Annotated in this window: 56 protein-coding genes (1 of these 56 only partly in view); 43 read left to right on the top strand and 13 right to left on the bottom strand. The window is 70.1% G+C overall.

Annotated features, from left to right (window positions below):
- Positions 1–1,029, top strand: partial view of a sugar porter family MFS transporter gene (locus ACFXC1_RS20495; RefSeq protein WP_381244562.1) — the 3' portion only. The gene continues 393 nt to the left of window position 1, outside the view; 1,029 of the gene's 1,422 nt are visible here — the last part of the coding sequence; the start codon falls outside the window, past its left edge; it ends in the stop codon at positions 1,027–1,029.
- A gap of 96 nt (positions 1,030–1,125) precedes the next feature.
- Here ACFXC1_RS20495 and ACFXC1_RS20490 read toward each other — a convergent pair whose 3' ends face one another.
- Together ACFXC1_RS20490 and ACFXC1_RS20485 are read right to left on the bottom strand one after the other, a co-directional pair.
- Complete coding sequence (locus ACFXC1_RS20490; protein ID WP_381244560.1) at positions 1,126–1,485, bottom strand: hypothetical protein; 360 nt, start codon at positions 1,483–1,485, stop codon at positions 1,126–1,128.
- Positions 1,486–1,548: 63 nt separating this feature from the next.
- A complete protein-coding gene (locus ACFXC1_RS20485; protein WP_381244558.1) occupies positions 1,549–2,520 on the bottom strand; it encodes an LLM class flavin-dependent oxidoreductase in 972 nt (323 codons plus the stop codon).
- A 164-nt stretch (positions 2,521–2,684) separates the two neighbouring features.
- Here ACFXC1_RS20485 and ftsY point away from each other — a divergent pair, with 164 nt between their 5' ends.
- On the top strand, positions 2,685–3,890 hold the full coding sequence (gene ftsY, locus ACFXC1_RS20480; RefSeq protein ID WP_381244556.1) for a signal recognition particle-docking protein FtsY: 1,206 nt from the start codon (positions 2,685–2,687) through the stop codon (positions 3,888–3,890).
- A gap of 142 nt (positions 3,891–4,032) precedes the next feature.
- Here ftsY and ACFXC1_RS20475 read toward each other — a convergent pair whose 3' ends face one another.
- Entirely contained in the window at positions 4,033–4,698 is a 666-nt protein-coding gene (locus ACFXC1_RS20475) for a bifunctional DNA primase/polymerase (RefSeq protein ID WP_381244554.1), read from the bottom strand.
- A 446-nt stretch (positions 4,699–5,144) separates the two neighbouring features.
- On the opposite strand from ACFXC1_RS20475, the gene nsdA reads away from it, so the two are divergent.
- The 6 genes from nsdA to ftsH all read left to right on the top strand — a co-directional run bounded on the left by nsdA (position 5,145) and on the right by ftsH (position 15,137).
- Entirely contained in the window at positions 5,145–6,629 is a 1,485-nt protein-coding gene (gene nsdA, locus ACFXC1_RS20470) for a transcriptional repressor NsdA (protein ID WP_381244552.1), read from the top strand.
- Between the two features lie 574 nt (positions 6,630–7,203).
- Complete coding sequence (locus tag ACFXC1_RS20465; RefSeq protein WP_381244550.1) at positions 7,204–8,538, top strand: ammonium transporter; 1,335 nt, start codon at positions 7,204–7,206, stop codon at positions 8,536–8,538.
- On the top strand, positions 8,535–8,873 hold the full coding sequence (locus ACFXC1_RS20460; RefSeq protein ID WP_003997576.1) for a P-II family nitrogen regulator: 339 nt from the start codon (positions 8,535–8,537) through the stop codon (positions 8,871–8,873). The genes ACFXC1_RS20465 and ACFXC1_RS20460 overlap by 4 nt, the downstream gene beginning before the upstream one ends.
- Before the next feature lie 25 nt (positions 8,874–8,898).
- Positions 8,899–11,349: a [protein-PII] uridylyltransferase gene (locus tag ACFXC1_RS20455; RefSeq protein ID WP_381244548.1), complete on the top strand. Its 2,451-nt coding sequence runs from the start codon at positions 8,899–8,901 to the stop codon at positions 11,347–11,349.
- A gap of 222 nt (positions 11,350–11,571) precedes the next feature.
- Positions 11,572–13,125, top strand: a complete 1,554-nt coding sequence (gene ffh / locus ACFXC1_RS20450) for a signal recognition particle protein (RefSeq protein WP_019068759.1) — start codon at positions 11,572–11,574, stop codon at positions 13,123–13,125.
- A 74-nt stretch (positions 13,126–13,199) separates the two neighbouring features.
- Complete coding sequence (gene ftsH, locus ACFXC1_RS20445; protein WP_381244545.1) at positions 13,200–15,137, top strand: ATP-dependent zinc metalloprotease FtsH; 1,938 nt, start codon at positions 13,200–13,202, stop codon at positions 15,135–15,137.
- A 10-nt stretch (positions 15,138–15,147) separates the two neighbouring features.
- Here ftsH and ACFXC1_RS20440 read toward each other — a convergent pair whose 3' ends face one another.
- Entirely contained in the window at positions 15,148–16,005 is an 858-nt protein-coding gene (locus ACFXC1_RS20440; protein WP_381244543.1) for an SAM-dependent methyltransferase, read from the bottom strand.
- A gap of 198 nt (positions 16,006–16,203) precedes the next feature.
- Between ACFXC1_RS20440 and proS the strand changes: the two genes are divergently transcribed.
- The 18 genes from proS to ACFXC1_RS20350 all read left to right on the top strand — a co-directional run bounded on the left by proS (position 16,204) and on the right by ACFXC1_RS20350 (position 30,963).
- The gene (gene proS / locus ACFXC1_RS20435) at positions 16,204–17,619 is read left to right on the top strand and encodes a proline--tRNA ligase (protein ID WP_381244541.1); all 1,416 of its coding nucleotides are present in this window, start codon (positions 16,204–16,206) and stop codon (positions 17,617–17,619) included.
- A gap of 260 nt (positions 17,620–17,879) precedes the next feature.
- Complete coding sequence (locus tag ACFXC1_RS20430) at positions 17,880–18,476, top strand: hypothetical protein (RefSeq protein WP_019068763.1); 597 nt, start codon at positions 17,880–17,882, stop codon at positions 18,474–18,476.
- Between the two features lie 286 nt (positions 18,477–18,762).
- Entirely contained in the window at positions 18,763–19,182 is a 420-nt protein-coding gene (gene rpsP, locus ACFXC1_RS20425) for a 30S ribosomal protein S16 (protein ID WP_093629382.1), read from the top strand.
- 2 nt (positions 19,183–19,184) lie between these two features.
- Positions 19,185–19,424, top strand: a complete 240-nt coding sequence (locus tag ACFXC1_RS20420; RefSeq protein ID WP_005479813.1) for an RNA-binding protein — start codon at positions 19,185–19,187, stop codon at positions 19,422–19,424.
- Positions 19,425–19,539: 115 nt separating this feature from the next.
- Positions 19,540–20,085, top strand: coding sequence for a ribosome maturation factor RimM (rimM, locus tag ACFXC1_RS20415; protein WP_381244538.1), 546 nt, complete (start codon positions 19,540–19,542; stop codon positions 20,083–20,085).
- Positions 20,085–20,918 (top strand): tRNA (guanosine(37)-N1)-methyltransferase TrmD, encoded by an 834-nt coding sequence (gene trmD / locus ACFXC1_RS20410; RefSeq protein WP_381244536.1) that lies wholly within the window; start codon positions 20,085–20,087, stop codon positions 20,916–20,918. The genes rimM and trmD overlap by 1 nt, the downstream gene beginning before the upstream one ends.
- 133 nt (positions 20,919–21,051) lie before the next feature.
- Complete coding sequence (gene rplS, locus ACFXC1_RS20405; RefSeq protein WP_019068767.1) at positions 21,052–21,402, top strand: 50S ribosomal protein L19; 351 nt, start codon at positions 21,052–21,054, stop codon at positions 21,400–21,402.
- A 46-nt stretch (positions 21,403–21,448) separates the two neighbouring features.
- Positions 21,449–22,165: a signal peptidase I gene (lepB, locus tag ACFXC1_RS20400; protein ID WP_381244534.1), complete on the top strand. Its 717-nt coding sequence runs from the start codon at positions 21,449–21,451 to the stop codon at positions 22,163–22,165.
- Complete coding sequence (gene lepB, locus ACFXC1_RS20395; RefSeq protein WP_381244532.1) at positions 22,158–23,270, top strand: signal peptidase I; 1,113 nt, start codon at positions 22,158–22,160, stop codon at positions 23,268–23,270. The genes lepB (ACFXC1_RS20400) and lepB (ACFXC1_RS20395) overlap by 8 nt, the downstream gene beginning before the upstream one ends.
- A complete protein-coding gene (lepB, locus tag ACFXC1_RS20390) occupies positions 23,158–24,132 on the top strand; it encodes a signal peptidase I (RefSeq protein WP_381244530.1) in 975 nt (324 codons plus the stop codon). Before lepB (ACFXC1_RS20395) ends, lepB (ACFXC1_RS20390) begins: the two co-directional genes overlap by 113 nt.
- Positions 24,133–24,210: 78 nt before the next feature.
- Entirely contained in the window at positions 24,211–24,990 is a 780-nt protein-coding gene (gene lepB / locus ACFXC1_RS20385) for a signal peptidase I (protein ID WP_381244529.1), read from the top strand.
- Positions 24,980–25,519 carry an NUDIX hydrolase gene (locus ACFXC1_RS20380; RefSeq protein WP_381244527.1) on the top strand — a complete coding sequence of 180 codons (540 nt, stop codon included), beginning with the start codon at positions 24,980–24,982 and terminating at the stop codon, positions 25,517–25,519. The genes lepB (ACFXC1_RS20385) and ACFXC1_RS20380 overlap by 11 nt, the downstream gene beginning before the upstream one ends.
- Positions 25,520–25,575: 56 nt before the next feature.
- Positions 25,576–25,884: a DUF2469 domain-containing protein gene (locus ACFXC1_RS20375; RefSeq protein WP_003965949.1), complete on the top strand. Its 309-nt coding sequence runs from the start codon at positions 25,576–25,578 to the stop codon at positions 25,882–25,884.
- Between the two features lie 127 nt (positions 25,885–26,011).
- Entirely contained in the window at positions 26,012–26,374 is a 363-nt protein-coding gene (locus ACFXC1_RS20370; RefSeq protein WP_381244525.1) for a YraN family protein, read from the top strand.
- Position 26,375: 1 nt separating this feature from the next.
- Positions 26,376–28,004 carry a YifB family Mg chelatase-like AAA ATPase gene (locus ACFXC1_RS20365; protein WP_381244523.1) on the top strand — a complete coding sequence of 543 codons (1,629 nt, stop codon included), beginning with the start codon at positions 26,376–26,378 and terminating at the stop codon, positions 28,002–28,004.
- Positions 28,001–29,161, top strand: coding sequence for a DNA-processing protein DprA (dprA, locus tag ACFXC1_RS20360; protein WP_381244521.1), 1,161 nt, complete (start codon positions 28,001–28,003; stop codon positions 29,159–29,161). The genes ACFXC1_RS20365 and dprA overlap by 4 nt, the downstream gene beginning before the upstream one ends.
- Positions 29,162–29,444: 283 nt before the next feature.
- Positions 29,445–30,287: an RNA polymerase sigma factor WhiG gene (gene whiG, locus ACFXC1_RS20355; protein ID WP_019068776.1), complete on the top strand. Its 843-nt coding sequence runs from the start codon at positions 29,445–29,447 to the stop codon at positions 30,285–30,287.
- Positions 30,288–30,405: 118 nt separating this feature from the next.
- The gene (locus tag ACFXC1_RS20350; protein WP_381244950.1) at positions 30,406–30,963 is read left to right on the top strand and encodes a TetR/AcrR family transcriptional regulator; all 558 of its coding nucleotides are present in this window, start codon (positions 30,406–30,408) and stop codon (positions 30,961–30,963) included.
- A 72-nt stretch (positions 30,964–31,035) separates the two neighbouring features.
- On the opposite strand, the gene ACFXC1_RS20345 is transcribed toward ACFXC1_RS20350, so the two are convergent.
- Positions 31,036–31,614 (bottom strand): murein hydrolase activator EnvC family protein, encoded by a 579-nt coding sequence (locus ACFXC1_RS20345; protein WP_381244519.1) that lies wholly within the window; start codon positions 31,612–31,614, stop codon positions 31,036–31,038.
- Between the two features lie 281 nt (positions 31,615–31,895).
- On the opposite strand from ACFXC1_RS20345, the gene rpsB reads away from it, so the two are divergent.
- The 10 genes from rpsB (at position 31,896) to ACFXC1_RS20295 (ending at position 42,475) form a co-directional block, all read left to right on the top strand.
- Positions 31,896–32,843 (top strand): 30S ribosomal protein S2, encoded by a 948-nt coding sequence (gene rpsB / locus ACFXC1_RS20340; protein ID WP_381244517.1) that lies wholly within the window; start codon positions 31,896–31,898, stop codon positions 32,841–32,843.
- 191 nt (positions 32,844–33,034) lie between these two features.
- Complete coding sequence (gene tsf, locus ACFXC1_RS20335) at positions 33,035–33,871, top strand: translation elongation factor Ts (protein ID WP_381244515.1); 837 nt, start codon at positions 33,035–33,037, stop codon at positions 33,869–33,871.
- 204 nt (positions 33,872–34,075) lie between these two features.
- A complete protein-coding gene (pyrH, locus tag ACFXC1_RS20330) occupies positions 34,076–34,834 on the top strand; it encodes a UMP kinase (protein ID WP_019068781.1) in 759 nt (252 codons plus the stop codon).
- Between the two features lie 130 nt (positions 34,835–34,964).
- Positions 34,965–35,522 carry a ribosome recycling factor gene (frr, locus tag ACFXC1_RS20325; protein WP_019068782.1) on the top strand — a complete coding sequence of 186 codons (558 nt, stop codon included), beginning with the start codon at positions 34,965–34,967 and terminating at the stop codon, positions 35,520–35,522.
- 128 nt (positions 35,523–35,650) lie between these two features.
- Positions 35,651–36,712 (top strand): phosphatidate cytidylyltransferase, encoded by a 1,062-nt coding sequence (locus ACFXC1_RS20320; protein WP_381244512.1) that lies wholly within the window; start codon positions 35,651–35,653, stop codon positions 36,710–36,712.
- Between the two features lie 247 nt (positions 36,713–36,959).
- Positions 36,960–37,406, top strand: a complete 447-nt coding sequence (locus ACFXC1_RS20315; RefSeq protein WP_381244510.1) for an SRPBCC family protein — start codon at positions 36,960–36,962, stop codon at positions 37,404–37,406.
- Positions 37,407–37,479: 73 nt separating this feature from the next.
- Positions 37,480–38,586, top strand: a complete 1,107-nt coding sequence (gene rlmN / locus ACFXC1_RS20310) for a dual-specificity RNA methyltransferase RlmN (protein WP_033282638.1) — start codon at positions 37,480–37,482, stop codon at positions 38,584–38,586.
- A 134-nt stretch (positions 38,587–38,720) separates the two neighbouring features.
- Positions 38,721–39,794, top strand: coding sequence for a thiamine ABC transporter substrate-binding protein (locus ACFXC1_RS20305; protein ID WP_381244508.1), 1,074 nt, complete (start codon positions 38,721–38,723; stop codon positions 39,792–39,794).
- A gap of 44 nt (positions 39,795–39,838) precedes the next feature.
- Positions 39,839–41,440 (top strand): ABC transporter permease, encoded by a 1,602-nt coding sequence (locus tag ACFXC1_RS20300; RefSeq protein WP_381244948.1) that lies wholly within the window; start codon positions 39,839–39,841, stop codon positions 41,438–41,440.
- Positions 41,441–42,475 carry an ABC transporter ATP-binding protein gene (locus ACFXC1_RS20295; protein WP_381244506.1) on the top strand — a complete coding sequence of 345 codons (1,035 nt, stop codon included), beginning with the start codon at positions 41,441–41,443 and terminating at the stop codon, positions 42,473–42,475.
- Between the two features lie 61 nt (positions 42,476–42,536).
- Here the strand turns inward: ACFXC1_RS20295 and ACFXC1_RS20290 are convergent, their stop codons facing one another.
- From ACFXC1_RS20290 to ACFXC1_RS20260, 7 genes are all read right to left on the bottom strand, one after another.
- Positions 42,537–43,220, bottom strand: a complete 684-nt coding sequence (locus tag ACFXC1_RS20290) for an LAETG motif-containing sortase-dependent surface protein (RefSeq protein WP_381244505.1) — start codon at positions 43,218–43,220, stop codon at positions 42,537–42,539.
- 161 nt (positions 43,221–43,381) lie between these two features.
- Positions 43,382–44,503 (bottom strand): LOG family protein, encoded by a 1,122-nt coding sequence (locus tag ACFXC1_RS20285; RefSeq protein ID WP_381244503.1) that lies wholly within the window; start codon positions 44,501–44,503, stop codon positions 43,382–43,384.
- 25 nt (positions 44,504–44,528) lie between these two features.
- Positions 44,529–44,936 (bottom strand): VOC family protein, encoded by a 408-nt coding sequence (locus ACFXC1_RS20280; RefSeq protein WP_019068791.1) that lies wholly within the window; start codon positions 44,934–44,936, stop codon positions 44,529–44,531.
- Positions 44,937–44,999: 63 nt separating this feature from the next.
- A complete protein-coding gene (locus ACFXC1_RS20275; RefSeq protein WP_381244501.1) occupies positions 45,000–46,349 on the bottom strand; it encodes a hypothetical protein in 1,350 nt (449 codons plus the stop codon).
- On the bottom strand, positions 46,331–47,071 hold the full coding sequence (locus tag ACFXC1_RS20270; protein ID WP_381244499.1) for an ABC transporter ATP-binding protein: 741 nt from the start codon (positions 47,069–47,071) through the stop codon (positions 46,331–46,333). Before ACFXC1_RS20270 ends, ACFXC1_RS20275 begins: the two co-directional genes overlap by 19 nt.
- A 192-nt stretch (positions 47,072–47,263) precedes the next feature.
- Positions 47,264–48,643 (bottom strand): aspartate aminotransferase family protein, encoded by a 1,380-nt coding sequence (locus ACFXC1_RS20265; protein WP_026178556.1) that lies wholly within the window; start codon positions 48,641–48,643, stop codon positions 47,264–47,266.
- A complete protein-coding gene (locus ACFXC1_RS20260) occupies positions 48,628–49,143 on the bottom strand; it encodes an Lrp/AsnC family transcriptional regulator (RefSeq protein WP_026178557.1) in 516 nt (171 codons plus the stop codon). The genes ACFXC1_RS20265 and ACFXC1_RS20260 overlap by 16 nt, the downstream gene beginning before the upstream one ends.
- Before the next feature lie 165 nt (positions 49,144–49,308).
- On the opposite strand from ACFXC1_RS20260, the gene ACFXC1_RS20255 reads away from it, so the two are divergent.
- Positions 49,309–50,748, top strand: a complete 1,440-nt coding sequence (locus ACFXC1_RS20255) for a gamma-aminobutyraldehyde dehydrogenase (protein ID WP_019068796.1) — start codon at positions 49,309–49,311, stop codon at positions 50,746–50,748.
- An 87-nt stretch (positions 50,749–50,835) separates the two neighbouring features.
- Here ACFXC1_RS20255 and ACFXC1_RS20250 read toward each other — a convergent pair whose 3' ends face one another.
- The gene (locus tag ACFXC1_RS20250) at positions 50,836–51,417 is read right to left on the bottom strand and encodes a hypothetical protein (protein WP_381244496.1); all 582 of its coding nucleotides are present in this window, start codon (positions 51,415–51,417) and stop codon (positions 50,836–50,838) included.
- A 119-nt stretch (positions 51,418–51,536) separates the two neighbouring features.
- Here ACFXC1_RS20250 and ACFXC1_RS20245 point away from each other — a divergent pair, with 119 nt between their 5' ends.
- From ACFXC1_RS20245 to ACFXC1_RS20220, 6 genes are all read left to right on the top strand, one after another.
- The gene (locus tag ACFXC1_RS20245; RefSeq protein WP_381244494.1) at positions 51,537–52,193 is read left to right on the top strand and encodes a response regulator transcription factor; all 657 of its coding nucleotides are present in this window, start codon (positions 51,537–51,539) and stop codon (positions 52,191–52,193) included.
- The gene (locus ACFXC1_RS20240; protein WP_381244492.1) at positions 52,190–53,377 is read left to right on the top strand and encodes a sensor histidine kinase; all 1,188 of its coding nucleotides are present in this window, start codon (positions 52,190–52,192) and stop codon (positions 53,375–53,377) included. The genes ACFXC1_RS20245 and ACFXC1_RS20240 overlap by 4 nt, the downstream gene beginning before the upstream one ends.
- Positions 53,378–53,486: 109 nt before the next feature.
- Positions 53,487–54,677, top strand: a complete 1,191-nt coding sequence (locus tag ACFXC1_RS20235) for an extracellular solute-binding protein (RefSeq protein WP_381244490.1) — start codon at positions 53,487–53,489, stop codon at positions 54,675–54,677.
- Positions 54,678–54,681: 4 nt separating this feature from the next.
- On the top strand, positions 54,682–54,849 hold the full coding sequence (locus ACFXC1_RS20230; RefSeq protein WP_381244488.1) for a hypothetical protein: 168 nt from the start codon (positions 54,682–54,684) through the stop codon (positions 54,847–54,849).
- Between the two features lie 171 nt (positions 54,850–55,020).
- Positions 55,021–55,395: a sortase-dependent protein gene (locus ACFXC1_RS20225; protein ID WP_381244486.1), complete on the top strand. Its 375-nt coding sequence runs from the start codon at positions 55,021–55,023 to the stop codon at positions 55,393–55,395.
- Positions 55,392–56,030 (top strand): class F sortase, encoded by a 639-nt coding sequence (locus ACFXC1_RS20220; RefSeq protein ID WP_381244484.1) that lies wholly within the window; start codon positions 55,392–55,394, stop codon positions 56,028–56,030. Before ACFXC1_RS20225 ends, ACFXC1_RS20220 begins: the two co-directional genes overlap by 4 nt.
- The last annotated feature ends 261 nt before the right edge of the window (positions 56,031–56,291 follow it).

Genomic DNA, 56,291 nt, shown 5'->3' with positions numbered 1-56,291 from the left:
GTCATCGGCCCCGCCTACATCGCCGAGGTCTCCCCGCCCGCCTACCGCGGCCGGCTCGGCTCCTTCCAGCAGGCCGCGATCGTCATCGGCATCGCCATCTCGCAGCTGGTCAACTGGGGTCTGCTGAACGCCGCCGGCGGCGACCAGCGCGGCAAGCTCATGGGCCTGGAGGCATGGCAGGTCATGCTCGGCGTCATGGTGGTCCCGGCCGTCCTCTACGGCCTGCTCTCCTTCGCGATCCCCGAGTCCCCGCGCTTCCTGATCTCCGCGGGCAAGCTGAGCCGCGCCCACGACGTGCTCCGTGAGGTCGAGGGCGACGACATCGACCTGGACGCCCGCGTCGCCGAGATCGAGCACGCGATGAAGAGCGAGCACAAGTCGACCTTCAAGGACCTGCTCGGCGGTGGCGGAGTCTACTTCAAGCCGATCGTCTGGGTCGGCATCGGCCTCTCGGCCTTCCAGCAGCTCGTCGGCATCAACGTCGCGTTCTACTACTCCGCCACGCTGTGGCAGTCCGTCGGCGTCGACCCGACCCAGTCGTTCTTCTACTCCTTCACGACGTCGATCATCAACATCATCGGCACCGTGATCGCGATGATCTTCGTGGACCGCGTCGGCCGCAAGCCGCTGGCCCTCATCGGCTCGGTCGGCATGGTCGTCGGTCTCGCGCTGGAGGCCTGGGCCTTCTCCTACGACCTCGTCGACGGCAAGCTGCCCGCCGCGCAGGGCTGGACCGCGCTGATCGCGGCCCACGTGTTCGTCCTCTTCTTCGCCCTGTCCTGGGGTGTCGTGGTCTGGGTCTTCCTCGGCGAGATGTTCCCGAACAGGATCCGCGCCGCCGCTCTCGGTGTCGCCGCCTCCGCGCAGTGGATCGCCAACTGGGCCATCACCGCGAGCTTCCCGTCGCTGGCCGACTGGAACCTCTCCGCGACCTATGTGATCTACACGGTCTTCGCCGCGCTCTCCATCCCGTTCGTCCTGAAGTTCGTGAAGGAGACGAAGGGCAAGAAGCTGGAGGACATGGGCTGACCGGCCCTCCCGTGAACCGGGCCCGCGAAGGCGGGTCACCGCAAGCTCGGGGAGACGGGCTCCATCCCCCGCCGCCCGTCTCCCCGAATCCCCGTTTCACCAGATCAGGACGCCGCCGCCGATCTTCCGGGCGCGCAGGGCGGCCGACTCGATGTTGTCCAGCCGGCTCCCGACCAGGTCGGGAGCCTCTCCCACGGCCGCGGCGACGGCGTCGAGATGCTCCCGCAGCAGCGCGACCTCGCGCAGGAACGCCGGTACGTCCGAGGCCTCGACGTACAGGTCGCTGGAGGCCAGCACGGGAAGATACGTGGCACCGAGCGACCGTACGGCGGGCGAACCCCACACGGTCTCCCGCCAGTTCTCGAAACCGGCCGAGTCGTTGCAGCCCTCCGGAACGTCGAGCACGTTCCACCGGCCGTCCGCGTCACGCAGGAACACATCCACTGCCAAGGTCATGACCGCAGTGGACCACCGGTGGACCGGCCGGTCCACCGGTTACGGGTAAGAGTCACTCCGTGCTCACTCCCCGAGCACCGGCAGCACCCGTTCCGCGAACAGCCGCAGGCTCCGCCATCCCTCGTCCACCGGCATCCCGCCCGCCAGCGGATGCAGTACGAGATTGTCGAGGCCCAGCGCCACGCACTGGTCCGGCGTGAGGATCCGGTACACGCCCTCCGCGCGCAGTTCGGCCACGGTGGTGGCCCCCGACTTCACCGCCGACCGGATCTCCCCGGACTGCCAGGAGGCGTAGGTCCGCGCCTCGTGCAGGAAGTGCGCGCCGTACTCGGCCCAGGCCCGGTCCGGGTCCTCGGCGATGTGCAGCAGCGGGGTCTCAGGGCCCGGCATCATCGTCCAGCCCTCGGTGCCGTACTCCACCAGCCGGTCCTTGTAGTACGCCTCCAGGTCCGGCAGATGCGCGCTGGGGAAGAAGGGCAGACCCAGCCGTGCGGCCCGGCGCGCGGCGGCCTTGGAGGAACCGCCGACCAGCAGCAGGGGGTGCGGATCGGAGAAGGGGCGCGGGGTGACCCGTACCGTACGGCCCCGGTACTCGAACTCCTCGCCGGACCACGCCTTCAGGACCGTCTCCAGCAACTCGTCCTGGAGCCTGCCGCGTTGCTTCCACTCCACGTCGAACTGGGCGTATTCCTCAGGGCGGTAGCCGATCCCGGCGACGGTCACCAGCCGGCCGCCGCTCAACAGGTCCAGTACGGCGATGTCTTCGGCCAGCCGGAGCGGGTCGTGCAGCGGGCCGATGACCGCCGAGACGGTCACGGCGATGTGCCGGGTCGCGCCGAACACCGCGCCCGCGAAGGCGAAGGGCGAGGGCAGCCAGTTGTTGGCGACGCCGTGGTGCTCCTCCGTCTGCACGGTGGTGATCCCGTGCTCGTCGGCGTACGCGGCCATGTCCAGGGCGGCCCGGTAGCGGGCGCTCAGCGAGGCGGGGGTGGCGCCGGGTTCGACGAGGTTGAAGCGGACGACCGAGACGGGCATGGGAGGTCCCCCTTCCGTGTGTGGTGGGGGACGTTAGCTGACGGTATGTCAGATGGCCATGGGCATGACCGCGGCGGTTCGAGGCCGGCGAGGGTGATGGCGGCCACCCGGCCGCGCGCCCGCGCTGGGCCCCGGCGAGGCCCATGGCTGATACTGGGTGGGTTATGGAAACCGTCATCCTTGCTGTAGTCATCGCCGTGGTCGTGCTCGGTGCGCTCGGCGGGCTCGTCGTCGGCAGCCGGCGCAAGAAGCCGCTGCCCCCGCCGCCCACCTCCGTGCCCGACATCACCGCCCCGCCGGCCGAGCCGCACATCGGCGACGAGGCCGAGACGCCGCGCGACGAAGCGCGCCGGACCATAGAGGAGGTGGACCTCCCCGACGGCTCGGCCCCGGTCGCCGTCGAGGAACCCCCAGGAGTCGGGGAACCCCTCGTACTGGAGGTCCCCGAGCCGACCGCCGGACGGCTCGTCCGGCTGCGCGCCCGGCTCTCCCGCTCGCAGAACGCGCTCGGCCAGGGGCTGCTCACGCTTCTGTCCCGCGAGCACCTCGACGAGGACACCTGGGAGGAGATCGAGGACACCCTCCTCACCGCGGACGTCGGCGTAGCGTCCACCCAGGAACTGGTCGACGCGCTGCGGGAGCGGGTGAAGGTGCTCGGCACCCGGACCCCGCAGGAGCTGCGCGCGCTGCTCCGCGAGGAACTGCTCAAGCTGGTCGGCACGGATGTCGACCGGACCGTGAAGACCGAGCCCGAGGACCGCAAGCCCGGCATCGTGATGGTCGTCGGGGTCAACGGCACCGGCAAGACCACGACTACGGGGAAGCTGGCCCGCGTGCTCGTGGCCGACGGCCGTACCGTCGTGCTCGGCGCCGCCGACACGTTCCGGGCCGCCGCCGCGGATCAGTTGCAGACCTGGGGCGAGCGGGTCGGTGCCCACACCGTGCGCGGGCCCGAGGCCGGTGACCCCGCCTCCGTCGCGTTCGACGCGGTGAAGGAGGGCAAGGAGATGGGGGTCGACGTCGTCCTCATCGACACGGCCGGGCGGTTGCACACGAAGACCGGGCTCATGGACGAGCTCGGCAAGGTCAAGCGGGTCGTGGAGAAGCATGCGCCGCTCGACGAGGTGCTGCTTGTGCTGGACGCGACCACTGGGCAGAACGGGCTGGTGCAGGCGCGGGTCTTCGCCGAGGTCGTGGACATCACCGGGATCGTGCTGACCAAGCTGGACGGCACGGCGAAGGGGGGCATCGTGGTTGCCGTGCAGCGGGAGCTGGGGGTGCCGGTGAAGTTGATCGGGCTGGGTGAGGGGGCGGATGACCTGGCGCCCTTTGAGCCGGAGGCGTTTGTGGATGCCCTTATTGGGGACTGATGCGTCGTTTTCTGGCTGTGGGTCGGTGGGGGCTGGTCGCGCAGTTCCCCGCGCCCCTGCAGGGCGCGTTGTAATCGGCCTCTTTCAAAGAAGTGCCCGGCCCCAACTCATCGTTGGGGACGGGCACTTCGTCGTTCTACGGCTATGCGCGCGACCTGTGTGCCACATACGCCAGCGTGCCCAGCAGCAAGCGTGCCGCCGGGGGCCTTGTCGCCGAGTCGAGGGCGGGGGAGCGGAGCCAGCGGACCGGGCCCAGGCCTGCTCGGTCGGAGGGTGGGGCGGTGATGTGGGTGCCGGGGCCCAGGCCGCGGAGGTCGAGGGAGGTGGGGTCGTCCCAGCCCATGCGGTAGAGGAGGGAGGGGAGTTCGGCGGCTGCGCCGGGGGCGACGAAGAAGTGGGCGCGGTGGTCGGGGGTCGCCGCGACCGGGCCGAGCGGGAGGCCCATGCGCTCCAGGCGGGCGAGTGCGCGGCGGCCCGCGGGCTCGGCCACCTCGATGACGTCGAAGGCGCGGCCGACCGGCAGCATCACTGAGGCGCCGGGCAACTCGGCCCAGGCCTCGGTGACTTCGTCGAGGGTCGCGCCGGCCCGTACCTCGGGTGCGAAGGCAAGGGGATGTGCGCCCGGCGCGGTGCACTTGGTGTCGCCGCAGGAACACGCGCCGCCCGCGGCCCGCGCGCCCGCCACCACGTCCCAGCCCCACAGCCCGGTGAACTCGGCCACGGCCGTGCACTCCGAGGTGCGGCCGCGGCGGCGCGTGCCGGACCGGATGTCGCGGATACCCCGGCTGCTGCCGATCGTGAAGCCCATGCCCCCTCCAACGGGTCCGACGCACCGGTGGTTACGAGACGGATGCGGATCGTCACTCTGCGTCCACGCCTACCCGGTGCCGCTGGGTCCAGGCGGCGCCCAGGAGCATCTCGGGTGGTGTGCTGAGCGGTACGCGCCCCTGCGTGCACCGCTGCGCCCACCTCCGGCCGTCCTATGTCAAGTGAATCGTGCGCGGGCAACCGTAGGTTCATTCGAAGGGGTGGCGAATGGTGGCGTTTCCGGGATCGCCGTGGCTGGACGGGTGATCGTAGGATTACTTTGTGTGCACAAGCCCTCGGGGCACATGCACTCGTGGGTATGCCGGAGGCAACTCGTCATCTCGTTCGAAGGGTGACAAGTGCGGGACGGGAAGCCGTATTTACCGGCATTCTGATAGGGCTTGGCGCACAGCGGCGACAAGTGGTTCCAGGGATGGGGGCGTTCCAGTGGGCGGCAACGGCGGAAGCGGGACGACCGCGGCCAGTACGGACAAGCGCCCCAATGAGCTGCTCGGCTCGTGGTTCGTGCGCAGCGGCTGGTCCAAGGGCGAGCTGGCACGCCAAGTGAACCGCCGGGCGCGCCAGTTGGGCGCCAACCACATCTCCACGGACACCTCCCGCGTGCGCCGCTGGCTGGACGGCGAGAACCCGCGCGAGCCGATCCCGAGGATCCTCTCGGAGCTGTTCTCCGAGCGCTTCGGCTGTGTCGTCTCGGTCGAGGACCTGGGCCTGCGCGCCGCCCGCCAGGCACCCTCCGTGTCCGGCGTCGACCTGCCCTGGACGGCCCCGCAGACGGTGGCCCTGCTCAGCGAGTTCTCGCGCAGCGACCTCATGCTGGCGCGGCGCGGCTTCCTCGGAACCTCGCTGGCCCTGTCCGCGGGGCCGTCCCTCATCGAGCCCATGCAGCGCTGGCTGGTCCCCGGCCCCTCGGCCCTCCCGCCGGAGCCCGAGCCGGTGGGCTCCTCCCGGCACATCGGGCGGCTCTCCAAGCCGGAGCTGGAGCTGCTGGAGTCCACCACGGCGATGTTCCGCAAGTGGGACGCCCAGTGCGGCGGCGGCCTGCGCCGCAAGGCGGTCGTGGGACAGCTGCACGAGGTGACCGACCTCCTCCAGGAGCCCCAACCCGACGCCACCAACCGCAAGTTGTTCAAGGTCGCCGCCGAACTCGCCGAGCTGGCGGGCTGGATGTCGTACGACGTGGGGCTTCAGCCCACCGCCCAGAAGTACTTCGTGCTCGCCCTGCACGCCGCGAAGGAGGCGGGCGACAAGCCGCTCGGGTCGTACGTGCTGTCCAGCATGAGCCGCCAGATGATCCACCTCGGCCGGCCCGACGACGCGCTGGAGCTAATCCACCTCGCGCAGTACGGCAGCCGGGACTGCGCGAGCCCGCGCACCCAGTCGATGCTGTATGCGATGGAGGCCCGCGCCTACGCCAACATGGGGCAGCCCGGGAAGTGCAAGCGGGCCGTCCGGACGGCCGAGGACACCTTCGCCGACGTACACGACTGGGACGACCCGGACCCGGACTGGATCCGTTTCTTCTCCGAGGCCGAGCTGTACGGCGAGAACTCGCACTCCTATCGCGACCTCGCCTACGTCGCCGGCCGCAGCCCCGCCTACGCCTCGCTGGCCGAGCCCGTCATGCAGCGGGCGGTGGACCTCTTCGCCAAGGACGACGACCACAAGCGGTCGTACGCGCTCAATCTCATCGGTATGGCCACCGTGCACCTGCTGCGGCGGGAGCCGGAGCAGGGCGCGGTGCTCGCGGCCGAGGCGATGACCGTCGCCAAGAAGGTGCGCTCCGAGCGCGTCAACACTCGTATCCGAAAGACCATCGACACGGCGGTCCGCGACTTCGGTGAGCTGGCCGAGGTCATAGACCTCACCGACCGGCTCGCCATCGAGCTCCCGGAGACCGCCGAGGCGGTCTGACCACCCCAGGCCCCGGCCGCGGCCGGCCTTCCCGAACCGCCCGACTCGGCTCCCCCATGCCAGGTCATCGGAAGGCCGACCGCGGCCGGTTTCATGTGCGTCCGCAGATCGGGCGGCGGCCGGTACGGCAGGTGCGGACCGGGTGGTCGAAGGACCGTCCCGCCCTTCCTGACTCGTATTCGAAAGACCGTCCCCGCGGCGGTGCGCGGCGCCGGATCTCCGGCCGGAATCGCCGACCCCGCCGGGAGGCTCCCGAACGGGCCGCCGGAGAGCGCCGAAGGGGCCCGGACCCCATGCCCCGGCGCCCCCGCACCGGGCCGCCACAACTCCGGCCGCGGCCGGTTTCCCGCCGTCGGGGAAGGTTGCGCGACGATAACGATCGCCCGCCCGGAGATCCGGCAGTTCATCGACGCGTAACACGCGCGGCGCCTTCGTCACTCCGGTGAAACAACGTGGGGCTTCGACGGAAACCGCGCTGCGCCAATCTCATGGCGCATAACCGGACCCCCCGCCTTGACCGGACCGCATCCAGGCTTCGCCCGCACGGGGCCGTACAACCGACGAGGAGACGCCGATGGCATCAGCCGCCATCACGCTTGCTGCGGAGGCACCCAAACTGTCCTCCGCGAACACAGGCTTCATGCTCATCTGTTCCGCCCTGGTGTTGCTCATGACACCGGGACTCGCCTTCTTCTACGGAGGCATGGTCCGCGTCAAGAGCACCCTGAACATGCTGATGATGAGCTTCATCAGCATCGGGATCGTCACCATCCTGTGGGTTCTCTACGGCTTCTCGCTCGCCTTCGGTTCGAGTAACGGCTTCATCGGCTACGACTCCCACTGGCTGGGCATGAGCGATGTCGGCCTGACGGACCTCTGGCCCGGCTACACCATCCCGATCTTCGTCTTCATGGTCTTCCAGATGATGTTCGCGGTCATCACGCCGGCCCTGATAAGCGGTGCCATCGCCGACCGCGTCAAGTTCTCGGCCTGGTCGCTCTTCGTCGCCCTGTGGCTGACGGTCGTCTACGTCCCGGTCGCCCACTGGGTGTGGGCCAGCGACGGCTGGGCCTTCAAGCTCGGTGTGATCGACTTCGCCGGTGGTACGGCGGTCCACATCAACGCCGGTGCCGGCGCCCTCGGCGTCATCCTGGTGATCGGCAAGCGCGTCGGCTTCAAGCGTGACCCCATGCGTCCGCACAGCCTTCCGCTGGTCATGCTCGGTGCCGGTCTCCTGTGGTTCGGCTGGTTCGGCTTCAACGCCGGTTCGTGGCTCGGCAACGACGACGGCGTCGGCGCGCTGATGTTCGTCAACACGCAGGTCGCCACCGCCGCCGCCATGCTCGCCTGGCTCGCCTACGAGAAGATCCGCCACGGCGCGTTCACCACGCTGGGCGCGGCCTCGGGTGCCGTCGCCGGTCTGGTCGCCATCACCCCGTCCGGTGGTGCGGTCTCCCCGCTCGGCGCGATCGCCGTCGGCGCCATCGCCGGTGTCGGCTGTGCCGCGGCCGTCGGCCTGAAGTACAAGTTCAACATCGACGACTCCCTCGACGTCGTCGGCGTCCACATGGTCGGCGGTATCCTCGGCTCCCTGCTCATCGGCTTCTTCGCCACCGGCAAGGGCCAGTCCACCGCGACCGGCGTCTTCTACGGCGACCACTCCTTCACCCAGCTGTGGAAGCAGTTCGCCGGTGTCGGCGCGGTCCTCGGCTACTCCCTGGTCGCCTCCGCGGTCCTCGCCTTCCTCATCGACAAGACCATCGGTATGCGGGTCACCGAGGACGAAGAGGTCTCCGGCATCGACCAGGCCGAGCACGCCGAGACCGCATACGACTTCAGCGGCGCCGGCGGCGGCCTCAGCGGCGGCACCCTCACCGCTGCCACGGAGACGAAGAAGGTGGACGCATGAAGCTCATCACCGCCGTTGTGAAGCCCCACCGGCTCGACGAGATCAAGGAAGCGCTCCAGGCCTTCGGGGTCCACGGTCTGACGGTCACCGAGGCGAGCGGCTACGGTCGTCAGCGGGGACACACCGAGGTATACCGGGGCGCCGAGTACACGGTCGACCTGGTTCCCAAGATCCGCATCGAGGTGCTGGCCGAGGACGACGACGCCGAGCAGCTGATCGACGTCATCGTCAAGGCCGCCCGCACCGGCAAGATCGGTGACGGCAAGGTCTGGTCCCTCCCGGTCGAGACGGCCGTCCGGGTCAGGACCGGCGAGCGCGGACCGGACGCGCTCTAAAAAGAAACAGAACAGGAGTCGCTGGGTGACGAGTACGGACGTGCGCAAGGATGCAGAGGACTCCGGACCCAGCGGCTACGCGGCGGCCCGGCTGCGCCTCCTCACTGAGGGGGCGCGGTCCGGGCCGCCGCGCCGTGCAGCCCTCGCCGAACTGACCGACGACTGGCTGACCGGCCTCTTCACCGCCGGCAACGAAGCCCTCAAGGGCGTCTCCCTGGTCGCCGTCGGCGGCTACGGCCGCGGCGAGCTCTCCCCGCGCAGCGACCTCGACCTGCTCCTCCTGCACGACGGCAGCGACTCCGGCGCCGTCGCCGCGCTCGCCGACCGCATCTGGTACCCGGTCTGGGACCTGGGCCTCGCCCTCGACCACTCCGTGCGCACCCCCGCCGAGGCCCGCAAGACCGCCGGCGAGGACCTCAAGGTCCAGCTCGGCCTCCTCGACGCCCGCCACATCGCCGGCGACCTCGGCCTGACCGCCTCCCTGCGCACGGCCGTCCTCGCCGACTGGCGCAACCAGGCGCCCAAGCGCCTCCCCGAACTCCAGGAACTCTGCGCCGAACGCGCCGAGCGCCAGGGCGAGTTGCAGTACCTCCTCGAACCCGACCTCAAGGAGGCCCGCGGCGGCCTCCGCGACGCCACCGCGCTGCGCGCCGTAGCGGCCTCCTGGCTCGCCGACGCCCCGCGCGAGGGCCTCGCCGACGCCCGCCGCCGCCTCCTCGACGTCCGCGACGCCCTGCACCTCACCACCGGCCGCGCCACCGACCGGCTCGCGCTCCAGGAGCAGGACCAGGTCGCCGCCGAACTCGGCCTCCTCGACGCGGACACCCTGCTGCGCCAGGTCTACGAGGCGGCACGCGTCGTGTCGTACGCCAGTGATGTCACCTGGCGCGAAGTGGGGCGCGTGCTGCGGTCGCGGGCCGTGCGGCCGAGGCTGCGCGCCATGCTCGGCGGGGGCGCCAAACCCGCCGCCGAGCGCTCCCCGCTCGCCGAGGGCGTCGTGGAGCAGGACGGCGAGGTGGTGCTCGCCCGCGCCGCCCGCCCCGAACGCGACCCCGTCCTCCCGCTGCGCGCCGCCGCTGCCGCCGCGCAGGCCGGCCTCCCGCTCTCGCTGCACGCCGTACGGCGCATGGCGACCACCGCGCGCCCGCTGCCCACGCCCTGGCCCGCCGAGGCCCGCGAGCAGCTCGTGACGCTGCTCGGTTCCGGACAGCCCACCGTCGACGTGTGGGAGGCGCTGGAGGCCGAAGGCCTGATCACCCGGCTCCTCCCCGACTGGGAGCGGGTCCGCTGCCGTCCGCAGCGCAACGCCGTGCACATCTGGACCGTCGACCGGCACCTCATCGAAACCGCCGTCCGCGCCTCCGAGTTCGCCCGCCGCGTCAGCCGCCCCGACCTCCTGCTGGTCGCCGCGCTGCTGCACGACATCGGCAAGGGCTGGCCCGGCGACCACTCCGTGGCCGGCGAGATCATCGCCAAGGACGTGGCGGCCCGTATCGGCTTCGACCGCGCGGAAGTCGCCGTACTCGCCACCCTCGTACGCCACCACCTCCTCCTCATCGACACGGCCACCCGGCGCGACCTGGAGGACCCGGCGACGGTCCGCTCGGTCGCGGAGGCGGTCGGTACGACGAGCACTCTGGAGCTGCTGCACGCCCTTACCGAGGCGGACGCGCTGGCCACCGGACCGGCCGCCTGGTCGTCCTGGCGGTCCTCCCTCGTCACCGATCTGGTGAAGCGGGTCGCCGCCGTCCTCTCCGGCGACGCCCCCGAGGAGCCCGAGGCGGGCGCGGCCACGGCGGAACAGGAACGGCTCGCCATCGAGGCGGTGGCGACGGGCGGTCCGGTGCTGGCGCTGCGCGCGCAGACCGAACCCCCGTCCGAGGACGAGCCCTCGGGCGATCCCGAACCCCTCGGTGTGGAACTCCTGATCGCCGTACCCGACCAGCCGGGCGTGCTCCCGGCGGTGGCGGGCGTCCTGGCGATGCACCGCCTGACGGTCCGCACGGCGGAACTGCGAGCGCTGGACCTCCCGGCCGGCGTGGAGGGCTCGGTCCTCCTCCTCAACTGGCGGGTCGCCGCCGAATACGGCTCCCTGCCCCAGGCGGCCCGGCTGCGCGCCGATCTCGTACGGGCCCTGGACGGGTCGTTGGACATCGCTGGGCGGCTGGCGGAGCGGGACGCGGCATACCCGCGCCGCCGGGGTGTCGTGGCACCGGCGGCCCGCGTGACGGTCGCCCCGGCCGCCTCCCGGCACGCCACGGTCATCGAGGTGCGGGCGCACGACGCACCCGGGCTGCTGCACCGGATCGGGCGGGCGCTGGACGAGGCGAAGGTGCGGGTGCGGAGCATGCACGTCAGCACGCTGGGCTCGAACGCGGTGGACGCCTTCTACGTCACCGGGGCGGAGGGCACGCCCCTGCCGGCGGACGAGGCGACGGCGGTCGCGCGCAAACTGGAGGAGACGCTGCGGGCGTGACCGTGCGGTCATGCCACGCGTTGATCCGATGTGCTCCCCGCAGCTGCGGGGGTGGTCCGCTGCGCGGCAAAGGGCGGCTCTCCGAGGCCGCGTGCTCCCCGTCGGCGCGGGGTTTTGCTCGTCTCCGCCCGTTGAACCCAGCAGGCGGGGACGATTGTCTTGCGCGGCCGGATACCCTGGAAGACGCCCACACTGCCCCCGACTCCGAGGACCGACTCCGCCGTGTTCGATACTCTCTCCGATCGCCTTTCAGCGACCTTCAAGAACTTGCGCGGCAAGGGGCGCTTGAGCGAAGCGGACATCGACGCCACGGCGCGCGAAATCCGCATCGCCCTCCTCGAAGCCGACGTTGCCCTGCCCGTGGTCCGCACGTTCATCAAGAACGTCAAGGAGCGCGCACTCGGCGCCGACGTCAACAAGGCGCTGAACCCGGCCCAGCAGGTCCTGAAGATCGTCAACGAGGAACTCGTGACGATCCTCGGCGGCGAGACCCGGCGTCTTCGCTTCGCCAAGAACCCGCCGACCGTGATCATGCTCGCGGGTCTGCAGGGTGCCGGTAAGACGACCCTCGCGGGCAAGCTCGGCAAGTGGCTCAAGGACCAGGGGCACTCGCCGCTGCTCGTCGCCGCCGACCTCCAGCGCCCCAACGCGGTGAACCAGCTGAGCGTCGTCGCCGAGCGCGCCGGTGTCGCGGTCTACGCGCCCGAGCCCGGCAACGGCGTCGGTGACCCGGTCAAGGTCGCCAAGGACTCCATCGAGTTCGCCAAGTCCAAGGTCCACGACATCGTGATCGTGGACACCGCAGGGCGCCTCGGTATCGACCAGGAGCTCATGCAGCAAGCCGCGGACATCCGTGACGCGGTCTCGCCGGACGAGATCCTCTTCGTCGTAGACGCCATGATCGGTCAGGACGCGGTCAACACCGCCGAGTCCTTCCGCGACGGCGTCGGCTTCGACGGCGTGGTGCTCTCCAAGCTCGACGGCGACGCCCGCGGTGGTGCGGCCCTGTCGATCGCCTCGGTCACCGGCAAGCCGATCATGTTCGCGTCGAACGGCGAGAAGCTCGACGACTTCGACGCCTTCCACCCGGACCGGATGGCCTCCCGCATCCTCGACATGGGTGACCTGCTCACCCTGATCGAGCAGGCGGAGAAGACGTTCAGCCAAGAAGAGGCCGAGAAGATGGCCTCGAAGCTGGCGTCCAAGAAGGGCCAGGACTTCACCCTCGACGACTTCCTGTCCCAGATGGAGCAGGTCCGGAAGATGGGCAGCATCAGCAAGCTGCTCGGCATGCTCCCGGGCATGGGCCAGATCAAGGACCAGATCAACAACCTGGACGAGCGGGACGTCGACCGTACGGCCGCGATCATCAAGTCGATGACCCCGGCCGAGCGCGCCGAGCCGACCATCATCAACGGCTCGCGCCGCGCCCGTATCGCCAAGGGCTCCGGGGTCGAGGTCAGCGCCGTGAAGGGTCTGGTCGAGCGGTTCTTCGAGGCCCGCAAGATGATGTCCCGCATGGCGCAGGGCGGCGGGATGCCCGGCATGCCGGGGATGCCGGGCATGGGTGGCGGTCCGGGCCGTACCAAGAAGCAGCCCAAGCAGGCCAAGGGCAAGCAGCGTTCCGGCAACCCGATGAAGCGCAAGCAGCAGGAGCTGGAAGAGGCCAGGCGCCGCGAGGCCGGCGCGGCCCAGGGCGGCAACGCGTTCGGACTGCCCGAGCAGGGCGGCAAGGACTTCGAGCTGCCGGACGAGTTCAAGAAGTTCATGGGCTGAGCTTTCACAGGGTCCATGCCCTGAGTTCACCCTCTGCGCATGCCAAGGGTTGGCCCGTGTCGTAACGTCCCGATATGACCAACCCCGCGCCGCCGCGCAAGTCCCCCGATCAGCCTTGGCGTACCGAAGGCACCCCGGACGAGCCCCCGAAGCCGTCGCCGGGCGGGAAGAAGATGCGCGGCGGCTGGTGGAGTCTGATCCTCACCGCGCTGGTCGTGTACCTGATCGCCAACCTGATCCTGTCCTTCTTCAACGAGGGCAACGAGCCGACGATCTCCTACACGGAGTTCAGCAAGCAGGTCGACGCGGGCAACGTCACCAAGATCTACGCCAAGGGCAACGCGATCCAGGGCCAGCTCAAGAAGGAGCAGAAGAACCCGGACGGCGACGGCAAGTACACGAAGTTCGACACCGAGCGGCCGACCTTCGCGGACGACAAGATCTGGGACGACCTGACCAAGCACAACGTCACGGTCACGGCGGAACCGGTCGTACAACACCGTAGTTTTCTGGCCAATCTCCTGATCTCGCTGGCCCCGATGCTGCTCCTGGTCGTCCTGTGGCTCTTCATCGCGCGGCGGATGAGCTCGGGGCTCGGCGGCGCGGGCGGCATGCTCGGCCGCAAGGCCCCGCCGAAGCCGGTCGAGCTGGAGCCGGGCAAGCAGCGCACGACCTTCGAGGACGTGGCCGGCATCGACGAGGTCGAGGGCGAGCTGAACGACGTCGTCGACTTCCTCAAGAACCCCGACGCGTACCGCAAGATGGGCGCCAAGATGCCCCGGGGCGTGCTGCTCGCGGGCCCGCCCGGCACCGGAAAGACGCTGCTCGCGCGGGCGGTCGCGGGGGAGGCGGGGGTGCCGTTCTTCTCGGCCTCGGCCTCCGAGTTCATCGAGATGATCGTCGGTGTCGGCGCCTCACGCGTGCGTGAACTCTTCGCGGAGGCCCGCAAGGTGGCCCCCTCGATCATCTTCATCGACGAGATCGACACCATCGGCCGGGCCCGCGGCGGCGGCAGCGGTATGGGCGGTCACGACGAGCGCGAGCAGACCCTGAACCAGATCCTCACCGAGATGGACGGCTTCTCCGGCTCCGAGGGTGTCATCGTCATCGCGGCCACCAACCGCGCCGACGTCCTGGACCCGGCCCTGACCCGCCCCGGCCGCTTCGACCGTGTGGTCGTGGTCTCGCCGCCCGACCGGGGCGGCCGTGAGGCGATCCTGGAGATCCACACCCGCGAGATCCCGCTCGCGAAGGACGTGAACCTCGCCCAGGTCGCCCGTACGACCCCGGGCATGACCGGCGCCGAACTCGCGAACCTCGCCAACGAGGCCGCCCTCCTCGCCGTCAAGCGCAAGCAGAGCGAGGTCACCCAGTCCGACCTCTCGGAAGCCCTGGAGAAGGTCCAACTGGGCGCCGAACGCCCGCTGGTGATGCCCGAGGAGGAGCGCCGGCGCACCGCGTACCACGAGAGCGGCCACGCCCTGCTCGGCATGCTCCAGCCCGGCGCCGACCCGGTCCGCAAGATCACCATCGTCCCGCGCGGGAGGGCACTCGGCGTGACGCTCTCGACGCCGGACGCCGACAAGTACGCGTACACCGAGGAGTACCTGCGCGGCCGGATCATCGGCGCCCTCGGTGGCATGGCCGCGGAACAGGTCGTCTACGGGGTGATCACCACCGGCGCCGAGAACGACCTCGAACAGGTCACCAACATCGCGCGCGGGATGGTCGCCCGCTGGGGCATGAGCGAGCGCGTCGGCCGCCTCTCCGCCCTCCCGAACGACGCGCAGCAGGCCTACGGCCTCGCAGCGGCCCCGGGGACCCTCGACGTGATCGACCACGAGATGCGCCGCATCGTCGACGAGTGCTACGACGAAGCCCTCCGCAAACTCCGCGACCACCGCGGCCAGTTGGACTCGCTCGCCGAAGCCCTCCTGGAGAACGAGACGCTGGAGGAGACGGACGCGTACCGCATCGCGGGCGTCACGCGCCTGTTCAAGGAGGAGTCCTAGTCCCTAGTCCTCAGGTCGTACGCGCGATCACATACCGGAAGACGTTCGGCATCCACACCGTGCCGTCCTGCCGCCGATACGGATGCAACGCCTCCGCCAACTCCTTCTCCACCTGCACCTGGTCCGTCGCGGTGATCGCCGCGTCGAAGAGCCCGGTGGACAGCAGCCCTCGTACGGCACTCTCCACATCGGCGTACCCGAAGGGGCACGACACCCGCCCGGAGCCGTCCGGCCGCAGACCGGCGCGCTGGGCGACCTCCTCCAGGTCGTCGCGCAGAGCCGGGCGCCAACTGCCCGCGCTGCGCAGCGGATCCGCCATCCTGGCGGCCACCCGCAGCACCGACGAGGTGGCGCAGCGCTCCGGCGGACCCCAGCCGGCCAGCACCACGGGCGCGCCGTGCCCGGTCAACGGCGTGGCGGACGCGAGCAGTTCGCCGAGGCCCTCCGCGTCGCCCGCGAGGCATCCGATGGGCTCGAAGGCGGTCACCAGGGTGTACGCGGGCGTCTCCGCGTCGGCCGCGTCCCTGGGTGAGCCGTAGACGAGCCGGGTCTGCGCACGCGCGCGAGGGGACCACGCATCCGGCAGCAGCCGCTCCCGGGCGAGGGCCAGCCGTTCGGGGGAGGAGCGCTCGACACCGGTGACCGACGCGCCTCTGGAGGCAGCCATCAGCAGGGCGAGCCCGGAGCCGCAGCCGAGGCCGAGCAGCCGGGTGCCGGGCCCCACTTCGAGTCGCTCGTAGACGGCTTCGTAGAGCGGCACCAGCATCCGCTCCTGGATCTCGGACCAGTCACGCGCGCGTGCACCCAGGTCCACACGGGGCGCGGGCCCCGCATGAGGCAGGTAGTGCCGCACGAGCGTAGGTGTCATCGAAAGCGCCCCAATCCGCCGAGAGTTGTGGCCGTGCCCGTTTCCGAGGCCCCCGTGATGTGCGCTCGCACTTCCCCCGTATGCCAGCAAACTCCGCGCTCGCTACGGCGTCCAGGGTTTGTGGGGTCCGGCTTGTGGCTTCTCTGTGGGAGTGGCGAGAATTCACATGACGGCAACGTGGGCCCGTACGATCGCGCCATGGCGAAGGCACCCGTACTCACACCGCGGGCGGAAGATTTCCCCCGCTGGTACCAGGATCTGATCACCAAGGCCGAGCTGGCCGACAACGGCCCAGTGCGCGGCTCCATGGTCATCCGACCGTACGGGTACGGCATCTGGGAGCGGATGCAGGCCGAGATGGACGCCCGGATCAAGGACACGGGCACCGAGAACGCGTACTTCCCGCTCCTGATCCCGCAGTCCTACCTCGCCCGCGAGGCGGACCACGTCGAGGGCTTCGCGCCCGAGCTGGCCGTGGTCACGCACGGCGGCGGCAAGGAGCTGGAGGAGCCCGCGGTCGTCCGTCCCACCTCCGAGATGATCATCAACGAGTACTTCTCGAAGTGGGTGCAGAGCTACCGCGACCTGCCCCTGCTGATCAACCAGTGGGCGAACGTGGTCCGTTGGGAGCTGCGCCCCCGGCTCTTCCTCCGTACGAGCGAGTTCCTGTGGCAGGAGGGCCACACGGCGCACGCGACCTACGAGGAGGCGCGCGACTTCGCGGCGCACATCCACCGCAAGGTGTACGAGGACTTCATGGTCAACGTCCTCGCGATGGACGTCGTACCGGGACGCAAGACGGTCAAGGAACGGTTCGCGGGCGCGATCAACACCCTCACCCTCGAAGGGATGATGGGCGACGGCAAGGCGCTGCAGATGGCGACCAGTCACGAGCTGGGCCAGAACTTCGCCAAGGCCTTCAACACCCAGTACCTGTCCAAGGAGGGCAAGCAGGAACTGGTCTGGCAGACCTCCTGGGGCTCCACCACCCGCATGATCGGCGCCCTGGTGATGATGCACGGCGACGACGACGGCCTCCGGGTGCCGCCGCGGCTGGCGCACATCCAGGTGGTCGTACTCGCGATCAAGGGCGACGAGGCGGTTCTGGCCAAAGTCCGGGAGATCGGGGACCGGCTGAAGGCGGCGGGAGTGCGCGTACGGGTCGACGTCCGTACCGACATCCCCTTCGGGCGCAGGGCCGTCGACTGGGAGCTCAAGGGCGTGCCCGTACGGATCGAGATCGGGCCCCGTGACCTGGAGAACGGCACCGCGATGCTGGCCCGGCGGATCCCGGGAGGCAAGGAGCCGGTGGCGATCGACTCCCTCGTGGAGCTGCTTCCCGTCATCCTCCAGGAGGACCAGGCGCTGCTGCTGAAGCAGTCCCGCGAGCGGCGTGAGTCCCGCACCTCCGAGGTGTCCACGATCGGGGAGGCGGTCGAGGCCGCGACCGCCGGCGGCTGGGCGCGGATCCCGTGGGCGACACTGGGTGAAGAGGGCGAGGCCGAGCTGGCCGAACACGCGGTCACCGTGCGGTGTCTGGTCGCCGAGGACGGGTCGGTACCGGACGCCGACAAGGCACCCGGTAACGTCGCGGTCGTCGCGCGCGCCTACTGAGGCGGCGGGCTCCGGCGGCAGAGCGACCGAAAGGCCTCTTGCGCAACTGCGGACGCCAGCTCCCCCGGCGCGCGGACACCGTCTACGCGCCGGGTCGTACGTGGGTCTACGCACCAGCTTGGTACGAGCTGTGAGGCTTATCCGCAGATCAGCGCACCCGCCCTCGTCAGGACGCATCAGCGGCAACTGACGGGTACGTGCAAATTATTTGGGATGCCCCGGAATCGGAACACAGGGGCACTCCGGCTCGTTGTCATTACGTGAGCACGACACAGACACCACCTGTTCTCGCCGCAGAGCTGGCAGAGGCGTGGGCCGACATTCAGCGGTACCACCCCGAACTGCCCGATCTGGCCGCGCCCGAGTCCCTGATCGGAGAGTCGTCGTCCGCCTGCGGACACGAGCTCTCCTTCGAGCGACTGCTCCATGAGGCAGTCCATGGCATCGCCGCCGCGCGCGGCGTGCGCGACACGTCCCGCGCCGGCCGCTACCACAACCGCAGATTCCTCGCGATCGCCGAGGAGTTGGGCCTGGACCACCCCGACGAACCGCATCCCAGCAGCGGTTTCTCGCTGGTCCAGCTCAACCCCGAGGCCAAGCGGCGCTACCGGCCGACGATGGAGCGTCTCCAGCGCGCGCTGAAGGCGCACACCGTCGCCACCTCCGCGGACACCTCCCGCACCTTCCGCGGCCCGGCCGCCCGGCACGGCTCGTCCGGTGGCGGGGTCCGCGTCAAGGCGGTGTGCGACTGCGGTCGCAACGTACGGGTCGTCCCGTCGGTGCTGGCCCAGGCGCCGATCGTGTGCGGGGGCTGCGGCAAGCCCTTCCGCATTCCGGAGGTCGTGGGCGCGGCCTGAGGTTACGGCTGCTCGTGGCAGCCGCACCCCGCAGGGCCGGGTTGCGTACACCCGCGCCGGTCACCTCCCGGCGCCGGGTGTCGCTTCCGCGTGGGCGGGGGCGGGCGGGGGCCCGCTCCCCGGTCGGGCGAACCGCCAGGGTGTGGCACAATGGCTAGCTGTACTCGACAGCCGCACAGGAACCCTCTCGCCTCCGGCTGACGCGTCCATCGGGCACTCGGGTACCGCAACCCCACGCGGCCATCTGCCGTGCCCAACCACGTCAAAACCAGGAGAACCCACTCCCGTGGCAGTCAAGATCAAGCTGAAGCGTCTGGGCAAGATCCGTTCGCCTCACTACCGCATCGTCGTCGCCGACTCCCGTACCCGCCGTGATGGCCGGGCCATCGAGGAGATCGGTCTGTACCACCCGGTGCAGAACCCCTCGCGCATCGAGGTCGACACGGACCGCGCGCAGTACTGGCTGGGTGTCGGCGCGCAGCCGACCGAGCCCGTCCTCGCCATCCTGAAGCTCACCGGCGACTGGCAGAAGTTCAAGGGCCTGCCGGCCCCGGCTCCGCTGCTCGTGGCCGAGCCGAAGGCCGCCCGCCCCGTGTTCGACGCCCTCGGTGGCGACGACGCGAGCAAGGGTGAGGCCATCACCCAGAAGAAGAAGGCCGACAAGAAGGACGAGGCTCCGGCCGAGTCCGAGTCGACCGAGGCCTGAGCATGCTCGAGGAGGCTCTCGAGCACCTCGTGAAGGGCATCGTCGACAACCCTGACGATGTGCAGGTCGCCTCGCGCGACCTGCGTCGCGGGCGCGTGCTGGAGGTCCGGGTGCACCCCGACGACCTCGGCAAGGTGATCGGCCGCAACGGCCGCACCGCTCGCGCTCTGCGCACCGTCGTGGGCGCCATCGGCGGCCGAGGCGTCCGCGTCGACCTCGTCGACGTGGACCACGTCCGCTGACGTTCATCGCATACCGGCTCGGGCCGGGGAGGGCCTGCGGGCCGTCCCCGGCCCGTCGTCGTAGTGGTCCTCGTACCAGTCGTCGTACTCGTCGTACTACAGGAGAGCAAGCACAGTGCAGCTGGTAGTCGCTCGCATCGGCCGCGCCCACGGCATCAAGGGCGAGGTCACCGTCGAGGTACGCACCGACGAGCCGGAACTCAGGCTCGCCCCCGGAGCCGTCCTGGCCACCGAACCCGCCTCCACCGGTCCCCTGACCATCGAGACCGGCCGGGTCCACAGCGGCCGGCTCCTGCTGCGCTTCGAGGGCGTGAGCGACCGCACCGGCGCCGAGGCCCTGCGCAACACCCTCCTGATCGCCGAGGTCGACCCGGAGGAGCTGCCGGAGGAAGAGGACGAGTACTACGACCACCAGCTGATGGACCTGGACGTCGTCACCAAGGACGGCACCGAGGTCGGCCGGATCACCGAGATCTCGCACCTGCCCTCCCAGGACCTCTTCATCGTCGAGCGCCCCGACGGCAGCGAGGTGATGATCCCGTTCGTCGAGTCGATCGTCCTGGAGATCGACCTGGAGGAGCAGCGCGCGGTCATCGACCCGCCGCCCGGGCTGATCGACGACCAGGCGGAGATCGTGTCCTCCAAGGAGGAGGAGGCGTAATGCGGCTCGACGTCGTCACGATCTTCCCCGAGTACCTCGAACCGCTGAACGTCTCCCTCGTCGGCAAGGCACGCGCGCGTGGACAGCTGAATGTGCACGTGCATGATCTGCGCTCCTGGACGTACGACCGCCACAACACGGTCGACGACACCCCCTACGGCGGCGGCCCCGGCATGGTCATGAAGACCGAGCCCTGGGGCGACGCCCTGGACTCCGTGCTGGCCGACGGCTACGAGACGGGCTCCGGCGCGCCCGCCCTCATCGTGCCCACGCCCAGCGGCAGGCCCTTCACCCAGGAACTCGCGGTGGAGCTGTCCGAGCGCCCCTGGCTGATCTTCACACCCGCCCGCTACGAAGGCATCGACCGGCGGGTCATCGACGAGTACGCGACCCGGATGCCCGTCTACGAGGTGTCCATCGGCGACTACGTGCTCGCCGGCGGCGAGGCGGCCGTCCTGGTCGTCACGGAGGCCGTGGCGCGGCTGCTGCCGGGTGTCCTGGGCAACGCCGAGTCGCACCGCGACGACTCCTTCGCGCCCGGGGCGATGGCCAACCTCCTGGAGGGGCCGATCTACACCAAACCGCCCGCCTGGCGCGGCCGGGAGATCCCGGACGTGCTGCTCAGCGGCCACCACGGCAAGATCGCCCGCTGGCGCCGCGACGAGGCGCTGAAGCGCACGGCCGCCCACCGGCCCGACCTGATCGAGCGCTGCGAGCCCAAGGCCTTCGACAAGAAAGACCGCGAGATGCTCTCGATCCTGGGCTGGGCCCCGGACCCGGCGGGGGAGCCGTACGGCCGATTTTGGCGCAGGCCGGACGGCGTGGAAGAATAGGTCGCTGTTGTGCGTCGTCCGGCGTGCGCCCCTGCCACAGGGGGACACGACGCCCGCCCCGACACGGACAACATCCTTCACTTCACCTATCTCCCGTCGGTGACCTGTGGCATCGATGAAGAAAGCAGACGAAATGTCCCACCTGCTCGACATCGTCGACGGCGCCTCGCTGCGCACCGACATCCCGGCCTTCCGCCCGGGTGACACCGTCAACGTCCACGTGCGCGTCATCGAGGGCAACCGCTCCCGTGTGCAGCAGTTCAAGGGCGTAGTCATCCGTCGCCAGGGCTCCGGTGTCCGCGAGACCTTCACGGTCCGCAAGGTCTCGTTCTCCGTCGGCGTGGAGCGCACCTTCCCGGTGCACACCCCGATCGTCGAGAAGATCGAGCTCGTGACCCGTGGTGACGTCCGTCGCGCGAAGCTGTACTACCTCCGTGACCTGCGCGGCAAGGCCGCGAAGATCAAGGAGAAGCGCGACAACTAGTCGCTCCTACGGGGTTCATATCGGGGCCGGATAGCATCTGGCCCCGATGGACACCGAAGCACAGCCGACGGAGCGCGACCGCTCCTCCCGCCCTTCCGACTCCGAGCACAGCCCGGACACAGAAGGACCGGAGGAACGGTCGCGTTTCGCGTTGCTGTCGCGTGCCGTCGAGTGGCTGCCCGGCGGCCGGATCACCCTGACCGCCCTGGTCTGCCTGGTGTTTCTGCTGCTGCTCAACACCTTCTTGGTCCAGCCTTTCCAGATTCCCAGCGGATCCATGGAATCCGCATTGAGGATCGGCGACCGCGTTCTCGTAAATAAGTTGGCGTACCGTTTCGGTGCCCATCCGCGGCGCGGGGACATCGTTGTGTTCGACGGCACCGGCTATTTCGGGGACGCCGACTACATCAAGCGCGTTGTGGGTGTGGGGGGTGACCACGTGGTCTGCTGCGACAAGGAGGGGAGACTCCAGGTGAACGGGCGGTCGGTCGACGAGACGGCGTTCCTGTACCCCGGGGACACTCCGTCCAGCGTGCCGTTCGACGTCGTGGTGCCCTCCGGCACCCTCTTCGTCCTCGGTGACCACCGCAGCGACTCAAGCGACTCCCGGGATCACCTGGGCGACCCGGGCGGAGGCATGATTCCCGTTGGTGACGTCATCGGACGAGCCGATTGGGTCATCTGGCCCGCCGGGCACTGGACCCGCCTCGTCCGACCCGGCGCCTACGCGCGCCTACCCGCCGCGGACGGCGCCCATGGGTAACCGCGGCAAACCGCGCGGCGCGGCGCCGGGCGGCAACTTCGGGAACGAGAACCTGCTGCCCACCGGCTTCCGGCGGGCGGGCGTGCTCGCCCCGGCGGGAGGCGCCGGCCGCAGCCGGGCCGAGCGGCGCAAGCTCCAGCGCAAGGTCAAGCGGCGGCGCAGGCGCGGCGCGGTCCGGGAGATACCTCTCCTGGTGGGCGTGGCCGTCCTCATAGCCCTTGTCCTCAAGACCTTCCTCGTCCAGGCGTTCGTGATCCCGTCGGGCTCCATGGAGCAGACGATCCGCATCGGGGACCGGGTCCTGGTCGACAAGTTCACCCCGTGGTTCGGCTCCGAGCCCAAGCGCGGGGACGTCGTCGTCTTCCACGACCCGGGCGGCTGGCTCGCTGACGAGCAGACCACCAAGAAGAACGACCCCGTGGTGGTCAAGCAGGTCAAGGAAGGCCTCCAGTTCATCGGCCTGCTGCCGTCCGACAACGAGAAGGACCTCATCAAGCGGGTCATCGGTGTCGGCGGCGACCACGTCAAGTGCTGCGACTCGGAAGGGCGGGTGACCGTCAACGGGGTTCCCCTGACCGAGGCCGACTACCTGTATCCCGGGAACGCACCCTCCGAGACGCCGTTCGACATCACCGTCCCCAAGGGCCGGCTGTGGGTGATGGGCGACCACCGCGGCAACTCGGCGGACTCCAGGGCCCACCAGAACACCAGTTACGGCGGCACGGTCGCGCTCTCCTCGGTGGTGGGGCGGGCCAAGGTGATCGCCTGGCCGATGGGCCACTGGACCAGCCTGAACGAACCTAAAACCTTCGCATCGGTTTCCAACTCCGTGTCGGGGACGACCGCCGGTCCCGAACTGTCGCATAGGGTTGCCCCGGTCGATCCGAACGGATCGGTCCAACTCCCGAGCCCTGCGGAACTCCCGCTCGTTATGGGAGTGGTGGGCCTGCGCCGAGGATGGGGCAGGCGGCGGCACAGAGTGAGGAGTTGGCGTGGGGGATGTGGCGGTTGGCGCACGGTCCGGACACGACGGCGAGGAGCACCAGGGACATCCCGTGGAAGCACCCGTCCCGGCCGCGGACAGCGCCGTGACCTCCGGGAGTGACGCCGGAGCGGACGAGGACGGTACGGCGCCGGGCGACGCGGCCCGGACCGAGGTGGTGGGGTCGGGCGACTCGCCCTCCCAGGCGAAGAAGCAGCGTTCCTTCTGGAAGGAGCTGCCGATCCTCGTCGTCATCGCGCTCGTCCTGGCGCTGCTGATCAAGACGTTCCTGGTGCAGGCGTTCTCGATCCCCTCCGACTCGATGCAGAACACCCTCCAGCAGGGTGACCGGGTCCTGGTCGACAAGCTGACCCCGTGGTTCGGCTCCGAGCCCGAGCGCGGTGAGGTCGTCGTCTTCCACGACCCGGACGACTGGCTGGCGGGCGAGCCGACGGCCAACCCCAACGCCCTGCAGACGGTGCTGAGCTGGATCGGCCTGATGCCGTCCGCCCAGGAGAAGGACCTGATCAAGCGGGTCATCGGCGTCGGCGGCGACACGGTCTCCTGCAGCGGCACCGGCCCGCTGATGGTCAACGGCAAGGCGCTGAACGAGCCGTACGTCTACCCGGGCAACACCCCGTGCACCAACGACGACCAGGGCGGTCAGTTCACCGTCAAGGTCCCCAAGGGTGACATCTGGGTGATGGGCGACCACCGGCAGAACTCGCGGGACTCGCGCTACAACCAGTCCGACAAGCACCACGGCATGGTCCCGGTGAAGGAGGTCGTCGGCCGCGCGATCGTCAAGGCCTGGCCCATCAACCGCTGGGGCACGCTGCCGATCCCGGACACCTTCGACCAGGCCGGCATCAACACCCGGGCCTCGGCCTCGCGTCTGCTGACGGCCGCACCGGAGGGCCTCGCCCTCGTCGGCGTGCTCCCGCTGGCCCTGTGGCGCCGCAGGCGGTCCGCCAAGTCCTGGTAAAGGCCTTGTAGAGCTTGTGACCTTGGTCCCGGAGGAAGGGCTGACCACCCTCGGTACCGCCGGGTAGGGTGCGGACCCATGGGTGGCGAGAGCGCAACACGTACGGCCCCGCGTACCAGCGGCGGCACAGGCAAGGGCCCGGTGGGCAGCCGGACCGGACAGCGGTTGTCCGGACTGGCCGTCGCACTGGGCCTTGTGCTGTTCCTCGGGGGATTCGGCTGGGGAGCGGTGGTCTACCGGCCGTACACGGTGCCCACCAGCTCCATGACGCCGACCATCGACATGGGTGACCGGGTGCTGGCGCAGCGCATCGACGGAAGCGAGGTGCGCCGGGGCGACGTCGTCGTCTTCACCGACAAGACCTGGGTGACGAACGCGCCCGTGGTCAAGCGCGTTGTCGCCGTCGGCGGGGACACCGTCTCCTGCTGCACGAACGGCAAGCTGGTCGTCAACGGCAAGCAGATCGACGAGGGCTACCTCAAGGGCGGCGCGGTCGAGGACAAGACGATCCCGACGGTGAAGGTCCCCAAGGGCCGCCTGTTCCTCCTCGGCGACGAACGCCAGGGCTCCCTGGACTCCAGCGCCCACCTCACGGACGTCGCCAGCGGCACCGTCGCGAGCAGCGCCGTGAACGCCCGCGTGGACGCCGTCGTATGGCCCATGAAGGGCATGCTGGAACGCCCCACCGGCTTCGAGGAACTCGGCGGCCTCTCCCAGCCCGGCCCGCTGAACGCGATCGTCGCCATGATCGTGGCGGGCGCGGTGCTCGTCCTCGGCGGCGGCGCCTACGGTCCCGTCGCCAAGCTGCTGGCCGGCCGTCGCACCCGGACCCGTACGGAGCCCGCCGGTGCCCGCTGAGGCCACCGAGGAGGGCGCCTACGGCGACTCGTACGAGGGCGGGCTGCGCAAGGTCGCCCGGGTGGTCCTCCTCGACCCGCAGGACCGCATCCTGCTGCTGCACGGCCACGAGCCGGACGATCCGGCCGACGACTGGTGGTTCACGCCCGGCGGCGGCCTGGAGGGCGACGAGACCCACGAGGAGGCCGCCCTGCGGGAACTCGCGGAGGAGACCGGGATCACCCGGGTGGAGCTCGGCCCGGTGCTGTGGACCCGGACGTGCTCCTTCCCGTTCGCGGGCCGCCGCTGGGACCAGGACGAGTGGTACTACCTGGCCAGGACGGCCGCTACGGCCGACGGGGTGCCCGGCGCCACGGCCCTCACCGAGCTGGAGCGGCGCAGTGTCTCCGGAGCACGTTGGTGGACGTGCCGGGAACTGGAGCGGGCGCATGAGACGGTGTATCCGACCAGACTCGCCGAGCTGCTCCGCAGGCTGATCGACGAAGGGCCCCCGGCCGGGCCGGTGACCCTTGACACGGAAATCGTCTAGGGACGCACGGGACTGGCGCACAATGGTGGGATCGCACGGCTGAAGGGGAACATGCCATGAGCGCCGAGGACCTCGAAAAGTACGAGACCGAGATGGAGCTGAAGCTCTACCGGGAGTACCGCGATGTCGTCGGTCTGTTCAAATACGTGATCGAGACCGAACGGCGCTTCTACCTCACCAACGACTACGAGATGCAGGTGCACTCGGTCCAGGGCGAGGTTTTCTTCGAGGTGTCCATGGCGGACGCCTGGGTGTGGGACATGTATCGACCGGCTCGCTTCGTCAAGCAGGTCAGGGTGCTCACATTCAAGGACGTGAACATCGAGGAGCTGAACAAGAGCGATCTGGAGCTGCCGGGCGGCTGACCGCGGCTCTTCGCGGAGCACCCGTCGCTCGTGTGGGTGACGGAGTTCTCCACAAGCACTGAACGGTCCACCAAGATCCACTCGGTGGGCCGTTCTGCGTGACGGTTGGCGCGGAGGTGATGCCGACATGAACGCACGCAGTGCACTCGGCGAGTACGGCGAGACGCTGGCCGCACGACGGCTGGTCGCGGCCGGTATGACGGTCCTGGAGCGCAACTGGCGCTGTGGCAGGACCGGCGAGATCGACATCGTGGCGCGGGACGGCGACGTCCTGGTCGTCTGCGAGGTCAAGACACGGCGGGCCGGTGCCTTCGAGCACCCGATGGCCGCGGTGACCCCCGGGAAGGCGGAGCGCCTGCGCGGCCTCGCCGCGCGATGGATCCACGCGCACGGCGGGGCCCCGCCGGGAGGGGTCCGTATCGACCTGGTGGGCGTCATCGTGCCCCGGCGCGGCGGGCCCGTGGTCGAGCACGCACGGGGGGTGGCCTGAGATGGGCTTCGCTCGTACGTGTTCGGTGGCGCTGGTGGGCGTCGAGGGCGTGGTGGTCGAGGTCCAGGCCGACCTCGAACCGGGCGTCGCCGCGTTCACGCTGGTGGGACTGCCCGACAAGAGCCTGACGGAGAGCAAGGACCGCGTGCGCGCCGCGGTCGTCAACTCGGGCGCCGCCTGGCCGCAGAAGAAACTGACGGTGGGTCTGAGCCCGGCGTCCGTACCCAAGAGCGGCAGCGGCTTCGACCTGGCGGTCGCCGCCGCGGTACTCGGAGCGGCCGAACGGATCGATCCCCGGGTGCTCGCCGACATCGTGATGATCGGCGAGCTGGGCCTCGACGGGAGGGTCCGCCCGGTCCGGGGGATCCTCCCGGCAGTGCTGGCGGCGGCGGACGCGGGTTACGAGCAGGTGGTGGTGCCGGAGTGCGCCGCCGCCGAGGCGTCCCTCGTGCCCGGGGTGTCCGTGCTCGGCGTCCGCAGCCTGCGGCAACTGATCGCCGTACTCGCGGACGAGCCCGTCCCCGACGAGGAACCCGACGACCTGGTGGGCCGGCCTGATCCGCTCCTCGCCGGCCTGCGGGTGCCGGGCACCGGGGCGGCCACGGGGATGCACAGCGTGGGAGCGGCGCATCACGATCCCGGTCATGACCTCGCCGATGTCGTCGGACAGGACGCGGCACGCGCAGCGGTGGAGATCTCCGCGGCCGGCGGACATCACCTCTTCCTCGAAGGGCCGCCGGGTGCGGGCAAGACGATGCTGGCGGAGCGGTTGCCCGGGATCCTGCCCCGGCTCGGCAGGCAGGACTCGCTGGAGGTCACGGCGGTCCACTCGGTGGCGGGTCTGCTGCCTCCGGGGAAACCCCTGATCGATGTCGCCCCCTACTGCGCCCCGCACCACTCGGCCACGATGCAGGCTCTCGTCGGGGGCGGATCCCAGATGACGAGGCCAGGAGCCGTCTCCCTTTCGCACCGGGGAATTCTCTTCCTCGACGAGACTCCGGAGTTCAGCGGCCAGGCCCTCGACGCGCTGCGGCAGCCACTGGAGTCGGGGCACATCGTCATCGCCCGCAGTGCGGGTGTGGTGCGGTTCCCGGCGAGGTTCCAGATGGTGCTCGCGGCCAATCCGTGTCCCTGTGGCCGCTACTCCCTGAAGGACGACCTCTGCGACTGCCCGTCCACGTCGATCCGCCGCTACCAGGCCCGGATCTCCGGCCCACTGCTCGACCGGGTGGACCTGCGGGTCACGGTGGACCGCGTCACGCGGGAGCAGCTCTCCGTGTGCGGCGCGCGAGGAGAGACCACCGCGACGGTCGCGGACCGGGTGCGGGCGGCCAGGGAGCGGACGGCGGCACGCCTCGCGGACACTCCGTGGCGCACCAACAGCGAGGTGCCCGGCCGTGAACTGCGCAGCCGCTGGCACGCCGTGCGCGGGGCGATGGACGAGGCCGAACGCAGTCTGGAACGGGGTGCGCTGACCGCGCGCGGGATCGACCGGGTGCTGCGTGTGGCCTGGACCGTCGCGGACCTCAAGGGTCACGACCGGCCCGACGACACCGACGTGCTCCTGGCCCTGCAACTGCGCACAGGTGTCTCACGAGGCGCCACGATGTCCATCGGGGCACTGGCATGACCGCGAGCGACGGCACGGGCGACGAACTCCACGCCCGCGTCTACCTCGCCCGAGTAGTCGAACCCGGCGACGAGGTGGCCGGCCGGTGGATTCGTGAGCTGGGAGCCGTGGAAGTGGCCCGGCGGCTGCGGGACGGGGGGCCGCAGCTCGTCGGGGTCACCGACAAGCGGTGGGCCGGGCTGTGCACGCGGGCCGAGTCGGTCCAGCCGGGGCGGGATCTGGAAGTCGCGGAGGAGGCCGGGGTGCGATTCGTGTGCCCCGGCGACTCCGAGTGGCCCGCCCAGCTCGACGACCTCGGGGACGCGCGGCCCGTCGGACTGTGGGTGCGCGGGCGGCCCAGCCTGCGGGTGTGGGCGCTCAAGTCCGTCGCCGTCGTCGGCGCCCGAGCCTGCACCGAGTACGGCGCGCACATGGCGGCCACCCTCGCCGCCGACCTCGCCCAGGACGGCTGGATCGTCGTGTCCGGGGGTGCCTACGGCGTCGACGGTGCCGCACATCGCGGCGCCCTCGGAGCGGGCGGTGCCACCGTCGCCGTGCTCGCCTGCGGAGTGGACCAGCCCTACCCGCGCGGCCACGCCCAGTTGATCGGCAGGATCGCCGAACAGGGGCTCGTGGTGGGCGAGTTGCCGCCCGGTGAGCATCCGACACCGAGCAGGTTCATCCTCCGGAACCGCGTGATCGCCGCGCTCACCAGGGGCACCGTGGTGGTCGAGGCCGCGTATCGCAGCGGATCGCTCGTCACGGCCCGGGCGGCGCAGCGGCTGGGGCGCCACACCATGGGGGTGCCCGGTCCGGCCACCAGCGGGCTGTCCGCCGGTGTGCACGAACTCCTGCGCGGGGACGCGGTGCTGGTCACCGACGCCGCCGAAGTCGTCGAACTCGTCGGCGACATGGGCGAACTGGCCCCGGACCGACGCGGACCGGTACTCCCGCGCGACCTGTTGGAACCGGCCGCCCGCCGCATCCTCGCCGCCCTCCCCGGCAACAGGGCCGCAGCGGTGCGGGAGATCGCCCGCGGTGCGCAGACCACGGAGGACGACGCGGTCGCGAGACTGTACGAACTCCGAGCACTTGGTTACGTCGAACGACACGGCGACGGCTGGAAGTTGACACGCCAGGCGATGATCTCGGTCCGGCCGGATCGGGGGCGCCGCTGACCGAGTGTGTTCGGCCGTCCGGGGGAACCCCGACACCCTTGGGAATTCCCGCAGTTGGCGCATTCCGGTGATCACACAGAGCGACTGGAGTGACCCGTTCCGCCACCCCGTCGAACGCGTCCGTGGCCGGTCCGAGCCCTGCCCTTCGCACACCGCGACACTCCAGTCACGCTACGCTCACGGGGATTCCGGCACAGACCGGCAAACAGACAGGTAACTCCACACCACTGCGACAGCTCACCCAGGCAACCCCACTTCACGGCAGAACGGCACAAGGCGACGAATGCCCCAGCACACCTCCGGGTCCGACCGGGCGGCGATCCCCCCAGCCGCCCGTGACGGTGGCAGCGTCCGGCCGCCCGCTCCCTCGACGCTCGACGAGCTGTGGCGGTCGTACAAGACGACGGGCGACGAGCGGCTGCGCGAGCAGCTGATCCTGCACTACTCGCCGCTCGTGAAATACGTCGCGGGACGGGTGAGCGTCGGGCTGCCGCCCAACGTCGAGCAGGCGGACTTCGTGTCGTCGGGAGTGTTCGGACTGATCGACGCCATCGAGAAGTTCGACATCGAGCGGGAGATCAAGTTCGAGACGTACGCGATCACCCGCATCCGGGGCGCGATGATCGACGAGTTGCGCGCGCTCGACTGGATTCCGCGCTCGGTGCGGCAGAAGGCGCGCAACGTGGAGCGGGCCTACGCCACGCTGGAGGCGCGGCTCAGGCGCACCCCGAGTGAGGGCGAGGTGGCCGCCGAGATGGGCATCGCGGTGGACGAACTCCACGCCGTCTTCAGCCAGTTGTCGCTGGCCAACGTGGTGGCGCTGGAGGAGCTGCTGCACGCCGGCGGCGAGGGTGGCGACCGGCTCAGCCTGATGGACACCCTGGAGGACACCGCCGCCGACAACCCGGTCGAGGTGGCCGAGGGGCGGGAGCTGCGGCGGTTCCTGGCGCGGGCGATCAACACCTTGCCCGAGCGGGAGAAGACCGTCGTCACGCTGTACTACTACGAGGGGCTGACCCTCGCCGAGATCGGCAATGTACTCGGGGTGACCGAGAGCCGGGTCAGCCAGATCCACACCAAGTCCGTGCTGCAACTGCGCGCCAAGCTGGCCAGTTTCGGCCGTTGAGCGAGAGCCGTACCGTCTTCTAGACCTCGCAGAATCGTGCCTGCATGGCCCCGGTCACTCCCGCCCGGGGTGGACCGTCCGTAGAGTGGTTGACGTGCCAAGGATTCGAGCGGCCTCCGTGGCCGAGCACCGGTCGATGCAGCGAGCCGCCCTGCTGGACGCGGCTCGTTCCCTGCTGTCCGAGGGCGGGACGGAGGCGCTGACCTTCCCGGCCCTGGCCGAGCGGACGGGTCTCGCGCGGTCGTCCGTCTACGAGTACTTCCGCTCGCGGGCCGCCGTCGTCGAGGAACTCTGTGAGGTCGACTTCCCCGTCTGGGCGGCGGACGTGTCGGCGGCGATGCAGCGGGCGGACTCGGCGGAGGGCAAGGTCGAGGCGTACGTCCGGCAGCAGCTGGCCCTGGTCGGGGACCGGCGGCATCGGGCCGTAGTTGCCATCTCCGCGAGTGAGTTGGACGCCGGGGCGCGGGAGAAGATCCGGGCCGCGCACGGCGGGCTGGTCACGATGATCGTCGAGGCGTTGGCGGAGATGGGGCATGGGGAGCCTCGGTTGGCCGCGATGCTGCTTCAAGGGGTTGTCGATGCGGCTGTGCGGCGGATTGAGCTGGGGGCTGCGGAGGATCCCTCGGTGATTACTGAGGCCGCGGTGAGTATGGCGTTGCGGGGCGTTCAGGGTTGAGTGTCGGCTGCGGGCCGGTGGGGGCTGGTCGCGCCCCGCGGCGCAGCCGCAGATCGATGCGGCCCCGCGTCCCTAAACGGGCACTCCCAGCACCGGCAACAAGCGTGATGGCCCCCTGTTCAGCAGCCACGGCGGCAGCAGCCCCAGCGGGTCCAAGTACACCTCCCCTCTCAGCAAGCCCCAGTGCACGCACGAAGTCGCGCAGTGCGAGCCCGTGACCTCCACCGTCCCCACCACCCCGCCCGCCTCCACCTCGTCCCCCTTCTTCACCGTCGCGCTCACCGGTTCGTAGGTCGTGCGGAGATCCGTCCCCGTCAGTTCCACCGAGACCACCCCTCTCCCCGCAACCCGGCCCGCGAAGGACACCCGGCCCGCCGCCACCGCCCTTACCGGAGCGCCGGCCGGGGTCGCCAGGTCCACGCCCCGGTGGCCCCGGGCGTAGAGCGTCGCCGGAGGCTCCCAGCCTCGTAGGACCAAGGGGTGGGAACCGACGGGCCAGGTGCGGGCCATGGCCGGGACCGGCGGGGGCGGGACTCCTGGTGCGGGAGGGGCGTCGTCCGCCCGGGCCGCGCAGGTCAGCAGGGTCAGGAAGAGGGCCAGTACCAAGGCCAGTGCCGTGTGCGGATGTCGCGGATGTCGTCGTGTTCGCATGGCACAAACCGTGCCGTACCTGTGTCGATCATGGCCGGGACCTGTGGACCGGCCGGTGCCTGTGGACAACGGCGTCACCCGGTACCTCGCGGGTCCCGTACACTTCCTTTGGCGATCCGGGTCACCGGGTCGACTTCGCACGCCCCGACATCTGGTCCTCCGTCGAGAGACGAAAACCGGTGTCAGCGCTCCTCGGTCCTCTGGGCACGCGCATGTGGGCGTCAGGCGCGAGTGCCGTCCCGGCGCTCGCGGCACAACCGAGAAAACCAAGGAGAACGGCCATGGCCGTCGTCACGATGCGGGAGCTGCTGGAAAGCGGCGTCCACTTCGGTCACCAGACCCGTCGTTGGAACCCGAAGATGAAGCGCTTCATCTTCACGGAGCGCAACGGCATCTACATCATCGACCTGCTCCAGTCGCTGTCGTACATCGACCGCGCCTACGAGTTCGTCAAGGAGACCGTCGCCCACGGCGGCACGGTCATGTTCGTCGGCACGAAGAAGCAGGCGCAGGAGGCCATCGCCGAGCAGGCCACCCGCGTCGGCATGCCCTACGTCAACCAGCGCTGGCTGGGCGGCATGCTCACCAACTTCTCCACCGTCTACAAGCGTCTGCAGCGCCTCAAGGAGCTGGAGCAGATCGACTTCGAGGACGTCGCCGCGTCCGGTCTCACCAAGAAGGAGCTTCTCGTGCTCTCGCGCGAGAAGGCCAAGCTGGAGAAGACCCTCGGTGGTATCCGCGAGATGTCCAAGGTTCCCAGCGCCGTCTGGATCGTGGACACCAAGAAGGAGCACATCGCGGTCGGTGAGGCCCGGAAGCTCAACATTCCGGTCGTCGCCATCCTCGACACGAACTGCGACCCCGACGAGGTCGACTACAAGATCCCGGGCAACGACGACGCGATCCGCTCCGTCACCCTGCTCACCCGCGTGATCGCCGACGCCGTCGCCGAGGGCCTCATCAGCCGCTCCGGTGTCGCCGCCGAGGCCAAGGGTGACAAGGCCGCCGGCGAGCCGCTGGCCGCGTGGGAGCGCGACCTGCTCGAGGGCGAGAAGAAGGCTGACGAGGCCCCGGCCGCCGACGCCGAGGTCCAGACCTCCGCCGAGACGGAGAAGGTCGCCGACGCCGAGCAGGCCGACGAGGTTCCCGCCGCCGAGGCCGCTGCCGAGGTCGAGGCCCCCGCCGCCGAGGTCGAGGCCGCTCCGGCCGCCGAGGCCGAGCAGGCCTGACCCGGCCAACGGCCTGACCTTCCGGGCCAAAGGGCTGACTGAAGTGACGGCGGGTGGTGCGGACCGCGCCACCCGCCGTTCACTCACAGCCCCTAGATCTTCGTAGCCCGTAGATCTTTGGCGGAAGCCCGCTCACCACGCGGCCGCCGCCGACTTCGAGACTTCGAACTCCGAGAAGAGATTTTCAGATCATGGCGAACTACACCGCCGCCGACGTCAAGAAGCTCCGTGAGCTCACCGGCGCCGGCATGATGGACTGCAAGAAGGCGCTGGACGAGGCCGACGGCAACGTCGAGAAGGCCGTCGAGGCGCTCCGTATCAAGGGCCAGAAGGGCGTCGCCAAGCGCGAGGGCCGCTCCGCCGAGAACGGCGCCGTGGTCTCCGTCATCGCCGACGACAACACCTCCGGTGTCCTGGTCGAGCTGAAGTGCGAGACGGACTTCGTCGCCAAGGGCGAGAAGTTCCAGGCCGTCGCCAACCAGATCGCGCAGCACGTCGCCGCGACCGCCCCGGCCGACCTCGAGGCGCTCCTCGCGTCCGAGATCGAGTCCGGCAAGACGGTCCAGGCGTTCGTCGACGAGGCCAACGCGAACCTGGGCGAGAAGATCGTCCTGGACCGCTTCGCCCAGTACGCCGACGGTTACGTCTCCGCGTACATGCACCGCACGATGCCCGACCTGCCCCCGCAGATCGGTGTCCTCGTCGAGCTGGACAAGCCGAACGCCGAGGTCGCCCGCGGTGTCGCCCAGCACATCGCCGCCTTCGCGCCGAAGTACCTGGCCAAGGAGGACGTGCCGGCCGAGGTCGTCGAGTCCGAGCGCCGTATCGCCGAGGAGACCACCCGCGCCGAGGGCAAGCCCGAGGCCGCGATCGCCAAGATCGTCGAGGGTCGTGTGGGCGGCTTCTTCAAGGACGCGACGCTGCTCGGTCAGCCGTACGCGCTCGACCCCAAGAAGTCCGTCCAGAAGGTTCTGGACGAGGCGGGTGTCACCCTGAAGCGCTTCACGCGCATCAAGGTCGGCATCTGAGTCCGTACCGCGATCGACGCGCGACGGCCCGCGGAATCCCGCTAGGGTCGTCACCAGTCGGCCGGGTACGCCGTCGCGCACGCGCGCGTGGCGGACGACAGCAGATCTGACGAGGAGGCCATTGCCGAGCATGGGATGCGACAGACACCCCACCGGCAGTGGCCTTCTTCGTATGTGCGACCACGTAAAAGAGGCGAGAACGTCATGACCACCAAGCCCCAGAAGAGCGACGACGGCAAAGTACGCGGCCGGTTTCTGCTGAAGCTGTCCGGAGAGGCCTTCTCCGGAGGCGGTGGCCTGGGCGTCGACCCCGACGTGGTGCACAAGATCGCCCGCGAGATCGCGGCCGTCGTACGGGACGGCGCGGAGGTCGCCGTCGTCATCGGCGGCGGCAACTTCTTCCGCGGCGCCGAACTCCAGCAGCGCGGTATGGACCGGGCCCGCTCCGACTACATGGGCATGCTCGGCACCGTGATGAACTGCCTCGCCCTCCAGGACTTCCTGGAGAAGGAGGGCATCGACAGCCGCGTCCAGACCGCCATCACCATGGGCCAGGTCGCCGAGCCGTACATCCCGCTGCGTGCCGTGCGCCACCTGGAGAAGGGCCGTGTGGTCATCTTCGGCGCCGGTATGGGCATGCCGTACTTCTCCACCGACACCACCGCCGCGCAGCGCGCCCTGGAGATCAACGCCGAGGCGCTGCTGATGGGCAAGAACGGCGTGGACGGGGTCTACGACTCCGACCCGAAGACCAACCCCGCGGCCGTCAAGTTCGACTCGCTGAGCTACGGCGAGGTCATCACCCAGGACCTCAAGGTGGCCGACATGACCGCCATCACCCTGTGCCGCGACAACAAGCTTCCGATCCTGGTCTTCGAGCTGATCGCCGAGGGCAATATCGCCCGCGCCGTCAAGGGTGAGAAGATCGGCACGCTTGTGGGTGACCAAGGCAGCCAGGGCTGATGACCCTGACCGGGGGATGGACAATGTCCTGCCGGTCGGGAACCGTGCAGGAAGAAGACGCGACGCAGCCGGCCGCCGACGCCGACACAGCACAGCAGCCGGGCCTACTCAAGACACGCAGGAGCAAGTGGTGATCGAAGAGACCCTCCTCGAGGCCGAGGAGAAGATGGAGAAGGCCGTCGTGGTCGCCAAGGAGGACTTCGCCGCGATCCGCACCGGTCGTGCGCACCCGGCGATGTTCAACAAGATCGTGGCGGACTATTACGGGGCGCTGACGCCGATCAACCAGCTGGCCTCGTTCTCCGTGCCGGAGCCGCGCATGGCCGTGGTGACCCCGTTCGACAAGAGCGCGCTGCGCAACATCGAGCAGGCGATCCGCGACTCGGACCTCGGTGTCAACCCGAGCAACGACGGCAACATCATCCGGGTGACGTTCCCCGAGCTGACCGGGGAGCGCCGCAAGGAGTACATCAAGGTCGCCAAGACCAAGGCGGAGGACTCCAAGATCTCGATCCGTTCCATCCGCCGCAAGGCCAAGGAGACGATCGACAAGTTCGTCAAGGACGGCGAGGTCGGCGAGGACGAGGGCCGTCGCGCGGAGAAGGAGCTCGACGACACCACGGCGAAGTACGTCGCCCAGGTGGACGAACTCCTCAAGCACAAGGAAGCGGAGCTGCTCGAGGTCTGATGAACGACTCTTCCTGGGGAGCACCGCCACAAGCCGGGTACTGGGGGCCGTCCGACCAGGGGCCTGTCCAGGGGGCTGCCCCGGCGGGTCCCACGTACGATGCGCCTGAGGCGCAGCAGACTCGCCCCATGCCCATCGTGCCCGACGAGCCCGCATACGGCGGACACCAGGATGACGACCGGGGGGCCGCTCGGCTGAGCGGCCCCTTGTTCCGCGACGAGACGCAGCAGCCGCCGTACGACGTACGGCAGCCGCCGTCGTACGACCCGCGGACGCAGCCCTCTGACACGTCGCAGGCGCAGCCCTACGGGGCGGTGCCGCAGAATCCGGAGCCCATGCCCGACGTCCCGCCACCGGCGCCCGCCCCGCAGAAGAAGAGTGCGGGCCGGGACCTGGGTGCGGCCATAGGGGTCGGGGTCGGACTCGGCGCGGTCATCGTCGCGTCCCTGTTCGTCGTCAAGGCCGTGTTCGTCGGCGTGATAGCGGTGGCCGTGGTCGTCGGCCTGTGGGAGCTGACCTCACGGCTGCAGGAGCGCAAGGGCATCAAGGCGCCCCTCGTGCCCCTCGCGGTCGGCGGGGCCGCGATGGTCGTCGCCGGTTACGTCCGGGGCGCCGAGGGCGCCTGGGTCGCCATGGCGCTGACGGCGCTCGCCGTCCTCGTATGGCGGATGACGGAACCGCCGGAGGGCTACCTCAGGGACGTCACGGCGGGCGTCTTCGCGGCGTTCTACGTGCCGTTCCTGGCCACGTTCGTCGCCCTGATGCTCACCGCGGACGACGGCGCCTGGCGGGTCATGACGTTCCTGCTGCTGACGGTCGTCAGCGACACGGGCGCCTATGCCGTCGGCTGGCGCTTCGGCACCCACAAGCTCGCCCCGCGCATCAGCCCCGGAAAGACCCGCGAGGGACTGTTCGGGGCGGTGTCCTTCGCGATGGTGGCGGGCGCGCTGTGCATGCAGTTCCTGATCGACGACGGCCGCTGGTGGCAGGGCCTCGTCCTGGGCCTAGCGGTCGCGGCCAGCGCCACGCTGGGCGACCTCGGCGAGTCCATGATCAAGCGCGACCTCGGCATCAAGGACATGGGCACGCTGCTGCCGGGGCACGGCGGCATCATGGACCGGCTGGACTCCTTGCTGCCGACGGCTCCGGTCGTGTGGCTGATGTTCGTGCTGTTCGTTGGGTCAGGGTGAGGGCCGCGGCGCCGCGCCGCGGTAGCGGCAAGTAGACACAGCATGGACCGGCTGGACTCCCTGCTGCCGACGGCTCCGGTCGTGTGGTTGCTGATGGTGTTGTTCGTCGGGTCCGCCTGACGATCGTCGTACGACATCCCGGGCGTCCCTGTTCCGTGGAGGACTCCTCTATGGCACGGGGGCGCCCGGTCGTACGATTTCGGTACAAGCCCTGAAAAAGGGACCGCCCTCAAAGAAGGAGGGCGTCATGTCCGCCTTCCATGAAGAGTTCGACGTGGACTGCCGTCCCGAGGACGCCTGGGCGTACGTCATCGACCCGTCCCACATGCCCGAGTGGCAGGAGAGCGCGGTGGCCGTCGAACAGCTCGACGACCGTCCCTTCGGCCTCGGCTCCCGGGTCCGCGTCACCCGTCACGTGGGTCGTCGCGACATGGCGATGACCATGGAGTGCACCGAGTTCCAGCCGCCGCGCGCCTGGACCGTGCGCGGGATCGACGGCCCCATCAGGGGCAACTTCCGCGGTGAGATCGCACCCGTCGGCGACGGACGCCGTACCCGGGTGACGATGGACCTCGACTTCGAAGGGCACGGCATCGGCAAGGTCCTGCTGCCCCTCGTCGTACGCCCCCAGGTCCGACGCGAGATGCCCCACAACGAGAAGCTCCTGAGGGAACACCTGGAGCACATCGGCTGAAACCAGCTGAAACCTGCTGAAGCGGATCACCCGAAACGGATCACGGTAAACGATCTGCGACACTGGTACAGCCATGCCTAAGCCCGGAGAACTCACATTCGTCGCCCCCCGCGGAGCCCAGAAGCCGCCGCGGCACCTTGCCGATCTCACGCCCGCCGAGCGCAAGGAAGCCGTTGCCGCGATCGGGGAGAAGCCCTTTCGCGCCAAGCAGCTCTCGCAGCACTACTTCGCGCGCCTCGCGCACGACCCGGCGGAGTGGACCGACATCCCCGCCGGTTCGCGCGCGAAGCTGCAGGAGGCGCTGCTTCCCGAGCTGATGACGGTCGTACGGCATCTGTCGACCGACCAGGAGACCACCCGTAAGACGCTGTGGCGGCTGTTCGACGGGACGCTCGTCGAGTCCGTGCTGATGCGGTACCCGGACCGGGTCACCATGTGCATCAGCTCGCAGGCGGGCTGCGGGATGAACTGCCCGTTCTGCGCGACCGGACAGGCCGGACTCGACCGCAATCTGTCCACCGGCGAGATCGTGCACCAGATCGTCGACGGGATGCGCGCGCTGCGCGACGGCGAGATCCCGGGCGGTCCCGCCCGCCTCTCCAACATCGTCTTCATGGGCATGGGCGAGCCCCTCGCCAACTACAAGCGGGTCGTCCAGTCCATCCGCGCCCTCACCGACCCGGAGCCGGACGGCCTCGGCCTCTCGCAGCGCGGGATCACCGTCTCGACGGTCGGACTCGTCCCCGCGATCCACCGCTTCTCCGACGAGGGCTTCAAGTGCCGGCTCGCGATCTCGCTGCACGCGCCCGACGACGAGCTGCGCGACACCCTGGTCCCCGTGAACACGCGGTGGAAGGTGCGCGAGGTGCTCGACGCGGGCTGGGAGTACGCGGCGAAGTCGGGGCGCCGGCTGTCCATCGAGTACGCGCTGATCCGTGACATCAACGACCAGGCGTGGCGCGGTGACCGCCTCGGCCGGCTCCTCAAGGGCAAGCCGGTGCACGTCAACCTGATCCCGCTGAACCCGACGCCGGGCTCCAAGTGGACCGCCTCCCGCCCCGAGGACGAAAAGGCGTTCGTCGAGGCCATCGCGGCCCATGGGGTGCCGGTCACCGTCCGGGACACCCGTGGCCAGGAGATCGACGGAGCGTGTGGCCAGCTCGCGGCCACCGAGAGGTAATCTTCACCCGTACGACCTGTACGTACATCTTCATATCCGACAGGGGAGCGCGCAGCGCTGAGAGTGCGGCAATCGGGCCGCAGACCCTCTGAACCTCGCCCAGGTCATTCTGGGTAGGAAGTTCGGTCATCACCGTGAACACCAAGAAGTACTGTGCTGTCCTCGTGGGCCTCGGCCTGGTCACGCTCTCCGCGTGCGGGTCGGGGTCGGACAGCGGCTCCGGATCCGACAAGACCGTCACTCTCGTCAGCCACGACTCGTGGGCCGTCTCGAAGAACGTCCTCAAGGACTTCGAGAAGCAGTCCGGCTACACCGTCAAGGTCCTCAAGGACGGCGACGCGGGCCAGGCCGTCAACAAGGCGATCCTCACCAAGGACAACCCCCAGGGCGACGTCTTCTTCGGCGTCGACAACACCCTGCTCTCCCGCGCGCTCGACAACGGCCTCTTCCAGTCCTACGACGCGAAGGGCTCCGCCACCGTCAAGCCCGCGTACCGCGTCGACGAGACCAAGCGCCGGGTCACGCCCATCGACACCGGCGACATCTGCGTCAACTACGACAAGGCCTACTTCAGCAAGCACAAGCTGACCCCGCCGACGTCCTTCGCGGACCTCGTGAAGCCCGAGTACAAGAACCTCCTCGTCACCGAGAACGCCGCCACGTCCTCACCCGGCCTCGGCTTCCTGCTCGGCAGCGCGGCCCAGTTCGGGGACGACGGCTGGCAGTCGTACTGGAAGAAGCTCAAGGCCAACGGCGTGAAGGTCGTCGACGGCTGGGAGCAGGCCTACGACCAGGAGTTCTCCGGTTCGGCCGGCGGCAAGAAGGCGGGCGGCGACCGGCCCCTCGTCGTCTCGTACGCCTCCTCGCCGCCCGCCGAGGTCATCTACGGCGACCCGAAGCCCACCACCGCGCCCACCGGGGTGTCGTACGGCACCTGCTTCCGGCAGACCGAGTACGCGGGGCTGCTCAGCAACGCCGAGAACACCAAGGGCGGCAAGGCCTTCATCGACTTCCTGCTCACCAGGAAGTTCCAGGAGGACATGCCGCTCAACATGTTCGTCTACCCGGTGGTCGAGGGCGCGACCGTGCCGGCCGAGTTCACGCAGTACGGTCCGCAGGCCAAGGACCCCGAGACCATGGCCCCCGCGAAGATCGCCGCCGACCGGGACCAGTGGGTCAAGTCGTGGACCTCGCTCGTACTGAAGTAGCGCCACGCAGGACCCGAAAGGGGAACGTGACGCGGCTCGGCCTCATGGCCGCCCCCGTCGCGTTCTTCGCGGTGTTCTTCGCCTACCCCGTCGCCGCGATCGTCGGGCGCGGTCTCAAGGTGGACGGCGCCTGGCAGTTGGGCCGGATCGGGGACGTGCTCGCTCAGTCCGACATCCGGCACGTGCTGTGGTTCACCACCTGGCAGGCGCTCGCCTCGACCGCGCTCACGCTGCTGATCGCGCTCCCCGGCGCGTATGTCTTCGCGCGCTTCGACTTCCCGGGACGGCACGTGCTGCGGGCCGTTGTGACGGTCCCCTTCGTGCTGCCCACGGTCGTCGTCGGAACCGCCTTCCTCGCGCTCGTCGGCCGGGGCGGACTCCTCGACGACCTGTGGGGCGTACGGCTGGACACCACCGTGTGGGCCATCCTGCTCGCGCACGTCTTCTTCAACTACGCGGTCGTCGTACGGACGGTGGGCGGCCTCTGGGCACAGCTCGACCCGCGTCAGGAGGAGGCCGCGCGGATGCTCGGCGCCTCCCGGCTCCGGGCCTGGCGGAAGGTGACGCTGCCCGCGCTGGCGCCCGCCGTCGCCGCCGCGGCGCTGATGGTCTTCCTCTTCACCTTCACCTCCTTCGGTGTGGTGCAGATCCTCGGCGGCCCGACCTTCTCGACCCTCGAAGTGGAGATCTACCGTCAGACTTCGGAGGTCTTCGACCTCTCCACGGCGGCCGTGCTCACCATCGTCCAGTTCGTCGCGGTGGGCGCGATCCTCGCCGTCCACGCCTGGACGGTACGGCGACGGGAGACGGCCCTGCGGCTCGTGGACCCGGCGGTGACCGCACGCCGCCCGCGCGGGGCCGGCCAGTGGTCCCTGCTCGCCGGAGTCCTCGTCTCCATCCTGCTGCTGCTCGTGCTGCCGCTCGCCGTGCTGGTCCAACGGTCGCTGGACTCACCGGACTTCGGCTACTACCGGGCGCTGACCCACGACGACGGCGGTACCTTCCTGGTCCCGCCGATCGCCGCGATCGGCAACTCGCTGGAGTACGCCGCCGCCGCCACCGCCATCGCCGTGGTGATCGGGGGGCTCGCCGCCGCGGCCCTGGCCCGGCGCGACGCGGGCCGCTTGGTACGGGGCTTCGACGCGCTGCTGATGCTGCCGCTCGGGGTGTCGGCGGTGACCGTCGGCTTCGGGTTCCTGATCTCGCTCGACAAACCCCCGGTGGATCTGCGGAGTTCATGGATCCTGGTGCCGCTCGCGCAGGCCCTGGTCGGCGTCCCCTTCGTCGTACGGACCATGCTGCCCGTGCTGCGGGCGGTGGACGGGCGGCTCAGGGAGGCGGCGGCCGTGCTCGGAGCCTCGCCGTGGCGGGTGTGGCGGGAGGTCGATCTGCCGCTCGTACGGCGGGCGTTGCTGATCGCCGCCGGGTTCGCGTTCGCGGTGTCGCTGGGGGAGTTCGGGGCGACCGTGTTCATCGCGCGGCCCGACAATCCGACGCTGCCGGTCGCGGTGGCGCGGCTGCTGTCCCGGCCCGGTGATCTCAACTACGGCCAGGCGATGGCCCTTTCGACGATTCTGATGGTGGTGTGCGCGGTGGCCCTGCTGGTCCTCGAGCGGCTGCGCACGGACCGGACCGGGGAGTTCTAGATGCCGCCGAACATGCTGCTCAGTCTTGCGGGCGCGACCGTACGGTTCGGCGGGCGCCCGGTGCTGGACGCCGTGGACCTCGGGGTCGCCGAGCACGAGATCGTCTGTGTGCTCGGGCCCAGCGGCAGCGGCAAGTCGACGCTGCTGCGGGTGGTGGCCGGGCTGCAACCACTGGACTCCGGGCGGGTGTTGCTCGACGGACGCGACCAGGCCGGGGTGCCCGCGCACAAGCGGGGGGTGGGTCTGATGTTCCAGGACCATCAGCTGTTCCCGCAGCGGGACGTGGCTGGCAACGTGGCCTTCGGGCTGCGGAGGCACGGAGCGTCGAAGGAGCAACAGAAGGACCAGGTAGGCGAGTTGCTCGACCTCGTCGGACTGCCGGGTGCCGCCCGCCGTGCCGTCGCGGGGCTGTCCGGCGGTGAGCAGCAGCGGGTGGCGCTCGCCCGTGCCCTCGCGCCCCGCCCCCGGCTCCTCATGCTCGACGAACCGCTGGGCCAGCTCGACCGGTCACTGCGGGAGCGGCTGGTTGTCGAACTCCGTGAGCTGTTCGGGGTGTTGGGCACGACCGTGCTCGCGGTCACCCACGACCAGGGCGAGGCGTTCGCGCTGGCCGACCGGGTCGTCGTGATGCGGGACGGGCGGATCGCCCAGTCCGGTACGCCACTTGAGGTCTGGCAGCGCCCCGCCGACGAGTTCGTGGCCCGTTTCCTCGGCTTCGACAACGTGGTCGGGGCCACGGTCGCCGGAGAGGCCGCCGACACGCCCTGGGGCAAGGTGCCGGTCCCCGAAGACGCCCCGCAGGGCGCCCGCACGCTCCTCGTACGCCCCGCGGGCGTCCGTCTGTTGCCCGCCGACGAGGGTCTGCGCTGCACGGTCGCCGCCCGCACGTTCAGGGGCACCCATGTCGCCGTACAGCTCCAGCCTGAGGGCGCGCCGCGCCTGGAGGCGGCGTGTGCGCTGCGGGAGGCGCCGGAGGTCGGGGACACGGTCGGGGTGGAGTTCGACGCGGCCGACACCGTCGTACTCGACGGCTAGCGGACATGCGTGTGGCCCGCCCCCACGAACCGGACGGGCCACAGCAGAAACAGCGGGTGGATCAGCGGCCGTTGGTCGCACCGCGGCGGCGCATGCCGTAGTAGACGGCTCCGCCGCCCGCGACGACGAACGCGCCCGCGATACCGGCGATCATGCCGGTGTTGGAGTTGGCACCGGTCTCGGCGAGGTTCGAGCTACCGGCCGCCGGGGACGGCGCGTTGTCCGTCGTCGTGGCGGGGGCGGTGCTGCTGCTCTCCGAGGCCGACGGGGTCGGGGTGTCGGACTCGGCCGGGGTCGAGGCGGTCTCCGACGGGGTCGGGGAAGCCTCGGTCGGAGTCGGGGTGGGCGACTCCGTGGCGCAGGCCTTGGACGGGGTCGTCAGGTTCGGCGAGATGTTCTTGTTGAGGCCATTGGCGGCCTCGACGTGGACGCGGTACGTCGCGTTCGGCTGCCAGTCCTCGGAGAAGGTGACAGTGACGCCCTCCTTCGAGCCCTTGACCGACTGCGCGTCGCCGACCTGCTTGGCGTCGGAGCCGTTGTTCTCCAGGAACACCGTGATGGTCGCCTGGGTGGCCGAGGCGTCCTTGTCGGTCACGGTGATGACGCCCTTGTCGCCGTCACAGCTGGCTGAGGCGGAGAACTCGCCGATGCTGCAGGCGAGCGCGTTGCCCGCGAATCCGAGCGCGAGCGCGGCCGAGGCGGATGCGACACCGAGGATGCGTACGGAACGTCGAGATATGGACACGTTTGCCCTTCACGGGATGTGCAACTGCGGGGGGTTTAGGGGGAGATGAGGCAACGTTCGAGGTGAGGCACCACCACCCCCAGGAGTCTCACTGGTTTATAAGTGCTGCGTAAGCAGTGTCAATGCATATCCGGCGTCCGACAGTTGGCTTTACCTGCACTTTAATAAGCGAGACGTTTCAGCGCCTCCGGAGCCTCCTCGATCCGGTCAACGAGGGCGATACGGCTCTCCATCGACCGTTCCCGGGCAAGTGCACTCAGCAGTTGCCACGTTGGCAGCCGCTCCGTCCAGTGCTCCCGGTTCACCAGAACCATCGGCGTGGGCTCGCCGCGCGACTCGTAGTAGTTCGGCGTCGCGTTGTCGAAGATCTCCTGTACGGTCCCGGCCGCGCCCGGCAGGAACACCACCCCCGCGTTGGAGCGGGCCAACAGACCGTCCTCGCGGGTGGCGTTGGCGAAGTACTTGGCGATGTGGGAGGCGAAGGCGTTCGGCGGCTCGTGGCCGTAGAACCAGGTCGGGATGCCGATCGAGTGGTTGCCCTTGGGCCAGCGGGTGCGGACCTCGAAGGCGCGCCGCGCCCAGTCGGTGATGGAAGGGCTGAACGAGGGGGATCCGGCGAGGAGTTCGCACGCCTCCTCCAGCATCGCGTCCTCGTAAGGCGCCGCGTACGCGCCCAGGTTCGCCGCCTCCATCGCGCCGGGGCCGCCGCCGGTCGCCACCGTGAACCCGGAGCGGCTCAGCTCCCGGCCCAGGCGCGCGGCACCGCCGTAGGCCTCCGTCCCGCGCGCCATCGCGTGACCGCCCATCACGCCCACCACCCGCGCCCCGCGCAGGAGTTCGTCGAGGGCGTCGGAGATCGAGTCGTCGTGCACGGCGCGCAGCATCGAGGCGTATATGTCGCCGTCCGCCTTGGTCCGCTGGAACCAGGCGTACGCGAGCGCGTCCGGAGTCCGTTCGTACCCCTGGTCGAGCGAGGCGAACAGCTCGGCGGGCGTGTAGAGATGGCCGCGGTAGGGGTCGAAGGGGAGGTGCGGGACCGGCGGGAAGACGAGGGCGCCCTCGGCGCGGATCTTCGCCGCCGCCTCGTCGCGCATCGGGCAGCCGAGGAAGACCGCGCCCGCGGTGTCGGTGGTGAGCAACTCCTTTGTACGGTCCGTCAGATCGACGGCCTGGACGCGGTATCCGGCGAGGGTGCCGCGGGCCGAGACGGTCGCGTCGAAGTCCTCGACCGTCTCGATCTCGCGTTCGTCGTGGGCGGCCGCATGGGCCGGGCTCGTCTGCACGGGCCCATGCTAGGCAGTGGCCAGGTCAGCCCTGGACCGCCGCCGGGTCCATCCACACGACCTCCCAGGAGTGGCCGTCGGGGTCGTCGAAGGAGCGGCCGTACATGAAGCCCTGGTCGATGGCGTCCGTGCTGCCGGTGGCACCGGCGGCGAACGCCTTGTCGACGAGTTCGTCGACCTTCTCGCGGCTCTCGGCGCTCAGACACAGCAGGACCTCACTGGTCGTCGTCGAGTCGGCGATCTCCTTCTTGGTGAAGTCGCTGTACCGCTGCTTGCTGAGGAGCATCGCGATGATCGTGTCGCTGATCACGACACACGCGCACTCGTCGGTGCTGAACTGGGGGTTGATCGAGTAGCCGAGCTCCGTGAAGAACTTCCTCGACGCGTCGACGTCGTTCACGGCCAGGTTCACGAAGATCATCTGCTGGTACATGCGGGGTCTCTCCCATCGGGCGTGCGTGCTGTTCGGTGGGTAGACCGGCCGTCGCCGCGAAACTCATCGGCCGGCCAGCGGCAGCGCCGCCAGCTCGGCCACGGACAGGGTCAGCGGGAGGAACAGGGCCAGCAGCGCGCCCGCGCGCAGGGCCGCCGCGCTGCGCAGCATCGTCGCGGGGGCGCCGAGGCGGAGCAGCGCGGCCGTGGTGTCGGCGCGGGCGTGCTTGGCCTCCAGCGCGGCGGTGAGCAGGGTCGCCACCGTGCAGCCGGTGACCAGGAGCAGACCGAGGGTGGTCAGGGGGCCGAAGGCCGGGGCGTCCGCGTCGTAGAGCGCCGTCATCGCGAAGCCGCCGGACGCCACCGCGCACACCACGCCCAGCGGGCGCCCGATCCGGGTCGCCTCCTCCATCAGCACCCGCCCGGCCAGCAGCCGCAGCGCGCCGGGGCTGACGGACTGGAGCAGCCGGCCGCACAGGTGCGTGAGCCCGGGGCCGGCCAGCGCCAGTCCGATCGCGGTCAGCACCCAGCCGGCCAGCACACTCGCGGGCCCGTCGGCGAGCCCGCCCGGGAGCGAGAGCCCGCTGCCGTCCTTCGCCCGGTTCGCGTACGCCTCCACCGCGAGTCCGGCGGCCAGCACCGCGATGCCCCAGGGGAGACCGCGGGGGGCTTCCCTGGGAGCCGGGGGGCGCGAGGGGTCGGAGGTGGGTGCGGCTTCGCTCGTGGTCTCCAACTGCTCGACCTGCGCGGGCTGTTCGGACTCCGGACCGCCGTTGCGCGCACCCGCACGCAGGTGCGCGCCGAAGCGGCCGTACGCCCCGAAGGTCTCGCGGGAGCCCGGGCGGCCCTGCACGCCGAAGCGGCCGTACGACCTTGCCGGGCCCTTCTCCGAGGCGGGGCGGAGGTCGCGGGGGCGCAGGGTGAGGGCCACCGCGACGGAGGCGGTCAGCGGTACGAGGGCGAGGAGGGTCAGTGCGGCGGGCAGGGGGAGCGGCTGGTCCGAGGCCAGGAACTCCGCCGCCGCTCCGTCGAAGGGCATGCCCGTGAGGTCGCCGCGCAGGTGGAGGAAGAAGAGGAGGGCCAGCATGGAGCCGAGGGTGCAGGCCAGCGCGGTCGTGGTCGCCGAGATCGCCATCAGGCGGCCGGGGCCGAGGCCGATCGCGGAGAGGCCGGGGCGGGGTCTGGTCGCCGGGTCGGTGCGGGCGACGGCCACCGCGAAGTACACGGTGGTGGCCAGCGGGGTCGCGCACCAGCCGAGGCGGAGGGCCGCGGCGGCGGGGGAGTCGGGGTGGCCCATCGCGTAGCCGAGGGTGCACAGGAGGAGGAAGCCCGTGCCCGCCGAGGCCACCGCGACCAGCAGGCGGCGGAGTTGGACGGCGGGGTGCGAGCCGCGGGTCAGACGGAGAGCGAGCACTCGGCCCGGCCTTCCGCTTCGGTGACCGGGGGAAGGTGGACCGTGTTCACGCGGCGTCCGTCGAGGAGCGACACCGTGCGGTCCGCGAGGGCGGCCGTCTCCGCCTCGTGGGTCGCGAGGACGACGGTGATGCCGTGCGAGCGGGCCGCCGTGGTGAGCGTGCGCAGGACGTGGGCGCGGTCCGCGCGGTACAGCGGGGCCGTCGGCTCGTCGGCGAACAGGACCGTCGGCGCCGGGGCCAGCGCGCGGGCGATCGAGACGCGCTGGCGCTCCGCCTGGCGCAGTTCGTGCGGGCGCTTGCGGGCGTGGTCGCCGATGTCGAGGCGGTCCAGCCACTCCAGGGCGGCGGTCTTGGCCCGGCGGCGGCTGGTGCCGCGCAGCATCAGGGGGAGGGCCGCGTTCTCCCAGACGTTCAGCTCGGGGACGAGTACGGGCGCCGGGTCGATCCAGCCGAAGCGGTCGCGGCGCAGCCGTTCCCGGGTCATCGGGCCCATGGTGTGCACGGGCACGCTGTTGAACCAGACCTCGCCGCGGCCGGGGCGCTCAAGACCGGAGAGGCAGCGCAGCAGCGTCGTCTTGCCGCTGCCGCGCGGGCCGTTGACGGCCAGGATCTCGCCCTCCCGGACGCCGAGCGAGACGCCGCTGAGCGCGGGCGTGCCGTCGTTGTGCTGGAAGTGCAGGGCACGTGCCCAGAGCACGTCGTTGTCCGGCGGGGCCACCATGCGCGTACACCTCGTTCAGATCCGTTTTCCTGTGCCGCATCCCCCGAGCGGGGGAACGAGGACAGGGCCGATCGGTTACCAGGCACGCTAAGGAGGCTGGGGCGCGACCCCGGACAGCACACGGCCCGGGGTGCACCGTTCTCACTCGTACGGGCGCACCCCGGGCCGTATAAACCGCTGAACTGCCGAAGGCTAGAGCTTCGTCCAGGCCTCCGTGAGGACCTGGCGGACGATGCCCTCGATCTCGTCGAAGGTCGACTGGTCGGAGATCAGCGGCGGCGACAGCTGGATGACCGGGTCACCGCGGTCGTCGGCGCGGCAGTAGAGGCCGTACTCGAAGAGCTTCTTGGAGACGAAGCCGTAGAGCACGCGCTCCGACTCCTCGTCCGTGAAGGTCTCCTTGGTGGCCTTGTCCTTGACGAGCTCGATGCCGTAGAAGAAGCCGTTGCCGCGGACGTCGCCGACGATCGGGAGGTCGTGCAGCTTCTGCAGGGTCTGCAGGAAGTTGGCCTCGTTGTCGAGGACGTGCTGGTTGAGGCCCTCGCGCTCGAAGATGTCGAGGTTGGCGAGGCCGACCGCGGCGGAGACCGGGTGGCCACCGAAGGTGTAGCCGTGCAGGAAGGTGTTGTCGCCCTTGTAGAACGGCTCGGCCAGGCGGTCGGAGATGATGCACGCGCCGATCGGGGAGTAGCCCGAGGTCATGCCCTTGGCGCAGGTGATCATGTCCGGCACGTAGTCGAACTTGTCGCAGGCGAACATCGTGCCCAGGCGGCCGAAGGCGCAGATGACCTCGTCGGAGACCAGGAGCACGTCGTACTGGTCGCAGATCTCGCGGACCCGCCGGAAGTAGCCGGGCGGCGGCGGGAAGCAGCCGCCGGCGTTCTGCACCGGCTCCAGGAAGACCGCGGCGACCGTCTCCGGGCCCTCGAACAGGATCTGCTGTTCGATCTGGTCGGCGGCCCAGCGGCCGAAGGCCTCCGGGTCGTCGCCGAACAGCGGGGCGCGGTAGATGTTGGTGTTCGGGACCTTGTGCGCGCCGGGCACGAGCGGCTCGAACGGGGCCTTCAGGGCCGGGAGCCCGGTGATGGACAGGGCGCCCTGCGGGGTGCCGTGGTAGGCGACCGCGCGGGAGATGACCTTGTACTTGGTGGGCTTGCCCTGGAGCTTGAAGTACTGCTTGGCGAGCTTCCAGGCGGTCTCGACGGCCTCGCCGCCGCCGGTGGTGAAGAAGACCTTGTTCAGGTCGCCCGGCGCGTAGTGGGCGAGACGCTCCGCCAGCTCCACGGCCTTGGGGTGGGCGTACGACCAGATGGGGAAGAACGCCAGCTCCTGCGCCTGCTTGGCGGCGGTCTCGGCCAGCTCGGCGCGGCCGTGACCGGCCTGGACCACGAACAGACCCGCGAGACCGTCGAGGTAGCGCTTGCCCTTGTCGTCGTAGATGTAGGTGCCCTCACCACGGACGATCGTGGGAACGGGCGCGTTCTCGTACGAGGACATGCGGGTGAAGTGCATCCACAGGTGGTCGTACGCGGTGCGGCTGAGGTCCTTGCTCACGGTTATCGGGTTCCCCACATGTAGGTCTGCTTCTTGAGCTTCAGATAAACGAAGCTCTCGGTGGAGCGCACTCCGGGCAGCGCCCGAATGCGTTTGTTGATGACGTCCAGCAGGTGGTCGTCGTCCTCGCAGACGATCTCGGCGAGGAGGTCGTACGAGCCCGCGGTCATCACCACGTACTCCACTTCCGGCATGGCCGTCAGCGCGTCCGCCACGTTCTCGACATCGCCCTCGACGTTGACGCCGACCATCGCCTGTCTGCGGAAGCCCACGGTGAGCGGGTCCGTGACGGCGACGATCTGCATGACGCCCTGGTCGAGCAGCTTCTGGACGCGCTGGCGCACGGCCGCCTCGGAGAGGCCGACGGCCTTGCCGATGGCGGCGTACGGCCGGCGACCGTCCTCCTGGAGCTGTTCGATGATGGCGAGGGAGACGGAATCCAGATGCGGAGTCCCGTTCCTGGACTCGCGGGAGTCCCTGTGTTCTGCGCTACGACTGGCCACGGCTTCACTGTGCACGACGTCTCGACCGTTCCGCAAGGCCGCTTCGATGAAATTCGTTGTTTACAAGGTCGAGACTTGCGGATTTCGTAGTCTTGGCGCGATCGGGGGTGTTGAAAACGTGGGCCGGGCGATTAGTGTGGGTGTCTCAGTGATTGGACACCTGAACTTGGAGGGCCGGCAGTGAGCACCGAGCTGCGTCGTCTGCGCAATTACATCGACGGTGAGTTCCGGGACGCCGCCGACGGACGGACCACCGAGGTGGTCAACCCGGCGACCGGCGAGGCGTACGCCACCGCCCCGCTGTCCGGAGCGGCGGACGTGGACGCCGCGATGGCGGCCGCCGCCGCCGCGTTCCCGGCCTGGCGGGACGAGACACCCGCGGCGCGCCAGCGGGCCCTGCTGAAGATCGCGGACGCGTTCGAGGAGCGGGCCGAGGAACTGATCGCGGCCGAGGTGGAGAACACCGGCAAGCCGATCGGGCTGACCCGCTCCGAGGAAATCCCGCCGATGGTCGACCAGATCCGCTTCTTCGCGGGCGCGGCCCGGATGCTCGAAGGCCGCTCGGCCGGCGAGTACATGGAGGGCATGACCTCCATCATCCGGCGCGAGCCGATCGGCGTCTGCGCGCAGGTCGCGCCGTGGAACTACCCGATGATGATGGCGGTGTGGAAGTTCGCGCCCGCGCTGGCCGCCGGCAACACGGTGGTGTTGAAGCCCTCGGACACCACCCCCGCCTCCACCGTCCTGATCGCCGAGATCATCGGCTCGATCCTCCCCAAGGGCGTCTTCAACGTCGTCACCGGCGACCGCGACACCGGCCGCCTGATGGTCGAGCACCACACCCCGGCGATGGCCTCCATCACCGGCTCCGTGCGCGCCGGCATGTCGGTCGCCGAGTCCGCGTCCAAGGACCTCAAGCGGGTCCACCTGGAGCTCGGCGGCAAGGCCCCCGTCGTCGTCTTCGAGGACACCGACATCGCCAAGGCCGTCGAGGACATCTCGGTCGCGGGCTTCTTCAACGCCGGGCAGGACTGTACGGCGGCGACGCGCGTCCTCGTCCAGGAGGGCATCCACGACGAGTTCGTGGCCGCGCTCGCGAAGGCGGCGGCCGAGACGAAGACCGGCCAGCCGGACGACGAGGACGTGCTCTACGGCCCGCTCAACAACCCGAACCAGCTCAAGCAGGTGACCGGCTTCATCGAGCGGCTGCCCGCGCACGCGAAGGTGGAGTCGGGCGGTCACCGGGTCGGCGAGGTCGGATACTTCTACGCCCCGACCGTCGTCTCCGGCCTCAAGCAGGACGACGAGATCATCCAGAACGAGGTCTTCGGCCCGGTCATCACCGTCCAGTCCTTCACGGACGAGGCCCAGGCGATCGAGTGGGCCAACGGCGTCGACTACGCGCTCGCGTCGTCCGTGTGGACGAAGGACCACGCGCGGGCGATGCGGCTGTCGAAGGCGCTGGACTTCGGCTGCGTGTGGATCAACACCCACATCCCGCTGGTCGCGGAGATGCCGCACGGCGGCTTCAAGAAGTCCGGCTACGGCAAGGACCTTTCGGCCTACGGCTTCGAGGACTACACGCGGATCAAGCACGTGATGACGTCGCTGGGCGAGTAGTTCTCACCAGAGCAAGTGCGCGGCCCCGGACTGGAGTTGATCCGTCCGGGGCCGCGCTGTTTCCCCTCTTTTCCCCCTCCTCGGTGGTCAGGCGTGCTCGGCGACGCTGGTCAGCGAGGGCAGTTCGGAGGTGACCTTGCCGGGCTCACCCGGCAGAGCAGGCTTGCCCGCCTTGCCGGGTGCAGGCAGCGGCGGCAGGTCGGCCGGGTCCGGGAAGGTGATGCCGGCCTTCTCCAGGAGCGGACCGCAGGTCTCGACGGCCTTCTTGTAGCCGGCCGTCGTCGGGTCGAAGTCCCCCTTGGCGACCTTCACTTGAAGGTTGACGCGGCCGTCCGAGTCCTTGGACGCGTGGAAGCCCGGGAAGACCGACCGGCCCTGCCCGCGCATGCACCGGGCGAAGTCGCCGTTCGCGGTGTTGAGGTCGCCGGGGGCGCTCTTGGTCGGGTGGTAGGCGACCGCGAAGGCCACGGTCCTGGGAGACGCGAAGTGCTTGTCGCCCTTGCCCTTCGCCGTGTTCAGGGCAGTGCCGGAGACGACCGCCAGATGAGGCTTCACGGTCGCCGTGTGGGACGCCGGTGCGGCCGACGCACTGACCGTGCCGAGCGCGGCGGCCGACAGAATGGCGATGCCGAGGGCCAGCCGCTGCGGCCTGGTCGCCAGAACTCGCATGGTTCCTCCTGCTGTTGCGGGTGTCGCTGGACGCCACCCACACAACCGCCCGGCCGGTTACACCACGGGAACTGCCGCCCTTACCCCCGTGTAACCGTCCGCCCGCCACACTGACGGCCATGCGTGTGCTGGTGGTCGAGGACCACGAAGAACTCGCCGAGACCGTGGCGGCGGGCCTGCGCCGCGAAGGCATGGCGGTCGACCTCGCCTTCGACGGTCCTACGGCCCTGGAGCGCGCGGAGATCAACGGCTACGACGTCGTCGTACTCGACCGCGATCTGCCCGGGGTCCACGGCGACCAGGTCTGCCGGACGCTCACGGCGGGGAACAGCCGGGCGCGGGTGCTGATGCTCACCGCGTCCGGCACGGTCGCCGACCGGGTCGCGGGGCTCGGACTGGGCGCCGACGACTATCTGCCCAAGCCGTTCGCGTTCACCGAACTCGTCGCCCGTATCAGGGCGTTGGCCCGCCGTGCGCAGCCCGCGCTGCCGCCGGTCCTGGTGCGCGGCGAACTCCGGCTCGACCCGGCACGGCGGGAAGCCACCCGGGCCGGCTGCCAACTGCCGCTCAGCCCCAAGGAGTTCGCCGTACTGGAACTCCTGCTCGGCGCGCAGGGGACGGTCGTGTCCACCGAGGAACTCCTGGAGCGGGCATGGGACGAAGCGGCCGATCCCTTCAGCCAGACGGTGAAGGTGACGGTCAGCAGACTGCGCCGCAAGCTGGGGGAACCGCCGTTGGTGGAGACGGTGGACCGGGCCGGGTACCGCATCCGATGAGGGAATGGGTCCTGCGACGGCTGCACGGGCCGCGCACCGTCCGCCGGCGCCTCACCCTTCTCTACAGCGCGCTCTTCGTGGTGGCCGGCGCGCTCCTGCTGACCTTCGTGTACCTGCTCGCACAGACCACCGCCGGCGGGTCGGCCGCCCCTGGGATGAGCACCCAAGTGGTCGGCGGTACACCCGCCGTGAACGCGCCGACCCTCACCGCCGTAGCCGAGGCCGCCCGCAGCGACCAGTTGCACCAACTGGTCGTCTACGCCGTCATCGCGCTCGCCGTGATGGCCGTGGCCTCGCTCGCGCTGGGCTGGTTGATGGCCGGCCGGGTGCTGTCGCCGCTGCGCACCATGACGGCCTCGGCGCGCCGGATCTCCGCCGACAACCTGCACGAACGGCTCGCGGTCACCGGTCCCGACGACGAGTTGAAGGCGGTGGCGGACACCTTCGACGCCGTACTGGCAAGGCTGGAGGGCGCGTTCGAGGCGCAGAAGCAGTTCGTCGCCAACGCCTCGCACGAACTGCGCACCCCGCTCACGCTCCAACAGGCCATCGTGGACGTCACCCTCGCCGACCCGAACGCACCGGTGCGGGTGCTGCGCGCGGCGCTGGCCCGGGTGCGGGCGGCCGGGCAGGAGCAAGAACGGCTGATCGACGCGCTGTTGACCCTCGCGCGCAGCCAACGCGGCCTTGAGCGGCGGGAGTTCGTGGATCTCGCGACGGTCGTGGAGGAGCGGCTGCGGGGCGTGGAGCCGGCCGTGCGGGCCCGGCTCGAATCCGCGCCCGTTCTCGGTGATCCGCAGCTCGTCGAGCGGCTGGTCGTCAACCTCACCGACAACGCCGTAAGGCACAACCTCCCGGCGGGGGAGGGGAGTTGGGTGAGCGTGTGGACCGGGCTCGACGCGCGGGGGCGGCCCGGGCTGCGGATCGAGAACAGCGGGCCGGTGATCCCGGCCGACCAGGCGGCCGGACTGTTCCAGCCGTTCCGGCGGCTGGGCGCGGAACGCGTCGGGAAGCGGGACGGCCTCGGCCTCGGCATGTCCATCGTGGCGGCGGTCGTCGCCGCGCACGGCGGACGGGTGCGGGCGCGGACCCGGCCGCAGGGCGGCCTTGTGGTGGAGGTGAGCCTGCCGCCGTACGCCCCGGCGGAGCACCGGAACCCGGCGTACACCGCACCCGTCGTGTGAACCGGCGGTTACTTCACAGACAACCGATCGACAAGGTGTCGGGTCCGCGGGGAGCCGCTGGACGCAGCGTCCATTGATCGGACCCGGGTCGCAGCGTCATGCTGCGCGGGTGCCCAAGACTCCGAAGCCGTACTCGCCCTCCCGCCGCTCCCTGCTGCGCGCGGGCGGCTCTGTCGCCGCGCTCGGCGCCCTCTCCGGGTGCGGTGTGCCCGCCGCCTATGTGAAGGCGGGCGACCGTGCCGGTGCCGATCTGTCCGCCACGGACAAGCGGCTGACCTGGGCGAACTGGCCGTTGTACATCGACACCGATGACAACGACGCGACCAAGCGGCCCACGCTGGACGCCTTCGAGAAGAGGACCGGGATCTCCGTCGACTACATCGAGGAGATCAACGACAACGACGAGTTCTTCGGCAAGATCAGCCCGGCCCTCATGAACCACCAGCAGACCGGCCGCGACCTGATCGTCATGAGCGACTGGATGTGCGCGCGGTTCGTCCGCCTCGGCTGGGTCCAGCGGATGGACCGGGCCGCGCAGCCCAACGTGGCGAAGTACCTCGACCCGCAGCTCAGTTCGCCGGCCTTCGACCCGGGCCGCCGGTACACGGTGCCGTGGCAGTCGGGCATCACCGGCATCGCGTACAACCACCGCAAGCTCGGCCGCGAGATCCGGCACGTCTCCGACCTGTGGGCGAGCGACCTCAAGGGCCGGGTCACCCTGCTCTCCGGCCTCGACGAGGCGTTCGCGCTGCTGATGCAGGGCAACGGCGTCGACATCACCAAGTGGACCGCCGCCGACTTCCACAAGGTGTGCGACCAGGTCCGGACCCAGATCAGCAGGAAACAGATTCGCCGCTTCACCGGCAACGACTACACCAAGGACCTGGTCAGCGGTGACGTCCTGGCCTGTCAGGCGTACTCCGGCGACGTCATCCAGCTCCAGGCCGACAACCCGGACATCCGCTTCGTCGTCCCCGAGGAGGGCGCCGAACTCTGGGCGGACTCCCTGATGATCCCCGACCTGGCCCGCCACAAGACCAACGCGGAACGTCTGATCGACTACTACTACGACCCCGAGGTCGCCGCCGAACTCGCCGCCTGGGTCAACTACGTCTGCCCCGTCCCCGCCGCCCAGGACGTCCTCGCATCCTCCAAGGACAAGGACACCGCGGCCCTCGCCGAAAACCCCCTGATCTTCCCCGACACCACGATGCGCAAGCACCTCGCCATCGCGCGGGACATCACATCGACGGAACGGGTGGAGTTCGCGAAGGAGTGGAACAAGATCGTGGGGTTGTAGGGGGGTGCCCCACCAACAGCCGGTCACAGCAATCGGTCGCCAGCCCGTCGACTACTTCCGGCTGACCGGCGACACCGTCACCGTCCCCGCCGTCACCATGTGGCACGTCGACGAGACCGGCCTCATCGACGACTTCCGCGTCTACGTCGATCTCGCCCCGCTCTCCGCCTGAGCCGCGCGGGACAGCGCGGCGCGGCGGGTGAAGTCCCGTACGCCTCCAGGACTTTGCCCGCTCTTTACAACCCGCACTCCCGCCCCGTCGTCTCTCCGCTCGATCCGTAACCCGCCCCGCCGGTGCACCACCGGCGGACCCGGCGGGCCGACAGACGAGAGAGAGCGATTCATGCGCCGAACTGTCCTCAGCGCCATGGCACTCGCGTGCGGCGCCGTACTGGCGAGCACCGTGCCCGCGTTCGCCCAAGGGGCGTCCGCGTCGCCCACCCGCGCCGCGACCGCCGCGCCGTCCGGCACCACGGCGCCGACCCCGGTCCCCAGCGCCGATCCCACCCGCAGCCCGAGCACCGCGCCCTCCGCCGAACCGAGCGTGGCGCCGAGCCAGGTCGCCAGCGTTCCCCGCGGCGCCCCGGACACCGGTGTCGCGCCGGAGTCGAAGTCGTCCGACCTGTCGACCACACTGATCGGCGGCGGAGCCGCCGCGGCCCTCGTCGGTGGCGGCGCCTTCGTCGTCGTACGGCGCCGGAGGGCGACCGGGGCATGACCTCGCTCTCCAGGCGCGCCTTCGTCACGGCCTCGGCGGCGGCCCTGCTCACCGGCTGCGGCGGTGGAAACGGGACCGCCCCGGTCACGAACTCCGCTGCGAAGCAGGGGAGTTCGGAGCAGGGAAGCTCGACGCCCGCCTCGCCGCCCGCCGCCGCGAAGCCGGTCCACGCCCTCGCGCGGTCCGCTCCGGTCACCCTGCGCGTCCCGGCGATCGGGGTCGACACCCCGGTCATGCGACTGGGGCTGGCCTCGGACGGCACCGTGCAGGTGCCGCCGATCACGGCGCACGACCGGGCGGGCTGGTACCGGTACTCGCCGACCCCCGGCGCGACCGGGCCGTCGGTGATCCTCGGGCATGTGACGGTGGGCGCGTACGGGGACGGGGTCTTCCGGCATCTCGCGCGGCTTCGCGCGGGCAACCGGATCGACGTGGTCCTGGAGAACGGCACGACGGCCGTGTTCGCGGTCACCTCCGTGCGGACGGTCGCCAAGGCCGACTTCCCGTCGGACGACGTGTACGGGAACGTGGACCGCCCCGAACTCCGGCTCATCACCTGCGGCGGGACCCGTACCGGTTCGGGTTACCTCGACAACGTGATCGTCTTCGCGGTGCTGACCGACGCGAGCCCCTGATCCGGTCCGGATCCCGGACCGCCGGAACCCCCGCCGGCGGTCCGGGGTCTTCCTCCGTGAACCTCACCACCCCCTACGGAGCATGTTGAAACGGTCCCGCGAGAGGGCAGCGTCCGAACTGTTCGCCGCCGTCTACCCGCGCCTCGCCGGCTGGTGCCGCCGGGTCGGCGGAGACCACACATAAGCCCCCCAAATACCCCACCCCGGCCGCACCCCGCGAGTTGCCACCCGGTAGAAATGAGCGGGACACCGAGGCGGGAG

The organism is Streptomyces hokutonensis (assembly GCF_042751305.1).
Taxonomy (GTDB): Bacteria; Actinomycetota; Actinomycetes; order Streptomycetales; family Streptomycetaceae; genus Streptomyces; species Streptomyces hokutonensis_A.
The sequence above is the reverse complement of the archived record's forward strand: the minus strand, read 5'-3'. Positions and strand labels throughout refer to the sequence as shown.

Coding starts and splice junctions, on each gene's coding strand:
- ACFXC1_RS20490 (WP_381244560.1), bottom strand. CDS start 1,485: ATGACCTTGGCAGTGGATGTGTTCCTGCGTGACGCGGACGGCCGGTGG.
- ACFXC1_RS20485 (WP_381244558.1), bottom strand. CDS start 2,520: ATGCCCGTCTCGGTCGTCCGCTTCAACCTCGTCGAACCCGGCGCCACC.
- ftsY (WP_381244556.1), top strand. CDS start 2,685: ATGGAAACCGTCATCCTTGCTGTAGTCATCGCCGTGGTCGTGCTCGGT.
- ACFXC1_RS20475 (WP_381244554.1), bottom strand. CDS start 4,698: ATGGGCTTCACGATCGGCAGCAGCCGGGGTATCCGCGACATCCGGTCC.
- ACFXC1_RS20465 (WP_381244550.1), top strand. CDS start 7,204: ATGGCATCAGCCGCCATCACGCTTGCTGCGGAGGCACCCAAACTGTCC.
- ACFXC1_RS20460 (WP_003997576.1), top strand. CDS start 8,535: ATGAAGCTCATCACCGCCGTTGTGAAGCCCCACCGGCTCGACGAGATC.
- ftsH (WP_381244545.1), top strand. CDS start 13,200: ATGACCAACCCCGCGCCGCCGCGCAAGTCCCCCGATCAGCCTTGGCGT.
- ACFXC1_RS20440 (WP_381244543.1), bottom strand. CDS start 16,005: ATGACACCTACGCTCGTGCGGCACTACCTGCCTCATGCGGGGCCCGCG.
- proS (WP_381244541.1), top strand. CDS start 16,204: ATGGCGAAGGCACCCGTACTCACACCGCGGGCGGAAGATTTCCCCCGC.
- ACFXC1_RS20420 (WP_005479813.1), top strand. CDS start 19,185: ATGCTCGAGGAGGCTCTCGAGCACCTCGTGAAGGGCATCGTCGACAAC.
- trmD (WP_381244536.1), top strand. CDS start 20,085: ATGCGGCTCGACGTCGTCACGATCTTCCCCGAGTACCTCGAACCGCTG.
- rplS (WP_019068767.1), top strand. CDS start 21,052: ATGTCCCACCTGCTCGACATCGTCGACGGCGCCTCGCTGCGCACCGAC.
- lepB (WP_381244534.1), top strand. CDS start 21,449: ATGGACACCGAAGCACAGCCGACGGAGCGCGACCGCTCCTCCCGCCCT.
- lepB (WP_381244532.1), top strand. CDS start 22,158: ATGGGTAACCGCGGCAAACCGCGCGGCGCGGCGCCGGGCGGCAACTTC.
- lepB (WP_381244529.1), top strand. CDS start 24,211: ATGGGTGGCGAGAGCGCAACACGTACGGCCCCGCGTACCAGCGGCGGC.
- ACFXC1_RS20375 (WP_003965949.1), top strand. CDS start 25,576: ATGAGCGCCGAGGACCTCGAAAAGTACGAGACCGAGATGGAGCTGAAG.
- ACFXC1_RS20370 (WP_381244525.1), top strand. CDS start 26,012: ATGAACGCACGCAGTGCACTCGGCGAGTACGGCGAGACGCTGGCCGCA.
- ACFXC1_RS20365 (WP_381244523.1), top strand. CDS start 26,376: ATGGGCTTCGCTCGTACGTGTTCGGTGGCGCTGGTGGGCGTCGAGGGC.
- dprA (WP_381244521.1), top strand. CDS start 28,001: ATGACCGCGAGCGACGGCACGGGCGACGAACTCCACGCCCGCGTCTAC.
- whiG (WP_019068776.1), top strand. CDS start 29,445: ATGCCCCAGCACACCTCCGGGTCCGACCGGGCGGCGATCCCCCCAGCC.
- ACFXC1_RS20345 (WP_381244519.1), bottom strand. CDS start 31,614: ATGCGAACACGACGACATCCGCGACATCCGCACACGGCACTGGCCTTG.
- rpsB (WP_381244517.1), top strand. CDS start 31,896: ATGGCCGTCGTCACGATGCGGGAGCTGCTGGAAAGCGGCGTCCACTTC.
- tsf (WP_381244515.1), top strand. CDS start 33,035: ATGGCGAACTACACCGCCGCCGACGTCAAGAAGCTCCGTGAGCTCACC.
- pyrH (WP_019068781.1), top strand. CDS start 34,076: ATGACCACCAAGCCCCAGAAGAGCGACGACGGCAAAGTACGCGGCCGG.
- ACFXC1_RS20320 (WP_381244512.1), top strand. CDS start 35,651: ATGCCCATCGTGCCCGACGAGCCCGCATACGGCGGACACCAGGATGAC.
- ACFXC1_RS20315 (WP_381244510.1), top strand. CDS start 36,960: ATGTCCGCCTTCCATGAAGAGTTCGACGTGGACTGCCGTCCCGAGGAC.
- rlmN (WP_033282638.1), top strand. CDS start 37,480: ATGCCTAAGCCCGGAGAACTCACATTCGTCGCCCCCCGCGGAGCCCAG.
- ACFXC1_RS20300 (WP_381244948.1), top strand. CDS start 39,839: ATGGCCGCCCCCGTCGCGTTCTTCGCGGTGTTCTTCGCCTACCCCGTC.
- ACFXC1_RS20295 (WP_381244506.1), top strand. CDS start 41,441: ATGCCGCCGAACATGCTGCTCAGTCTTGCGGGCGCGACCGTACGGTTC.
- ACFXC1_RS20280 (WP_019068791.1), bottom strand. CDS start 44,936: ATGTACCAGCAGATGATCTTCGTGAACCTGGCCGTGAACGACGTCGAC.
- ACFXC1_RS20270 (WP_381244499.1), bottom strand. CDS start 47,071: ATGGTGGCCCCGCCGGACAACGACGTGCTCTGGGCACGTGCCCTGCAC.
- ACFXC1_RS20250 (WP_381244496.1), bottom strand. CDS start 51,417: ATGCGAGTTCTGGCGACCAGGCCGCAGCGGCTGGCCCTCGGCATCGCC.
- ACFXC1_RS20245 (WP_381244494.1), top strand. CDS start 51,537: ATGCGTGTGCTGGTGGTCGAGGACCACGAAGAACTCGCCGAGACCGTG.
- ACFXC1_RS20240 (WP_381244492.1), top strand. CDS start 52,190: ATGAGGGAATGGGTCCTGCGACGGCTGCACGGGCCGCGCACCGTCCGC.
- ACFXC1_RS20225 (WP_381244486.1), top strand. CDS start 55,021: ATGCGCCGAACTGTCCTCAGCGCCATGGCACTCGCGTGCGGCGCCGTA.
- ACFXC1_RS20220 (WP_381244484.1), top strand. CDS start 55,392: ATGACCTCGCTCTCCAGGCGCGCCTTCGTCACGGCCTCGGCGGCGGCC.